56 protein-coding genes, 1 pseudogene and 1 riboswitch (2 of these 58 running past the window's edge) are annotated in these 57,671 nt (G+C 42.4%); of the genes and pseudogenes, 14 read left to right on the forward strand and 43 right to left on the reverse strand.

The window, feature by feature from the left end:
* Nucleotides 1–791 carry the 5' end (the start) of a dihydroxy-acid dehydratase gene (gene ilvD / locus AB1I63_07805; protein ID MEW4354776.1) on the reverse strand. Its footprint begins 916 nt before the window's first position, so only the first 791 of its 1,707 coding nucleotides appear in the window; it begins with the start codon at nt 789–791; its stop codon lies beyond the left edge, outside the window.
* 264 nt (nt 792–1,055) lie between these two features.
* Between ilvD and rpmF the strand changes: the two genes are divergently transcribed.
* Entirely contained in the window at nt 1,056–1,238 is a 183-nt protein-coding gene (gene rpmF / locus AB1I63_07810) for a 50S ribosomal protein L32 (GenBank protein ID MEW4354777.1), read from the forward strand.
* Nucleotides 1,239–1,253: 15 nt separating this feature from the next.
* Nucleotides 1,254–1,403, forward strand: a complete 150-nt coding sequence (gene rpmG / locus AB1I63_07815) for a 50S ribosomal protein L33 (GenBank protein ID MEW4354778.1) — start codon at nt 1,254–1,256, stop codon at nt 1,401–1,403.
* A 299-nt stretch (nt 1,404–1,702) separates the two neighbouring features.
* Here the strand turns inward: rpmG and AB1I63_07820 are convergent, their stop codons facing one another.
* The 3 genes from AB1I63_07820 to AB1I63_07830 form a co-directional block, all read right to left on the reverse strand.
* Nucleotides 1,703–2,164 carry a hypothetical protein gene (locus tag AB1I63_07820; GenBank protein MEW4354779.1) on the reverse strand — a complete coding sequence of 154 codons (462 nt, stop codon included), beginning with the start codon at nt 2,162–2,164 and terminating at the stop codon, nt 1,703–1,705.
* 3 nt (nt 2,165–2,167) lie between these two features.
* The gene (locus tag AB1I63_07825) at nt 2,168–3,073 is read right to left on the reverse strand and encodes an LPXTG cell wall anchor domain-containing protein (GenBank protein MEW4354780.1); all 906 of its coding nucleotides are present in this window, start codon (nt 3,071–3,073) and stop codon (nt 2,168–2,170) included.
* Nucleotides 3,074–3,247: 174 nt separating this feature from the next.
* Nucleotides 3,248–4,417, reverse strand: coding sequence for a hypothetical protein (locus AB1I63_07830; protein MEW4354781.1), 1,170 nt, complete (start codon nt 4,415–4,417; stop codon nt 3,248–3,250).
* Nucleotides 4,418–4,557: 140 nt separating this feature from the next.
* On the opposite strand from AB1I63_07830, the gene AB1I63_07835 reads away from it, so the two are divergent.
* Entirely contained in the window at nt 4,558–4,890 is a 333-nt protein-coding gene (locus AB1I63_07835) for a helix-turn-helix transcriptional regulator (protein ID MEW4354782.1), read from the forward strand.
* A gap of 178 nt (nt 4,891–5,068) precedes the next feature.
* Here AB1I63_07835 and AB1I63_07840 read toward each other — a convergent pair whose 3' ends face one another.
* The 6 genes from AB1I63_07840 to AB1I63_07865 all read right to left on the reverse strand — a co-directional run bounded on the left by AB1I63_07840 (nt 5,069) and on the right by AB1I63_07865 (nt 9,685).
* Nucleotides 5,069–6,043, reverse strand: a complete 975-nt coding sequence (locus tag AB1I63_07840) for a zinc-binding dehydrogenase (protein MEW4354783.1) — start codon at nt 6,041–6,043, stop codon at nt 5,069–5,071.
* 34 nt (nt 6,044–6,077) lie between these two features.
* Nucleotides 6,078–7,511 (reverse strand): carboxylesterase family protein, encoded by a 1,434-nt coding sequence (locus AB1I63_07845; protein MEW4354784.1) that lies wholly within the window; start codon nt 7,509–7,511, stop codon nt 6,078–6,080.
* A 60-nt stretch (nt 7,512–7,571) separates the two neighbouring features.
* Nucleotides 7,572–8,135, reverse strand: a complete 564-nt coding sequence (locus AB1I63_07850; protein ID MEW4354785.1) for a 3'-5' exonuclease — start codon at nt 8,133–8,135, stop codon at nt 7,572–7,574.
* A 13-nt stretch (nt 8,136–8,148) separates the two neighbouring features.
* Nucleotides 8,149–8,664, reverse strand: a complete 516-nt coding sequence (locus AB1I63_07855) for a hypothetical protein (protein ID MEW4354786.1) — start codon at nt 8,662–8,664, stop codon at nt 8,149–8,151.
* A gap of 63 nt (nt 8,665–8,727) precedes the next feature.
* A complete protein-coding gene (locus AB1I63_07860; GenBank protein MEW4354787.1) occupies nt 8,728–8,958 on the reverse strand; it encodes a MerR family transcriptional regulator in 231 nt (76 codons plus the stop codon).
* Between the two features lie 151 nt (nt 8,959–9,109).
* Entirely contained in the window at nt 9,110–9,685 is a 576-nt protein-coding gene (locus AB1I63_07865) for a DNA-3-methyladenine glycosylase (protein ID MEW4354788.1), read from the reverse strand.
* 129 nt (nt 9,686–9,814) lie between these two features.
* Between AB1I63_07865 and AB1I63_07870 the strand changes: the two genes are divergently transcribed.
* The 5 genes from AB1I63_07870 (at nt 9,815) to AB1I63_07890 (ending at nt 18,633) form a co-directional block, all read left to right on the forward strand.
* Nucleotides 9,815–10,621 carry a formate/nitrite transporter family protein gene (locus tag AB1I63_07870; GenBank protein MEW4354789.1) on the forward strand — a complete coding sequence of 269 codons (807 nt, stop codon included), beginning with the start codon at nt 9,815–9,817 and terminating at the stop codon, nt 10,619–10,621.
* A 162-nt stretch (nt 10,622–10,783) separates the two neighbouring features.
* Nucleotides 10,784–16,408 carry a S8 family serine peptidase gene (locus AB1I63_07875; GenBank protein ID MEW4354790.1) on the forward strand — a complete coding sequence of 1,875 codons (5,625 nt, stop codon included), beginning with the start codon at nt 10,784–10,786 and terminating at the stop codon, nt 16,406–16,408.
* Between the two features lie 250 nt (nt 16,409–16,658).
* Nucleotides 16,659–16,976: a PadR family transcriptional regulator gene (locus AB1I63_07880; GenBank protein MEW4354791.1), complete on the forward strand. Its 318-nt coding sequence runs from the start codon at nt 16,659–16,661 to the stop codon at nt 16,974–16,976.
* Nucleotides 16,973–17,569: a DUF1700 domain-containing protein gene (locus AB1I63_07885; GenBank protein MEW4354792.1), complete on the forward strand. Its 597-nt coding sequence runs from the start codon at nt 16,973–16,975 to the stop codon at nt 17,567–17,569. The genes AB1I63_07880 and AB1I63_07885 overlap by 4 nt, the downstream gene beginning before the upstream one ends.
* Nucleotides 17,566–18,633: a DUF4097 family beta strand repeat-containing protein gene (locus AB1I63_07890; GenBank protein ID MEW4354793.1), complete on the forward strand. Its 1,068-nt coding sequence runs from the start codon at nt 17,566–17,568 to the stop codon at nt 18,631–18,633. Before AB1I63_07885 ends, AB1I63_07890 begins: the two co-directional genes overlap by 4 nt.
* 40 nt (nt 18,634–18,673) lie before the next feature.
* On the opposite strand, the gene AB1I63_07895 is transcribed toward AB1I63_07890, so the two are convergent.
* The 6 genes from AB1I63_07895 to AB1I63_07920 all read right to left on the reverse strand — a co-directional run bounded on the left by AB1I63_07895 (nt 18,674) and on the right by AB1I63_07920 (nt 23,544).
* Nucleotides 18,674–18,997, reverse strand: a complete 324-nt coding sequence (locus AB1I63_07895) for a GFA family protein (protein MEW4354794.1) — start codon at nt 18,995–18,997, stop codon at nt 18,674–18,676.
* A gap of 96 nt (nt 18,998–19,093) precedes the next feature.
* Nucleotides 19,094–20,368 (reverse strand): D-alanyl-lipoteichoic acid biosynthesis protein DltD, encoded by a 1,275-nt coding sequence (dltD, locus tag AB1I63_07900; GenBank protein MEW4354795.1) that lies wholly within the window; start codon nt 20,366–20,368, stop codon nt 19,094–19,096.
* Nucleotides 20,361–20,600 (reverse strand): D-alanine--poly(phosphoribitol) ligase subunit DltC, encoded by a 240-nt coding sequence (gene dltC / locus AB1I63_07905; protein MEW4354796.1) that lies wholly within the window; start codon nt 20,598–20,600, stop codon nt 20,361–20,363. The genes dltD and dltC overlap by 8 nt, the downstream gene beginning before the upstream one ends.
* Nucleotides 20,601–20,614: 14 nt before the next feature.
* Nucleotides 20,615–21,859 carry a D-alanyl-lipoteichoic acid biosynthesis protein DltB gene (gene dltB / locus AB1I63_07910; GenBank protein MEW4354797.1) on the reverse strand — a complete coding sequence of 415 codons (1,245 nt, stop codon included), beginning with the start codon at nt 21,857–21,859 and terminating at the stop codon, nt 20,615–20,617.
* On the reverse strand, nt 21,856–23,403 hold the full coding sequence (gene dltA / locus AB1I63_07915; GenBank protein ID MEW4354798.1) for a D-alanine--poly(phosphoribitol) ligase subunit DltA: 1,548 nt from the start codon (nt 23,401–23,403) through the stop codon (nt 21,856–21,858). Before dltA ends, dltB begins: the two co-directional genes overlap by 4 nt.
* A 9-nt stretch (nt 23,404–23,412) precedes the next feature.
* Nucleotides 23,413–23,544 carry a teichoic acid D-Ala incorporation-associated protein DltX gene (locus AB1I63_07920; GenBank protein MEW4354799.1) on the reverse strand — a complete coding sequence of 44 codons (132 nt, stop codon included), beginning with the start codon at nt 23,542–23,544 and terminating at the stop codon, nt 23,413–23,415.
* A gap of 167 nt (nt 23,545–23,711) precedes the next feature.
* Between AB1I63_07920 and AB1I63_07925 the strand changes: the two genes are divergently transcribed.
* Nucleotides 23,712–24,665, forward strand: coding sequence for a S66 peptidase family protein (locus AB1I63_07925; GenBank protein ID MEW4354800.1), 954 nt, complete (start codon nt 23,712–23,714; stop codon nt 24,663–24,665).
* 4 nt (nt 24,666–24,669) lie between these two features.
* Nucleotides 24,670–24,978, forward strand: coding sequence for a bacteriocin immunity protein (locus AB1I63_07930; protein MEW4354801.1), 309 nt, complete (start codon nt 24,670–24,672; stop codon nt 24,976–24,978).
* 128 nt (nt 24,979–25,106) lie between these two features.
* On the opposite strand, the gene AB1I63_07935 is transcribed toward AB1I63_07930, so the two are convergent.
* The 3 genes from AB1I63_07935 to AB1I63_07945 form a co-directional block, all read right to left on the reverse strand.
* Nucleotides 25,107–25,490, reverse strand: coding sequence for a hypothetical protein (locus AB1I63_07935; protein MEW4354802.1), 384 nt, complete (start codon nt 25,488–25,490; stop codon nt 25,107–25,109).
* Nucleotides 25,491–25,501: 11 nt separating this feature from the next.
* Entirely contained in the window at nt 25,502–25,717 is a 216-nt protein-coding gene (locus tag AB1I63_07940; protein ID MEW4354803.1) for a hypothetical protein, read from the reverse strand.
* A 132-nt stretch (nt 25,718–25,849) separates the two neighbouring features.
* Complete coding sequence (locus tag AB1I63_07945) at nt 25,850–26,191, reverse strand: hypothetical protein (protein ID MEW4354804.1); 342 nt, start codon at nt 26,189–26,191, stop codon at nt 25,850–25,852.
* Nucleotides 26,192–26,551: 360 nt separating this feature from the next.
* Between AB1I63_07945 and AB1I63_07950 the strand changes: the two genes are divergently transcribed.
* Both AB1I63_07950 and AB1I63_07955 read left to right on the forward strand, forming a co-directional pair.
* Complete coding sequence (locus AB1I63_07950; protein MEW4354805.1) at nt 26,552–27,403, forward strand: helix-turn-helix transcriptional regulator; 852 nt, start codon at nt 26,552–26,554, stop codon at nt 27,401–27,403.
* A gap of 110 nt (nt 27,404–27,513) precedes the next feature.
* Nucleotides 27,514–28,533, forward strand: coding sequence for an IS30 family transposase (locus tag AB1I63_07955; GenBank protein MEW4354806.1), 1,020 nt, complete (start codon nt 27,514–27,516; stop codon nt 28,531–28,533).
* A gap of 61 nt (nt 28,534–28,594) precedes the next feature.
* On the opposite strand, the gene AB1I63_07960 is transcribed toward AB1I63_07955, so the two are convergent.
* Nucleotides 28,595–31,372 (reverse strand): YhgE/Pip domain-containing protein, encoded by a 2,778-nt coding sequence (locus tag AB1I63_07960; GenBank protein MEW4354807.1) that lies wholly within the window; start codon nt 31,370–31,372, stop codon nt 28,595–28,597.
* Nucleotides 31,373–31,519: 147 nt separating this feature from the next.
* Here AB1I63_07960 and AB1I63_07965 point away from each other — a divergent pair, with 147 nt between their 5' ends.
* On the forward strand, nt 31,520–32,050 hold the full coding sequence (locus tag AB1I63_07965) for a TetR-like C-terminal domain-containing protein (GenBank protein ID MEW4354808.1): 531 nt from the start codon (nt 31,520–31,522) through the stop codon (nt 32,048–32,050).
* A 568-nt stretch (nt 32,051–32,618) separates the two neighbouring features.
* On the opposite strand, the gene AB1I63_07970 is transcribed toward AB1I63_07965, so the two are convergent.
* The 10 genes from AB1I63_07970 to AB1I63_08015 all read right to left on the reverse strand — a co-directional run bounded on the left by AB1I63_07970 (nt 32,619) and on the right by AB1I63_08015 (nt 42,287).
* Entirely contained in the window at nt 32,619–33,182 is a 564-nt protein-coding gene (locus tag AB1I63_07970; GenBank protein ID MEW4354809.1) for a nucleotidyltransferase family protein, read from the reverse strand.
* A gap of 6 nt (nt 33,183–33,188) precedes the next feature.
* Nucleotides 33,189–34,187 carry a Holliday junction branch migration DNA helicase RuvB gene (gene ruvB, locus AB1I63_07975; protein MEW4354810.1) on the reverse strand — a complete coding sequence of 333 codons (999 nt, stop codon included), beginning with the start codon at nt 34,185–34,187 and terminating at the stop codon, nt 33,189–33,191.
* 66 nt (nt 34,188–34,253) lie between these two features.
* Nucleotides 34,254–35,282: an aldose epimerase family protein gene (locus tag AB1I63_07980; protein MEW4354811.1), complete on the reverse strand. Its 1,029-nt coding sequence runs from the start codon at nt 35,280–35,282 to the stop codon at nt 34,254–34,256.
* 96 nt (nt 35,283–35,378) lie between these two features.
* Entirely contained in the window at nt 35,379–36,401 is a 1,023-nt protein-coding gene (gene lacD / locus AB1I63_07985) for a tagatose-bisphosphate aldolase (GenBank protein ID MEW4354812.1), read from the reverse strand.
* A gap of 27 nt (nt 36,402–36,428) precedes the next feature.
* Nucleotides 36,429–37,595, reverse strand: coding sequence for an SIS domain-containing protein (locus AB1I63_07990; GenBank protein ID MEW4354813.1), 1,167 nt, complete (start codon nt 37,593–37,595; stop codon nt 36,429–36,431).
* Between the two features lie 242 nt (nt 37,596–37,837).
* Entirely contained in the window at nt 37,838–38,242 is a 405-nt protein-coding gene (locus AB1I63_07995; protein ID MEW4354814.1) for a PTS sugar transporter subunit IIA, read from the reverse strand.
* A 10-nt stretch (nt 38,243–38,252) separates the two neighbouring features.
* The gene (locus tag AB1I63_08000; protein ID MEW4354815.1) at nt 38,253–39,074 is read right to left on the reverse strand and encodes a PTS system mannose/fructose/sorbose family transporter subunit IID; all 822 of its coding nucleotides are present in this window, start codon (nt 39,072–39,074) and stop codon (nt 38,253–38,255) included.
* Nucleotides 39,061–39,972: a PTS mannose/fructose/sorbose/N-acetylgalactosamine transporter subunit IIC gene (locus AB1I63_08005; GenBank protein ID MEW4354816.1), complete on the reverse strand. Its 912-nt coding sequence runs from the start codon at nt 39,970–39,972 to the stop codon at nt 39,061–39,063. The genes AB1I63_08000 and AB1I63_08005 overlap by 14 nt, the downstream gene beginning before the upstream one ends.
* Before the next feature lie 45 nt (nt 39,973–40,017).
* Nucleotides 40,018–40,503, reverse strand: coding sequence for a PTS system mannose/fructose/N-acetylgalactosamine-transporter subunit IIB (locus AB1I63_08010; protein MEW4354817.1), 486 nt, complete (start codon nt 40,501–40,503; stop codon nt 40,018–40,020).
* Entirely contained in the window at nt 40,500–42,287 is a 1,788-nt protein-coding gene (locus AB1I63_08015) for a glycoside hydrolase family 35 protein (GenBank protein MEW4354818.1), read from the reverse strand. Before AB1I63_08015 ends, AB1I63_08010 begins: the two co-directional genes overlap by 4 nt.
* Nucleotides 42,288–42,443: 156 nt before the next feature.
* Between AB1I63_08015 and AB1I63_08020 the strand changes: the two genes are divergently transcribed.
* Nucleotides 42,444–43,163 carry a GntR family transcriptional regulator gene (locus tag AB1I63_08020; GenBank protein MEW4354819.1) on the forward strand — a complete coding sequence of 240 codons (720 nt, stop codon included), beginning with the start codon at nt 42,444–42,446 and terminating at the stop codon, nt 43,161–43,163.
* A 454-nt stretch (nt 43,164–43,617) separates the two neighbouring features.
* Here AB1I63_08020 and rpsD read toward each other — a convergent pair whose 3' ends face one another.
* The 13 genes and pseudogenes from rpsD to AB1I63_08085 form a co-directional block, all read right to left on the reverse strand.
* Nucleotides 43,618–44,229, reverse strand: coding sequence for a 30S ribosomal protein S4 (rpsD, locus tag AB1I63_08025; protein MEW4354820.1), 612 nt, complete (start codon nt 44,227–44,229; stop codon nt 43,618–43,620).
* Nucleotides 44,230–44,525: 296 nt separating this feature from the next.
* Nucleotides 44,526–45,248 carry an ABC transporter ATP-binding protein gene (locus AB1I63_08030; protein ID MEW4354821.1) on the reverse strand — a complete coding sequence of 241 codons (723 nt, stop codon included), beginning with the start codon at nt 45,246–45,248 and terminating at the stop codon, nt 44,526–44,528.
* Nucleotides 45,249–45,250: 2 nt separating this feature from the next.
* On the reverse strand, nt 45,251–46,228 hold the full coding sequence (locus tag AB1I63_08035; GenBank protein ID MEW4354822.1) for an ABC transporter substrate-binding protein: 978 nt from the start codon (nt 46,226–46,228) through the stop codon (nt 45,251–45,253).
* 18 nt (nt 46,229–46,246) lie between these two features.
* On the reverse strand, nt 46,247–46,996 hold the full coding sequence (locus tag AB1I63_08040) for an ABC transporter permease (protein MEW4354823.1): 750 nt from the start codon (nt 46,994–46,996) through the stop codon (nt 46,247–46,249).
* Between the two features lie 113 nt (nt 46,997–47,109).
* A riboswitch (TPP riboswitch) is annotated at nt 47,110–47,211 on the reverse strand.
* A gap of 131 nt (nt 47,212–47,342) precedes the next feature.
* Nucleotides 47,343–47,780 (reverse strand): hypothetical protein, encoded by a 438-nt coding sequence (locus AB1I63_08045; protein ID MEW4354824.1) that lies wholly within the window; start codon nt 47,778–47,780, stop codon nt 47,343–47,345.
* 21 nt (nt 47,781–47,801) lie between these two features.
* Complete coding sequence (locus AB1I63_08050) at nt 47,802–48,080, reverse strand: Veg family protein (protein ID MEW4354825.1); 279 nt, start codon at nt 48,078–48,080, stop codon at nt 47,802–47,804.
* Between the two features lie 3 nt (nt 48,081–48,083).
* The gene (dnaB, locus tag AB1I63_08055) at nt 48,084–49,436 is read right to left on the reverse strand and encodes a replicative DNA helicase (protein ID MEW4354826.1); all 1,353 of its coding nucleotides are present in this window, start codon (nt 49,434–49,436) and stop codon (nt 48,084–48,086) included.
* A 30-nt stretch (nt 49,437–49,466) separates the two neighbouring features.
* Complete coding sequence (gene rplI / locus AB1I63_08060) at nt 49,467–49,919, reverse strand: 50S ribosomal protein L9 (GenBank protein MEW4354827.1); 453 nt, start codon at nt 49,917–49,919, stop codon at nt 49,467–49,469.
* The gene (locus AB1I63_08065; protein MEW4354828.1) at nt 49,916–51,892 is read right to left on the reverse strand and encodes a DHH family phosphoesterase; all 1,977 of its coding nucleotides are present in this window, start codon (nt 51,890–51,892) and stop codon (nt 49,916–49,918) included. Before AB1I63_08065 ends, rplI begins: the two co-directional genes overlap by 4 nt.
* 511 nt (nt 51,893–52,403) lie before the next feature.
* Entirely contained in the window at nt 52,404–54,311 is a 1,908-nt protein-coding gene (gene mnmG / locus AB1I63_08070) for a tRNA uridine-5-carboxymethylaminomethyl(34) synthesis enzyme MnmG (GenBank protein MEW4354829.1), read from the reverse strand.
* Entirely contained in the window at nt 54,308–54,778 is a 471-nt protein-coding gene (locus tag AB1I63_08075; GenBank protein ID MEW4354830.1) for an NUDIX domain-containing protein, read from the reverse strand. The genes mnmG and AB1I63_08075 overlap by 4 nt, the downstream gene beginning before the upstream one ends.
* 313 nt (nt 54,779–55,091) lie before the next feature.
* Nucleotides 55,092–56,213 (reverse strand): tRNA 2-thiouridine(34) synthase MnmA, encoded by a 1,122-nt coding sequence (gene mnmA, locus AB1I63_08080; GenBank protein MEW4354831.1) that lies wholly within the window; start codon nt 56,211–56,213, stop codon nt 55,092–55,094.
* A 265-nt stretch (nt 56,214–56,478) separates the two neighbouring features.
* Nucleotides 56,479–57,671: pseudogene (locus AB1I63_08085) on the reverse strand (ABC transporter ATP-binding protein); it runs 361 nt beyond the window's last position.

Below are 57,671 nucleotides of genomic sequence, written 5' to 3' on the forward strand. Positions count from 1 at the left end.
GCATTTTCAAAGGCTTTTCTAGTCATGATGTCTTTTGGATAAATGCCTTTTTCAAGCAATTTGACAACTGCACGACCAGCTTCTTCAACGTCACGCGCTTTTTCCGGAGACTCTGCTGGGTGAGAAGACGATCCAGGCAAACTCATCCCCATCGCCTCAATCGCAGACGCCATGGTATTTGCCGTGTACATACCCCCACAGCCACCAGGGCCAGGGCAGGCGTTACATTCATAGGCATGGACTTCCTCTTCGGTCATGTCGCCATGATTCCATTTTCCGACCGACTCAAAGACCGATACAAGGTCAATGTCTTTGCCGTCCAGATTTCCAGGTGCAATCGTTCCACCGTAGACAAAAATCGCTGGGATGCCGGTATTTGCAATCGCAATCATAGAACCTGGCATATTTTTATCACAGCCCCCAATAGCGACCAAAGCATCACAGTTATGTCCGCTAATCGCCGTCTCAATCGAGTCTGCAATGATATCCCTAGACGGGAGAGAAAAGCGCATACCTGGCGTTCCCATGGCAATCCCGTCCGCCACGGTAATTGTTCCAAACTGCACAGGCCAAGCACCTTGGGATTTCACCCCTTCTTTGGCTAATTTTCCAAAATCATGGAGATGGATATTACACGGCGTATTTTCCGCCCAAGTCGAAATCACTCCTACAATCGGCTTTTCAAAATTATCATCTTTCATCCCTGTCGCACGCAACATGGCACGGTTAGGGGACTTAACCATCCCTTGATAGATGTTACTACGAATACGGATATCTCTTTTCTCTGTCATCAAGCTCTCCTCTCAAGTGTCTTTTGTTTCCATATTATACCATAAATGTATCGCCAAGGGGAGGAATTTGTATAAATTTTTTGAATATTCTGATGAAAAATGTCAGACAATTTTAGATTTCTCTTAAAAAATGAAAAAAATCTGTCAAGTAACTTTACTTTACAAAAAAAATGTGATATTCTAGTACAGTTGGCGAAAGCCAAAGTAAGATTAGAATCTAAACGAGCAAGTTACTCGTATCATCACAACGGAGGATAGAAAGAAATGGCAGTACCTGCACGTCGCACATCAAAAGCGAAGAAAAACAAACGTCGTACGCACTACAAATTGACAGCTCCATCTGTACAATTTGATGCAACTACTGGAGATTACTCACGTTCTCACCGCGTATCTTTGAAAGGATACTACAAAGGACGTAAGATCGCTAAAGCTGCTGCAGCTGAATAATAGAAGGGAGATACCATGCGCGTAAATATCACACTTGAACACAAAGAATCTGGTGAACGCTTGTACCTTACTTCTAAAAACAAACGTAACACTCCAGACCGTCTTCAATTGAAAAAATACTCACCAAAATTGCGTAAACACGTGATTTTTACTGAAGTCAAGTAGTCATTCACTACACGTCAATAGACGGTAAAAACCTTGATTTCATGCGATTTTTGAAATTTTGAATTTCACTACATTGCAATAGAAATCAACCGAATCACTACATTTTTCACTACCTTTATTTGAAATAAGAATACTGATTCGGACAATTAAAAGCAAGAGGAGCTTCATCAAAAAACTCCTCTTTTCTTATACTTTCATTCCTAAAAATATTAGAATAGCTTGTTCTTTCCAACGATTGCTGAGAATCCAAAAGCAACTCCCACATGATGAATAGGAGTTGCTTTTTTGATGAATGTATATTATTTATTGCTTGTAACAGCAGGAAGTACATATCTGTGAGGTGTTTGATTTTCTCCAAGACTATCAATCAAATCTATTCTTGATAAACAATATTTTCCTTTAGAAAAAGGCTCTATAGAAACATTCTCAGCAGATAATGCAAACCAACGATAACCCTTCTCAATATCTTCATTTAATGAATCCTTGAACTGTTTTGGAACATTATATCCCTTAACTGCTTGGAGATTATCATTATTTGCTTGAAATCGACCGCTACCATTAATGAATGCTTTAAAACATTGATTTTTATCTTGGTTCACAAACATTATTTCTTTGCAACTTGTAGGGGTTTTTATATCTGTTTTGGTAGTAAATAGTAGCTGTTTATATTTTTTTAAATGTTCAAAATGATACTCAAATACTTCTTGTGGTGAAAAAGAAGAACTCGGTCCTAGACGATATGCTAAAATTTCTTCTGCCATTTTTTATCCTCTTTTCTTTTTCAATCCTACTAAGCTAACAAGGCTGATACTTGCTGTACCGAGCAATGTTAGGATAGAGTTATTTGTTCCTGTTTTTGGTAAGCTATTAGCTGTTGGAATAGCTTGTTTAGATGCTTGATTGTTACGAACAGTTGAAACGGCTTTTGCAGGCATTCCTTGTCCGTAAGTAGTCTGACTTCCCATGTATTGTGGGGTTTTCATATCGGATTTCGAAGGCTTCATACCAAGGGTATCAACCTTATCTGTTTTGTCTTTTTGAGTTCCGACAGTTGTACTAGGTTTTTTGTTTCCACCAAGAGCACCGCCATTTTGTGAACCAACCCCAATCTGACTATCTCCTCCGAGTGTCCCATGGTCTTGAACTTTAGGAAGCTCATATACAGGCTTGCTAGCAGTTACGCCTGTACCAACTTCGTGGTGTTTTTCAGGCTGAGGCTGTGCATCGAACTCAGCTTTAAGTGCAGAGTAACGAGCAAGCGCATTTTCATAAGCAGTCATCAAACGATTCAGCTCCTCACGCTCCGCAACTACTAAAGCTGCTTGACGTTCTACCCCTTCTTCGGCTGCCACTTTAGCAGTCATCAAACGAGCCAATGTCTCCTGACGGCTAGATACCGCCTGAGCTAGGGAAGTGTAAAGGTCTTTGGCTTCTTTAACTGCACGAGCCAAAGAACGAACGCTAGCCAATTCATTTTGAGCTGATTCAAGACGAGTTTCAGCGCCAAGCTTAGTAGAGTTAGCTGCTGCCAAAGTAGCCTTAGCTTGAGATACCGCTACTGGGTCTACTACCGTTTTGGTTACTTCTTTGGTAACTTGCTTAGTGGTAGACGTACCCCCTGAGCGGACTTCGTATGGGTTCGCTAGGGCTGGGGAGTCAGAGTCTACCAAAGCAATAGGTGCAAAACTAGTCGGGATACCATGTACACCGTACTCAACCGCTGGAGTGATTACAAACTGTTTAGCATCAGAAGTAAACCCAAGTAACTTTAAGGTAGTGGCATAATTATTTGTTGACTTATTAAATAATAATGGTATAAGAGAATTATAGATTGAATTGTAAAGTTACCCTTCTGTAAGGAAGATTTCATTACCGCCATGGAAGAAATCATCCCCATGATTGATTGGTAAAGTAACGCTAGTATTATAGTCAGACTTCAAACCTTGACCTACTTTGCTGATGACCTCATCAAAGGTAACCCCTTCGGAAGATAACCCACTACGCCCCTTAGCCTCCTGTACCGACTGATACTTGTTAGCAAAGGCTGCTGTAGCCTCGGATACCTCGAGCAACGGTTGACCAAAAAGACTGCGGACATGGTTCAAAACGGCTGCGCCGTAAAGGCTGAGATTGCGAGAGAGGTCTGCTGGGAGTGGTTGTCGGATGTCATACTTGGTACTGTTGTCTAAGTTTTCAAGACCTGAATGTTTAGCCGTCTCGCCTAGATTCTTCAGGTTGTACTCACCCAAGTCACCATAAGTAGCAGTCAACAAAGGTTTACCACTTCTAGAGTACTTAATAACCTCAGTACCCCCTTTTTTGATGGCTGCATCGACCGCATCAGCAGTGCCAGTACCATTGGCTAGGTCTTTGATAGCCTGAATATACTCAGGGTTCACAAAGATACGAGCATCCTTATCTGCTGTCTTAGGGTCATAAAGCTGAGACTTAGCCCCCTCAGCAGGTACTTCTACTGTCTCCGTAACTGTTTCAGTTACTTCAGTACCCCTCTCGGCAAGAGCAAGGTCTTGTTCAGCGTCGCTAACGGTTTTGATACTATCGGCAAGAGCCTGACTCGCATCAGCTACCTTCGTTTCGACGGCTTCGACTGACTGGCTACCAAGAGCCGACTCCGCACGAGTAACCGCCTCTTTAGCTTCCGCAACGGCTTGACTATCTACGTCCTTAACCTCCGCAATCTGAGTATCAAGACTAGCTACCTCCGCACGATTAGCCTCAAGACTAGCCTCCGCCTCTTTAACAGTACTATCCTGAGCGAGGACTGCACTATGAGTAGTATCGACTGCCTCTTTAGCCTCAGTAAGCTGAGCTTCCGTTACTGTACTGGTAGGCGCTACCGCCTCAGTAGCGGTTGCCGTGCTAGTACCCTCAACACTATCAGCACTAACAGATACCCCTCCTAGAGCCAAAGCTCCCGACAAAGCCAACACACCGACAGCGCCGTAAGCCTTAGACACCTTAATGGTGCCACTATGGGATTGATTTTTCGCCATATAAAACTCCTTTTTTCGTATTATAAAGATATTATATCACAACTTCAGTCTTTTGGTGTATATTTTATTCTAAAAAACGGTCTTTAGGGGTTGGTAACTATCTTAGAATAAACTTGTATGATAGTTAGTGAGGTGATACCATGACCAATACTAACTTAAAAACACTTGTGGCTAAGCAAATCAGACATTTAAGACTGAAAAAAGGAATGACACAAGAATACCTAGCTGAGAGAGCAGATTTAGGCTTCAATTACATTTACCGTTTAGAGAGTAAAGCATTGAACGTGAAAATCGACACCATAGAGAAAATTATGCAAGCACTCGAAGTTGATATTAGCACCTTTTTTAATATAGAAAATCAACATCGAGGAACAGAATTTTCTAAACTAATAGATGATATTGAACAGCTTCCTAAAGAAAAAAGAGAGCCAACCATAAAAGCTCTCAGAAGTATATTAAAACAGATAGATTAAGCCAAGTCATTTGTAGACTCGGCTTTTTGTATATTCTACTCTAGCTTTGAATAAATTTAGGAACTATATTCAAATAAAGAATTATCATAAAACAGAAAATGTCCTCATATTTTGAAGAAATAGACAATATCCTTCATTTTAGATTTCTACATTTCCTACAATATGTAGCAATACTTTATCACAACACCACAACATGTTTTCCAACAAATTGTCCTGATTCTAGGTTGTCGTGAGCTTGTCCTACTTGAGCGAGTCCATGATAGATTTTGGCGATTGGGATTTTGATTTTCCCTTGTTCAATCGCTGTTAATAGCTCCGCAAATACAGAGGCTGGTAGGTCTTCTACATCACCACCGTAGCTGGTTAGGTATTTTCCTTTAGGGATTGTAAATGGGGAGAAATTCTCCATGGTCCAGCCTCCACCTAAGGCTCCTGTAAAGCAGATGTAGCCTCCTTCCTTCAAGAAAATCATATCTTGAAAGAGCGTGGTCATACCGACCAATTCCAAGATCTTGTCCACACCTTGGGGTGCGACTGCTGCAATCTGCTGAGATAGGGTTTCGTCATCCAAGAGAGGAGCATCACAGCCAAAACTCTTCAGGATTTCTAACTTATCTTCCTTGCGGCTGGTGGCGAAGACTGTTGCGCCCATAAATTTAGCTAGACTAATTGCCATTAATCCGACCGTTGACGTACCGCCACGGATTAAAAGTGTTTCTCCTGCTTGTAATTGCAGCCCTTTTGTCAGCGAGCCATAAGCCGTCTGAAGCATTTCAGGAAGGGCCCCTAGCTTTCCCCAGTCAAGGCTAGAATCAAAGGGAATCAGCTTGTCTTCTGCCACTAACATGTACTCCGCGTAAGAGCCGTCTACCGAGCGTCCTAGACCACTCATCATGGTTGCCACCTGTTGCCCTACTAAAAACGGACTATGCGAAGCTACTTCTTCAATCACTCCGACGCCTTCAATCCCTAAAATACGGGGAAAGGAAAAATCAGCATCCGATTCGCCTTTACGGCTGGTCACTTCTGATTCATTGACCCCAAAGGCTTTGACACGCACCAAGGCAAATCCTTCCTTGACAGTTGGCGTTTCTACCTCAATCGGTACTAAGTCCTTTGTCTCACATGGTTTGTCTAACTGAATGGCTTTCACACTTAGCCTCCTCTTCCTTTAGTTGATAGCTCCATTACGGGCGTTGAATGCCGTCAAATGTTTCTAAGACCAATTTAGCATGTTCTGTCGCATCATATGGCAGATTTCCGATGCCGTTTACATATAGTCGGTCCTTAGTAACAGTCGGCCAAGGCAGTTCTTTTCCTTCTGCAAGAGCAAGAACTGCATCGCGAACCTGCACATCACGCGCCATCTGCTCCTCGCTAGCACTTGGGCTGGTTTGTCCGACAATTCCATACATCTCTGTACCATGCACGGCGTAGTCTGCTCCCTCAACTGGTCCAACTGCCATTAAATAGGCTTTCCCACCAGCACTGGCATGAGCAAGAGCACCCCTCGTCTGAGGAAGGGTGAAGGAGAAGTTTGTTAGCAGATTGCCTCTGATTTCAACTGGCTTTAAGTCATCCGCATTGAACACTTCCATAATCTGGCGCGCCCGTGTCAAGGTGATGCGGTTGCTATGAGCAAATTCTTCAACCAACCCTTGCACGCTGCCTGGATCAAATTCTTTCGTTTTGTGTAAAACCCACCAATAGGTCTCTTGCGAAGTACTGCTAAAGAGAATGTCCACATCTTTATGCTTCCCACTCTCTAACACAGTCATGGCATGTTCAGCAATCACTCCATTTGGAAGGTGGCGGTCATCTGTCATGGCAATGACATTGTTATCTACACCGTGTTGAACTCCTGGGTCTGCTGCCTGCGTAGCACTCATAGCTTCTGCCAATTCATAGGCATCCACTTCGAGCAATTTTTCAGGATCATCTTCGCAGCCAAAATGCTTAAGAACTTTCAAGGCACGCTCTTCTGAAACCCAAGCAGGAACTAGACGCGCTGGCATACCAGAAAAGGCTGCAATATGATGAAAGAGGCCATCTGCTTCAGGGACACCAAGCAAGCTAAAAATTGAAAATGCACCTGCACTATGCCCTGTCAGGGTCACATTGTTTGGATCTCCGCCAAATTCTTGAATATTCTCTTTGACCCATTTCAGAGCAGTCACCATATCCTGCAAGCCTAGGTTGGTCGCATCTTTTAGCTTGCCACCATACTGGGCTAGTGACAGAAAACCAAAAGGTCCTAAGCGGTAATTGATGGATACGCCAATCACTCTACCAGTCGCTGCTAAACCAGCAGCATTTGAGGTGGTTTGCCCATTTGATCCAAGGACCCAGCCTCCTCCATGGATATAAATCACGACTGGCAAGAGCTCATCCCCACGGTCTTCAGGCGCCCAAACATTCAAGTTCAAGCAATCCTCGCTAAAGCCATTGTCAGCCTCTAACCAGCTAGTATCTCCCGCCTGCAAAGGCGCTGGCCCCTTTTCATCATAAGGAAGACTCTTGTCAAATGGGACAAGTTCTGGCTTTTGAAAACGTGCCGCTTTCGCGTAGGGAATTCCTAGCCATTCACGAACATTTGAAAATTTTTGATTGATTTTTGACATTTCTACTCCTTCTTTCTAATACACTATTGTCCTATCTTACACTATACCGCAACGTGACAGTCAAGCATTTTCTGAAAAATGTTTATATAAATTCTGGTAGACTTCATGCGTCAACCGGCAATCATGGAGCGCTCGGTGTTTATCCCGACCCTGCAACTGAAAATAAGCAGTCAAATCATCCAAGCGGTGATGTGACAAGTCCAAAAAACGCCTAGACAGCCGAAGTGTGTCAACCATGTCATTGGTCAAATAAAGGCCATGCACCACTAGCAAATTGTCATAGAGAAAATTCACATCAAAGTGGACATTGTGCCCCACAATCACATCCTCTCCCAGAAAAGCATAAAAATCTAGCAAAACCTGAGGAAGTTCTGGCGCGCTCATCAGCATCTGATCGGTAATGCCTGTCAAGTTTTTGATAAAAGGTGTCAAGCGCTGATGAGGATTGATCAGCATGGAAAACTCGGCGTCAATCTGATGGTTCCGAATTCTGAGGGCTGAGATTTCAATGATTTTAGCCTGTCTGCCTGCCACACCTGTCGTTTCAATATCCACTACGGTGTAGTCTGCTAGATGAGCTAGCAGGCTTTGTCCTTTGTGCACTCGTTGGTTTTTGAGGTTCATTTGCTTGCTCCTCCTACTCTTCCACGATTCGATATTGCAAGACTTGTTGGGCGGATGAGCCGTTTTTAATCAATCGCTGGTCAGTATTGAACTGCCAGAGAATGTCATCGACCTTTAAATCGTGTTCCTTACTGTACTCTTGCAGCTTTTCCAGTCCTAGCAGGATATTTTCCAAACTGGTGTCAATCTTAATCGACACATAGCGACCCGAAGGTTTGGTGATTTTGGGCATAAGGGTCTGGCTAGCAACAGTTGCCGTTTCCTTGATAAAGCGAAAGGCAGCAGTCATATAGTCTTGGGCTTGATCAAGCGGTAATTCTGTCAAAAAACCTAGTTGGCTAGGCATCCTGCTCGCCATATCTCCCAAGTCTGTCATAAACTCCGCGTACAGCTGGGCGATATCATCAGGCGCACAATCTGCCGCCAAGTCCGTACACCAAAATTCCTTCTCAGGATAAAAGCCAACTTCAACCTCTCCTGTCTTCATCTCCTGATAGGTCAAGGGATGATGTTTATGAATCTCGAGCATTCGCTCAAGGAGCTGCAAATGACGGATATGTTCTTGCAGTTTTTGCTGGTGCTGCGCTAAGGATTACTCCAACTGCTCACCAGTCGAAGACAAAATTTCCTGAATCTCATCCAAGGATAGCCCCAACTGACGCAGACCAGAAATCAACTCAAACTGGTAGAGCTGATCAGGCTCGTAAAACCGATAGCCATTTTCTGCTGTCTTAGCAGGACGAAACAAGCCCTTTTCATCGTAAAAAATCAAGGTCCGTCGAGTCGTTCTTGCCAATCTAGCAAATTCCGAAATCTTGAGCATACAGGGAGAACTCCTTTTTCTATTCTTGTTTTTATGATTATAAACTATAACCTTGCGTTATAGTCAAGAAGAAAATTCTTTTAAAAATACTCCTATCGCAGCCTAAAAAGAACAGTATTCAAGTCGTATATATGGAGTTCATCTTAAAAGACTAGATCCACGTTTCTTGATCCTCACGCAAGCCTTTCTTTCCAATCTTTGACACATGTCGATTTCCTTCAACGTAAAAGCAAAGCGGCGCTGTTCTCCATTCGTCTTGGCAGGTGATCCCGATACGAGGACGTTGGGCTATTTTTTGAGGAACGGCTCCTACTCTCAACTGGAGCCTTGAATCTGGCATGTAGTCGCCATCAAATGCCATTGAAATCCCTGTCTGCCGTGTTAATTTCCCGGGACCATTGCCAAGGACTTGTCCGTCTGGCATTTCCAAAGCACGAATGAGAATCGCTTCTGCTTCATTTTCGGGCTTGGTCACAAAATTAAGCAAGGCATAGCCGTACATCTGATAGACATACCAATGCCCTGCGGCGAGATACATGGAGGCATTTTTCTTTGTCCGTCGACCACCTGAGCTATGGCAAGCACTATCGTGACTTCCGAGATAGGCTTCCACCTCGACAATCCGTCCCAGTAATTTTCCATCTAAGTACAAGTCCATGCCTAGTAAGCTCTTAGCCGTTGCCACGGTATCTAGCTTCATCATCGTTTGAAATTCTTTTGTCAACATGTTTTGATTATAGCATGAATGGGAGAAAATAGTGATTTTTATTCATAAAAGCCCTTACATTTTTGATGTTTTTTTGGTATAATCTTATATTGTGATAAACTTCTCAAGAATAGAAAGATAGGAAATGATATGGCAGGACAAGATTTGTCTCTCATGAAGACGATTGATAAGAGTATTCTCAAAAAAGCAGATTTATTTCAACATAATTTTTGGGCTTATGCCCTCAGATCCATCTTTGCCAGCGTCTATTTGGCGCTAGGAATTGCGATTTCCCTCTATACAGCCGATAAGCTAGAGCATGTCGTGGCTGGGCTTGGCAAATTTAGCTATGGCATCATGTTTGGCTGGGGATTGCTCATGATCCTCTACATGAATGCAGAGCTTGGCACTTCTAATATGATGTATATGACAGTCGCCATCTCTCGCAAAACAATTCCTAAAAAGACCGCTCTGAAAATCCTTGCGACTTGTATCTTCTTTAACTTCGTCGGAGCGATCTTAGTGACTTTTTTACTATCACAGACTGCTCCTTTTGCACTGGGACATATCGCTCCTGATAGCTATCTGATCCAGGGAACGGTCGCTAAGATTGCTAAAAGTCCACTGACTCAGTTTATCGAAGGGATTTTTGCCAATGCCGTGGTCAACATCGCCGTCTTTGTCTTTTTGAAAATGAAAGACGACGCAGGAAAAGCAATCGCCGTGGTCTTTATCATCTTTATCTTTGCCTTCATGGGATTTGAACACGTCATTGCCAATTTCTCTACATTCTCCCTTGCCTTCTTTTCAAATGGCGGACCAGTAGAGGGGATGACAGTCTTATCTGTCCTTAGCAATTTTCTCTTCTCAGGTCTTGGCAATTTTGTCGGTGGTGGTCTTGTTATCGGCTTTCTATACAACTGGCTCAACCACCAATCCACTATCTATGTCGATTAATACTCGTCCTTCTCTTTTATGTAAGAGAGGGATTTTTTACTATCTTGAAATAAAAACATATAAAATCTACATAAAAGCTTGAATTTTCAGAATATTTTTATTAATATAGAGAGAACAAATATCTTTTCGCAAAGAATTTGATTATTTTTAAAGGAGATTCCTATGAAACAACGTTTTTCTTTACGTAAGTATAAGCTAGGCTTAGCCTCTGTTTTACTTGGAATTGCGATCTTTTCAGCAGGACGCCCTGTCCTAGCCGATGAGCTAGTCAGTGCTACTTCGCAAACAACCGAAGAAGTAGTTTCAAGCACAACAGACACTGCACCACAACCAGTCGTAGAGAGCCAGCCTGAAGTGGCTTCTACATCTGAGGTAGCAACTCCAGCTCCTAATCTGGAAGTGCCTGCTCCAGCTCCAGAAGCTACCAATCTGGTGGAAAATCTAGCTGAGACAGCGCAAACAGCAGAACCTACTGCTACGGCTCTACCTCTCAGTGAGAGCAGCAATGCCTTAATCAACCTTTCTCCTGCTTGGAAAGAAGGCTATAAAGGAGAGGGCATGGTAGTTGCCGTCATCGACTCTGGTCTTGATGTCGAACACGACGTTCTCCATCTCTCAGACCCTCTAACTGCCAAGTATAAAGACAAAGAATCCTTTGAAGCGGTGAAAACAGCCGCAGGAATCTCCTATGGAAATTGGTATAACGACAAGGTCATCTTTGGCTATAACTACATGGAAAGCAATTCTGAAATCAAGGAATCAGAAGAGGGATCGCATGGCATGCACGTTGCTGGTATCGCTGTGGGAAATCCAACCAAACCAGATAGCAGTGGCGAGTACATCTACGGTGTCGCTCCAGAAGCACAGCTGATGTTTATGCGGGTATTCTCAGATACCATCCAGGGTACAGATGCTTCCCTGTATGTCCGTGCGATTGAGGATGCTGTTAAGTTAGGCGCTGATAGTATCAACCTCAGTCTCGGAGGCGCAAATGGTTCTCTCATCAATGTCGGCTCTGCTCTTGATGAAGCGATTGACCGCGCGAAAAAAGCGGGAGTTAGCGTTGTAATCGCTGCTGGAAATGACGGAGCTTTTGGCTCAGGGCATGCCGCTCCTTTAGCTGAAAATCCTGACTACGGCCTGGTCGGAAGTCCTTCTACCGCTGCTGGTGCTATTTCTGTGGCGTCTTACAATAACTCCACCATTACAACAGAAATCATGAATGTGGTAAGCTCTGATAGCAACCAGCCTCTTTATAACGGCAAGGTGCCAGTCATCGTTTCTGACAGCGTCATCCCCTTTGAAGCTGGAGAGTCCTACGACTATGTCTTTGCAGGACTTGGAAAAGAAGAAGATTTTGAAAATATCGATGTCACAGGAAAACTTGCCCTCATCAAGCGTGGCGAAATTACCTTCGTTGAAAAGATTAGCAATGCTGTCGCAAAGGGAGCCGTTGGTGCCATTATCTTTAACAACCAAGAAGGTGCCAACATCAGCATGAGTCTTGATGAATTGACAAAAGTGGTCCCAAGTGCCTTTATCCCGCTCAGTTTCGGGGAAGAATTAGTAAAAGGCAACTACCAAGTGCAATTCAACAAGCAAAATGGTATGATTCCAAATCCAGAAGCCAAGCAATTATCTGACTTCTCTAGCTGGGGATTAACCGTTGATGGCGAATTAAAACCGGATGTAGCAGCACCAGGTGGTGCGATTTACTCCTCTATCAACAATGGAAAATACGAATCTAAAAACGGAACCAGTATGGCTTCACCACATGTCGCTGGAGTTGCTGTCCTTGTCAAACAATACCTCAATCAAAAATACCCAAGTAAAACACCAGAAGAAATCGAATCTTTGGTGAAAAACTTGATTATGAGTACGGCAAAACCTCATTTTAATGAGGAAACGCTAGCCTATACTTCTCCACGTCAACAAGGGGCAGGGCTTGTTGACACACATGGAGCTGTTTCAACAGACCTCTATGTGACTGGTACAAATAACTACGCTAGTCTCAGCCTCGGCAATGTCGATTCGAACTTCACCCTATCACTCTTACTCCACAACATCAGTGATACAGATAAGACCCTCACTTATGTGACGGAAGTCAACACAGATACTGTTGAAGATGGTCACATTACCTTGAAACCTCGCTTACTGGAGCAGTTAAAGGGCGAAACCGTTACTGTCAAAGCCAATAGTAGCCTTGCAATTACCGTTAAGGTCGATGCTAGTAAATTCCACGATGAACTCATCGAGCAAATGCCAAATGGGTACTACTTAGAAGGCTTTGTGCGTTTCCTTGATGCTGACCAAAAAGAAGTTGTCAGCATCCCTTATGTCGGCTTCAACGGCGAATGGCAGAATCTCGCTGTTCTTGAAAGCTCTATCTATGAATTACTCAAAGATAATAAGGATGGTTTTTATTTTGCGCGTGTGGATGATCACACAGCCGCAAGCGATAGCGATGCAACTGCCTTGGTGACAGCTAGCTCTGAATACGTCGTTTCCCTCAAGAAAAGAGAAAACCGTGGGGTAGTCATTTTGGGTAGCCAAGTAGACGCTGACGGTGACTCTGTCATTCAAGTGGATGAAACAGGAAATGTTCTCCTTGCATTCTCGCCAAACAATGATAAAAACCAAGACATTATCGGTCTAAAAGGGGTATTTCTCAGAAACTACCGCAATCTTGTGGCTAGTGTTTATAAAGCAGATGACCAAGCAATGGAACATCCGATTTGGCAAAGTGAGGCTGCTGAGGGGGATAAAAACTTCTTCTCAGGAGATCCGAAAAAACCAAAATCAAGCGTTATTGATGAGAGCATCTGGGATGGTACAGATAAAGATGGAAATGATGTAGCTGATGGCACTTACAAATACGTTGTTCGCTACACCCCTCTTGTTCCTGGAGCAAAAGAGCAAACCATCACATTTGATGTCATTCTTGATCGCAAGTATCCAATCATTACAACAGGCATCTATGATGAGGGAACTCGTCACTTCACCCCTCGAGCTGTCATTGAAGAAGGTGGCTCAGGTATCAAACTTGAGCAAGTCTTCTATCTCCATGCAGATGACAAAGGCTTGACCTATACCACTCAAGACTCTTCAAACTATGATAATAAAGTGTTGATTGAGCGCAACGCAGACGGTAGCTACACACTGCCAGAAAATGTAGATCTACAAGAAATCTACTATGCAGTCGAAGACCATGCTGGAAACGGACAAGTCCTGCCTCTTTCTGAAATCATCTTGACGGACAATCACTCTGGACGCGTACAAATCGGTATCAGGGATGAGCAAAACAACGCACTAAATACACTTTATACCTATATCATCCATGATCATAAGGGACAGGTCGTAAATCCTCTCCTCACCCCATCTGGTCTTGTTATCTTACCTTTTGGAGACTACAATGTTGAATTGGTAGCCTATGATCGGGATAATCTGAAACCTGTCAGCGCAAAAGTCTTGCCACTACAAGTCTCAGAAGATAAAAGCTACACAACTCTTCATTTCCTCATGAAATCCCTCACTTGGGCTCCTGTGGATATCCAGTTTAATCAAGCGGCACAATCTGTGGAAGTCACTCTGTTAGACGCTGAAGGACGTACATTTGTACTGCCACTTGAAAAATACTTGGCAAATACCTACGGAAAAGATGTACCAACTGGTAATTACCAACTACAAGTTACCTTGCCAGAAGGGCTTGAGCTCCTCGAAGACATTCAGGAATTGATCGTGTCTCCAGCTGTGACAAACCACCAAGCACTAACCATTATTGACAAACGTAATCTCCTAGCCTTGATTGAGCAGTTAAAAGCGATTTCTGAAGAAGCTCGTTACTTCAACGCTCAAGAGGCAACCCTGACTGCCTTTACAGAAAGCCTTCAAGCAGCAAAAGAAATTGCTAGTCAAAAACAAACTCAAGAAACGTTAGATAAGGTAACAGCTCAACTAGAAGCTGCGCTTAAGGCTTTGGACGGAAAAGAGACAGACTTCAGCAAACTCCTTGAAGCCTTGAAACAGTACAGCCCAGTTGTGGCTTCTGCGACCTATTTCAATGCAGATAGTGATAAAAAGCTAATCTATGACACCACCTACCGTGTGGCTCAGCTTTTGGTCGATAAAGCAGGTATGACGCAAAAAGACGTGGATGCTGGTCTTCAACAACTTCTTGACGCCCAAGCTGCCTTGAACGGTCAACCAACCAACCTTAGCCGTCTTAAGGAATTGGTGAGCCAAGATCAGACATTACGAACAACGGCTGCTAGCTATGTATTTGCCACAGAGCCTCAAAAAGCCTTGTATGAAGCAAGTATTGATGCTGCTAAAGCAATCTTAACAGACCCTGCTGCTACTCAAGAGCAAGTCAACCAAGCCATCGCAACTCTTGAAAAAGCAATCAAAGATCTTGATGGTCGTCCTGCTTATACAGCAAACCTTGAAAGTCTAGTAGCTGATCAAGTAGAATTCCAACAAACAAGTGCTAAGTACCGCTTTGCGACAGAGACAGCCCAAGCAGAATACGCAACAGCTCTTACCGCTGCTAAAGCTGTGCTTACAAATCCACTGGCGAGTCAAGCAGAAGTCGATCAAGCTCTTGCCATCCTCAAACAAGCCATGGAAAACCTTGACGGACTTGAGCCTAATAAAGCTAGCTTGGAAACATTAGTTCAAGCACAAGCAACGTTCCAACAAACAAGTGCTAAGTACCGCTTTGCGACAGAGACAGCTCAAGCAGAATACGCAACAACTCTTGCCGCTGCTAAAGCTGTGCTTACAAATCCACTGGCGAGCCAAGCGGAAATTGATCAAGCTCTAGCAACCCTCAAACAAGCCATGGAAAACCTTGACGGACTTGAGCCTAATAAGACAAGTTTAGATAAATTAGTTCAAGCACAAGCAACGTTCCAAGAAACAAGTGCTAAGTACCGCTTTGCGACAGAGACAGCTCAAGCAGAATACGCAACAGCTATTGCCGCTGCTAAAGCTGTGCTTACAAATCCACTGGCGAGCCAAGCAGAAGTTGATCAAGTTCTAGCAACCCTCAAACAAGCCATGGAAAACCTTGACGGGGTTGAACCTAACAAGACAAGCTTGGAGGAGTTAGTTCAAGCACAAGCAACGTTCCAAGGAACGAGCGCTAAGTACCGCTTTGCGACAGAGACAGCTCAAGCAGAATACGCAACAACTCTTGCCGCTGCTAAAGCTGTGCTTACAAATCCACTGGCGAGCCAAGCGGAAATTGATCAAGCTCTAGCAACCCTCAAACAAGCCATGGAAAACCTTGACGGAGTTGAGCCTAATAAGACAAGTTTAGATAAATTAGTTCAAGTACAAGCGACATTCCAAGAAACAAGTGCTAAGTACCACTATGCAACTAAAACCACTCAAGGAAGCTATGCGACTGCTCTTGTCCTTGCACAAACTGCCTTGAGCAATCCACTTGCAAGCCAAGCAGAGATTGACGCTGCAAAAGAGACTCTTGAAAAAGCGATGGCAGAGCTCGATGGTGTTGAACCTCAAAAACAACCAACACTGATTGCACAACCAGCTAAAAAACAAGAAACACCTACAAGAAAACCTGTCAGCCTCCCTGCTCCATCTCTTCTTGCTACGACAACTACTACCAGTAAGAAAGTAGAAACAACTACTCTACCAGTTGCCACAACAAAAGCAACCTTACCAAAAACAGGTAGCACAACGCTTGACACCAACCTTGTAGCCGCAGGATTTATCCTCCTAGGACTTGGTTTTATGGTTCAAAAACGCAAAGAACAACAATAACATCTCTTCAAACTAGGCGGAGACAAACTTCAGAGATTGGGAACATTCCCAGTCTCTTTTTGCATATATAGTTATTTCGTTTTGATTTAGTATGAGGCAACGTCGCAGACATCACTAAAGTTAGGCAGAGTAACGACATAATAAATCAAAACGAAATGACTATATTTTCTTGACAAGCTCTATCAATAGGTATATAATTTATATATAAAATAATTATATATAATTTTTTAATACATAAGGAGGTGAGAGTATGTATTTCCCCGTATCATCGACCTTGATTGAATTTCTAATCTTATCCATTGTGGAAAAGGAGGATTCCTATGGCTATGAGATTAGTCAGACCATCAAGCTCATCGCAAATATCAAAGAGTCCACGCTCTATCCGATTTTGAAAAAATTGGAAAAAAACGACTTTTTGACCACTTATTCTCAGGAATACCAAGGGAGAAAACGCAAATACTACTCCATTACCCAAGGAGGCGTTGAAGAACTTGCTGTCCAAAAATTAGAGTGGGAACATCATACGGAAACTATTGCAGGGATTATTGAAGGGAGGATTCGAAAATGACACGCGACGAATATCTAACACAACTCAAAAAATACTTGAAAAAATTACCCCAAAAAGATTATGAAGAAGCGATTGACTACTTCACCGAGTATTTCGACGAGGTCGGTCCAGAAAACGAAGAAAGGGCGATTGAAGAATTGGGTACACCTAAAGAAGCTGCCCATGATGTCCTTCGTGACCTCTTAAAAGAAAAAGTGAATAGCGATGAGCCTGAGCAACGAAAACATATTCTTTTGATTGGGATTTTAGCACTCTTTGCAGCACCTGTGGCAATACCCGTAGCTATCGGTATTGCAGCTAGCATCATCGGCTTACTATTAGGCATTCTTGCGGTTGCCTTTACACTTTGCTTCACCATTTGTTTACTGAGTTTTACGACTTTTTTGATAGGTGCTAGCCTCATTTGGGAGAGCTTTACCGTACTGCTTGCGACATCTAGCAATGCCTTTGCCCTTGGTTTTGGTTTGGGCTTATTTGCCATAGGAGCTTCTCTCTTAACCTTTCTAGCTGCCTTTTACATCATCAAAGGGACAAAATGGACTCTTTTAAAAGTCATTCAAGGAATTAGCCAAAGAAGGAGGAAAGTAGCATGAAAAAATGGAAATCATTCGTATTTGGAGCAGGCTTGGCTTCCCTTGTCCTTGGTATGGCGCTAAGCGCCATCGGCATTCGTAACGAGGGCTTTAAAGACATTGAGACAGCCTATGGAAAAGTGACCTTTACCGAGGATATTTCGGAAAAAGAAAGCAAGACACTCAAAAAAGTCAGCGTGGACGTGGATACCCAGCATGTCCTCATCATTCCTTCCCTCGATAATCAAATCCATATCCGCTATTTTGTAGCCGATAAACAAAAAGATAAGATTCGTCATACGTTAAAAGACGGCACACTCTCGATTCATGAGCAGAATCACCATGATTCCCATCTCGAACTCTCAAGTGGCTTTGCGCCTTTGGTCAGCTTTATCCAACATAATCAACGTAATGCCTATAATGTCTACATCGAAGTTCCAGAAGGACTTGCCCTTAATGAGGTGAAAGCCACTGTTCTCCAAGGAGATATCAAAATCGGTGACATTAGTAGCCAGACAGTGTTCGCAAATAGCGATTTTGGCAATGTCAATCTTGAACAGACAAACTTCAAAAAAGGAGAGTTCAAGGTCAATCAGGGGATCATTGGGCTAAATCAATTAGCACTTGAACAGGTCACCATCAAATCCAGTGGTCAGCTAAACATCTTTAAGAGTAACCTCTCAAAGACTGATATTACAGGCGAAGATGGACCTGTCTTTATCCAGCAAAGCAATCTACTTGAGAGCAAAGTCACCAATCCAGATGACACGATAGCCATGTTCAAAGGGCAACTGACAAGCAGTCAATTTAAGACAACAACGGGCGATATCAACTTCTCTCACACAAGTTTCACGGGAAACAATACCGCAACCACTCAAGATGGCAAGACTCAAATGAGACTCAACCAAAAAGAACTCAATCACCTTCACCTCTTTGCTCAGACCAAACAAGGAGAGCTCACCTCTGACTTTGACGGCAAACAATCCACCCAAACCTACGAACACCAGGTAGAACCGTCAGGAAATAACATCACTCTCACCTCTGACACAGGAGACATTGAAATCCTAAATAATCCATATGGATAACTCATAAAAATAAGACTGAGCATCTACTCAGTCTTATTTTTTATATCTCTTCTAGCCAAGGAAGAACTTCCTCATCATGAATGTGTTTTCTCGCTAACGAACTGAGATCTTGGTCGCAGCCATCTATCGTTCCCAACTTCAACATCAACTTATGTGGCATATCGTCTTTGATATGATAGAGTTGGCTATGGCAGGTTTTGCAATAATAGCGCTTTTTCCCTGGTGATGATTCGTAGATCACTAATGACTCTTGACCAGATAGCAAGGTAAAGCTAGACAAGTCCACCACCGAATTTGCCGAAAAAGCTGTTGCACTAGCTTTTCTGCAAAAAGACAATAGGAAATGTAAGCTCTGTGACTTCATAGCTCACCTCACGGCACAAACACGAACCTGTAATCATCAAATGACTCCTCCTTATACGAAAAATCAAGGTCGCTTGTTAGTCGAACTTGACTACTTTTAATGAAGTGAAAATTCTCTCACATTGCCCTCATAGTTCGCCCATTCCTTGCTGAAAAAGGCTGGATTGATATGATAAGCTGGGGCGGGTTTAGGATTTGAAACAAAAGGATCAACGACCTTGTCAAACTCGAGCCAACCCAGCCAGCCCATGTGAATGGTGTCCTGCATGAAGTAGGGCTTGCCACCATCTTTTGAGAAGTCAGCGATATGGCTAAAACCTTGACTTTCTAGCTGGTATTTAATCTTTGTCACCGCTTTTTGGTACATAGCCTTATCAAGCCCCGTATAGTCCATCCACTTTTCATTGACCGGCGGAATGACAAAGAGAACATTGATCTTAGACTCCGCAAATTGATTCAAGACCAACTGTAAGTCGTTGTATTCAGGCGACTGAACGTAGGATAAATGCTTTTGAAATCCTTTTAATTCCTTGAGTTTCTTGGTCAAGCGTTTCTTATAAAAGGTATCATCAATCCCAAAATCATTGGTTTTGGTGTGCTCTTTGGCTTCTTCAATCGCTACTTTTTCAAGCTCTTGATAAGAAAATGTCTCTGGTAATTTCTCCAATTCTGGCAAGACTTTTTTCTCATAATTATCATTATTTTCAGAAGTCAGATTGCTGAAAAAGAGATCCTGCCGTTTGTTGATACGCTCCATGAGATAGATATACTGTTTATCAAGGCTGCTAAAGCTTTCTTGATTTGCCAACTGCTTGACCTTATCTTTCATGGCTACATTTGGATAAAGTGCTAGAAGACGTTCTGCTGCATAGCGTGCTGCCTCATCTTCTTTTTGCTGGTAGAGAAAGCTCGTCAGCTGATCACTATTAAAATACTGCTGAAAAGCACTCGAATCATATCCGGTCTTTGTAAACCACTGGGGTGAGACAACATAGACAGCAGTCTTATTTTCCAATTCTGGCAATATCTGCTGCATACCAAAATATTGGTTGAGAGAAGCCGCCCCACGCTGTCCTAAAAAGTAAGGACGATAGGTACGATCATACTTCTCAGCTAGGACTGCTGGGTGCATACTATCAAAACGAAGCCACTCGCTCGAGCCAAAAAATGGGACAAAGCGATGATTCTCATCTGTCAAAGCTCGAACTTTTTGCGTTCTGCCTTTGAAACTGCGAGTCGTCAAGGTCACCGCTGAGCGTTTTTCTACCTCCACATCATGGCTGAGATTTGTCGGATAAAAGAGCAAAAATGCTCCCACCATCAAGGCCGCACAAAAGACTGGTCCTAAAATCAGCCATAGGCGCCTAAGCATTTCTCAACTCCGTAATCCCTTCGATGATTTTATTAGCCGTATTCCAGTCGTCACGACCAAATTCAGACACAGGTACACGGATGTCAAAACGAGACTCGATTTCAACAATCAACTCTACGGTTCCCATACTGTCTAGGACTCCAGCGTCAAACAAATCTTCATCCATCATGTCTGAGACATCTTCCATAAACAATTCATCAATAATTTCAATTACTTCTGCTTTAATATCCATCAGAAAACTCCTTTTTATTTCTTAAACCATAGGTCATTTAAAAATCCAGAAAAGATTAAAAATGACAACATCACAACGTGGAAAGTCACCACGATTCCGAGAAGCTGCGTAAAGCGATTGTCAGGCAAGAGAGCAAGACCCGCTTTTTTGCGTTCTTTATTGAGCGTTTTTTTCTTGCGAATCCAAGCATCATTGACCACAAGCCCCAGACCATGAAAGAGACCGTAGGCGATATAGTACCAAGTCACTCCATGCCAGAAGCCCATGACCAGCATATTGATCAGATAAGCCACACTGGAGGTCGTATTGCGGTTTTTAAAGACCTTGTTTCTCATCAACACCATGACCAAACGCATAAAGACAAAATCTCGGAACCAAAATGATAAGCTGATATGCCAGCGATTCCAAAATTCCTTGAGGTCACGCGACAAGAAAGGCTTGTCAAAGTTATGCGGACTTTTAATTCCCATGAGGTAGGAAATCGCCACTGCAAACATGGAATAGCCTGCAAAGTCAAAGAATAAATCTAGACCAAAGGCATACATGACACCCAAGCTCGGCAGGTTGAACCAGCCACCTTGTGACAAGGCGTATTGCTTGAGTGGCGGTAAAATCATGGAGCCAAAAATATGAGCCAGAATAAACTTATATAAAAATCCTAGCATGATATAGCGGACAGCCACTTCCAGCATATCGAGCAACTCCTCACGCTCAGGGATGTTGATATAGTCCTCTTCAAACCGACGGAAACGGTCAATCGGACCACTGGAGAAGGTCGGCATAAAGAGCAGGAAACGTAAGAATTGCCAGAGGCGAAAGTCTTTTAGAACCCCGTCACGCATCTCTATAATCATGCCAACTGAACGGAAGGTCAGATAGGAAATCCCTAAAAAGCCAAAGAGCGATTGGTGCCCTGAAATGGCAGGTGTGACCTTCACCTGCGCTAGCGGCAGGACGGCAAGGAGAACATGGAGAAAAAAGACCCATTTATTGTCCTGTTTCGCACGATACCATTTGTAGCTAAAGACCCAAACAAGCTGCCACAGGACATAAAAGAAAAGAGCGGCAAGTTGGGCAGGGCTATCCCCTGTCAACATAAAGACGATAAAGGCTAGGCTGACCAATCCCTCATACCAAGCAAACCGCTTCTTGAAGAAGAGTCCGATAAAGATGGGCAAGACCGCAGCAATCAGATAGACAAAGTACTGAGGTTCTCCATAAGGCTCCAAATGCGGAAGCTGTTTGAGAAAGTCCATCATCGGTTGTTTACCTCGTTAATCAAGCCTTTAATGTCAATCTTGCCATTTGGCGTCAAAGGAAGACTCTCACGGTAGAGGAATTTAGATGGCATCATATAAGACATCATGATGTCTTCCAAATCTTCTTTAATAGCCTTGGTAATATCGATGTCGCGTTCAAACTGCTCGCGCACCCCTTCTTTTAAGATGACATAGGCCAGAAGATTTTGCACCTTGTGGTCCTTGTTGTAGCGCGGAACGGCAACTGCTGACTTGATATACTGCGATTTATTGAGGTTTTGGGAAACATCTTCAAGCTCAATGCGGTAGCCGTTAAACTTGATTTGGAAGTCCATCCGACCACCGTATAAAAGCAGACCATCTGGGGTCATTGAGCCCACATCCCCTGTATGATAGGCTGGTAGTCCTTCAAATTCAAAGAAGGCTTCGGCAGTCTTTTCAGGATTGTTCATATAGCCTTTTGAAACGGCTGGCCCTGAGACGATAATTTCTCCCTGCTCACCAAATGGTAGTTTATTGCCTGCCTCATCGATGATAAAGGTTGGCGAATCGTCCTTGGTATAGCCGATTGGTAAGCGTTTGAGGGTTGCTAACATCTCATCTGTTACTGCTACTGCCGACAAAGCAACGGTTGCTTCAGTCGGTCCATAGGCATTGATAATCCGTGCATGCGGGAAACGGTCGCGGAGTTTCTGAGCGGTTTTCACCGTCAATTCCTCACCGTCAAAGTAGAAATGCGTAATCTGTGGCATTTTTTCTGCATTGAAATCCTCAGACAGCATCGCCAAGTCCGCAAAAGATGGCGTTGAGGTCCAAATGGCAATCGGCAAATCTAAGATGGTCGCAAATAATTGCTTGAAATCCTGCGCCATGCTGCTTGGTAGGGCAAAAAGAGTTCCACCTAGAGCCAGGGTTGGGGCCCAATACATGACGGACAAGTCAAAAGAATAGGGAGGCTGAGCCAGCATCTGGGGTTGGCTTGGCGTCGCAAATTCCTTGTCTGTAATCATCCAGTTGGTAAAGCTGAGCAGGTTGTCATGAGAAATTTGCACCCCTTTTGGCTTACCTGTTGTTCCAGAGGTGAAAATGATGTAGTAATTGTCATCTCCCTTGACCGAATGCGTGATGTCATAAGCCGTTTTTTGTGCGAAGATGTCCTTGACTTCTGCCAAACTCATCTTAGGCGTCGCCACATCCAATGGGAAATCCGCAATCCCGATAATCAGGCTAGGCTCTGCGACCTCTAAAATAGCAGACACGCGCTCCAAGGCAGAGTGGCTGTCAATCGGAATATAGGCATGGCCGGACTTGGTCAAAGCGACAAAGGTCGCAAGCATTTCATACTCTTGTCCGCCAAAGACGACGACAGGAGATTTTGCAGGCAAGCCAAGGCTGTCAATCTTTGCAGCTAGGCTATCTGAATCTTCCTTCAAATCACGATAAGTATGGACTTCTCCCAAGATATTATAGACAGGAAAATCTGGCTGAATCGCCGCATACTGCTCAATCGTTTCAATCATATCCTTAATCATTAACTGTGTCACCATTCACCTCTAAAATTCATTATAAATAAAGCCACCTTGCCCTTGTCCAAGATAGGAAAAAAAGTACAGGAGGCCCAGAAAAATTACAAAATACAACAAGGTCTGCCCTAAAAATTTATATACGGTTGGATGTTTCTTCATCATTTATTCACTCTTTTGTTAGAATATCTAACCTATTTTACCATTTTCTAGGGCAAATATTCAATATAAAACTTTTTAAAATAGCAATTCCATAGGCAAAGCTGAAAAAACCTTGCTTTTCCTTTTTAAAAAGAGTATAATGGTCAGAAATCAAAGGAGGTCCTATTATGAAAAAACTCAGTAAAAATGCCCACATCCGTGTCCTTAGCCCATCATCATCGATTGAACACATCGGTGGATTCGATGCCAATCGTGCTGCCAAGGATCGTTTGGAAGCTCTTGGTTTTCAGCTCTCCTTTTCAAGCCACTACGATGAACATGATCTGCTAGACTCCGCCAGTATCGAAAGCCGTGTAGCAGACTTACACGAAGCCTTTTTAGATGATAGTGTGGATATGATTTTAGCTACAATTGGTGGCTTTAACTGCAATGAACTCTTGCCTTATCTAGACTATGACTTGATTAAAAATCACCCTAAGCTTTTTTGTGGCTACTCAGACACGACGGCTCTCCTCAATGCCATCTATGCCAAAACAGGGTTAAAAACCTATATGGGGCCGTCCTATTCTAGCTTTAAAATGGAAGCCCTCCAAGACTATCAGACAGAAAGTTGGCTCAAAGCCCTGACCCAGACATCCTATGACTTGACCCCAAGCAAAGAATGGGGGAGCAACGCTTGGTATCTGCCGGATGCGGAGATGATTTTCCACAAGACCGAGTGGAAGGTCTATAACCACGGACAAGCCAAGGCAACGGCTCTAGGGGGCAATTTATCGACCTTCTCACTTCTACGTGGCACGCCTTATGCACCGCAAAACAAGGACTACATTCTCTTTTTAGAAGAGGCCGAAGAAGATGATTATTTCAACTTCGATCGTGCGCTAGCGGCGCTTCTTCAAGCCTATCCAGAACCAAAGGCAGTTCTCATTGGGCGGTTTCCAAAAGAATGTGAAATGACAGAAGAACTTCTTCTTTATATCCTAGACAAATACCCTGTCCTAAAGACGATTCCAGTCATCTATGATATGGACTTCGCCCACACCCAGCCTCTCTTTACAGTCACAATCGGGGCAACCGTTAGCCTTGATACCAAGACCATGACCGTCCATGTAGAGGAGTGAGAGTATGAGTGAAAACGATATTCTTACCGAAACCTATAACCTGATTCTCAATCCTACGATTACCGAGGCAGAACGTGCCATTTTGCGCCGATTCAAGGACCAAGTCTGCCCAAATAAGGACATGACCCCACTCATCACTCACTTGGCAGAAGACCTGCGAAAACTCGCCGTGAAAAATATCAGCCAGCAAACTCACCTCTCAAAAGAAGTCGCTGAACTCTATCAGAAAATTGCCTATACTGCAAAACAGAACCAAGAAATGGGACGAGGCTTAAGCAGTCTTGGAGTGACTTTAAGTGGACTTAGATTTTAGCAAAACAAGTTAAAAAGCATAAATATCTATATCTTCCTAACTCTATTTTCAAACAAAAAAGCACTGTATCCTATCTCTGCTCCAATAGTAAGCCGAGACAAAATACAGTTCTTTTAATTTTTCTCACTTTACAAACCAAAATGTTGTTTAATAGCTGCCTTTGCTTCTCTGACGGTCGTACTATCTTCCCCATCTAGGCTCTCATCAACACCAGGAACATCTAACATACCGGTACTCAACAGTTCCCCCGAAGAATCAACTGAAGACCAAACACCTTCTCCGTTAGAAAAGATACAATCATTATCATCCAGAACTGAAAAATACTGATCCACCATCTCAGCGCTAGGAGCTACCCCATCTTTTTGAGCCGTTTCTTCAAACTGTTGGATAAGATTCGAAACCGTATAGTTTTCAGTTTCAGGCTCTTGTACACTAACATTCGCCTGAGCGTAATGCGCATAGCAACCTATCCCTAGAGCTATTAGAGCTACTATACAAATTTTTTTCTTCATTGTCACACCTCCTAGTCTATATTATCCACAACATATTGAGAATTATAGGCAGGATTGTAGGAATAATACATCATACCTCCTTCATGGGTCAGTATCAATGTACGTTGACCTTGATTAATTAGATATCCATCCCATCTAATTTCACCACGCTGTTCTCTATCATAAGTAGCAATTGCTTGATTTTTAGAACCTACTATACCGGAATCTCCAACTGAGGTCCAATACAAGTAGTCTCCTGTTTCTGGTGCGGGTTTAAAAATCAACCCAGCAAATCGCCAACCTGAGCCACTAAAATATTTAGAAATATAACGCTTTCCTGCCCCTAAAGTTCGAGACCATGCTCCATAAGGATCTGGTTCTCAGTTATTTCCAATAGCTACCAACTCTGATCCTGCTAGTAAATCTGAATTAAGATTTTGTTCCTTAACTTCTTTAGCTGTCATAACGACACCTTGATTTTCAGTAACTTCTTCCTCACTGAAATCAGATGAGCCGTCTCGATTAATAATAACACCACCTTCTGGCAATGCAATGACAGATTGATTATCTGGGATTTCATCAATAGTTTCTGGAATATACTTGTCGCTAGTCTTATTTAACTCAGCCGCATATACAGATTGAATACTAAAAACAGGCAGTAAAAATGAAATAGAAAGTGTAGTTACTGCAAGTAGACTAACTAATTTATGTTTAAATTTCATGATGTTTTCTCCTAATATTTAAAATTATAAATTGATAGTCTTTTTTATATCTACTGATGAAATACTTGTTATATTCCTTCAAAAAAACATGGTAACCAGCCTCCTTTCTCTATATTAAAACTAATATATTCATGGCGTCTTCATCTATGTACATCGGACTCACCTCTCTTATCTTTCCTATAACCTCTAAAGCCACCACCATTCCCATGGGATAAGGGATAGAAGCCCTAGCAAACTAAACAACTTAAACAAAGTTTTTTGTTTCATCTGCGTGCCTCCTTTTTATTTTATGATATAATAAAATATAGATAAATGTTTAAAGTGTCCACTTTTTTCACATCAAAAAAGGAGGTGCTCTCTATGCGCTGGGATATTGGTTCTATTTATAAGTCGATTCGCACTTCTAAGGGGCTTACCCAAAAGGAGGTTTGCGCTGACAGGCTTTCTCGCTCAAATCTCGCTAAGTTCGAAAGTAATCGCTCCATACCAAGCTACGAAACCATGGAGTTCTTGCTGCGGCAGCTCGATATGACCTTTGAAGAGTTTGACTATATCTGCCATTTCTATCAACCAAGCGAACGGCAAGCGATTGTCAATCGTGTCTTAAACTATACCTCATCAGTTGACAATGATGAATTGCAAACTCTAAAAAACCTTTGCCAAGACTATCTCAAACGAGAAAAGAACGATATTCCTATCCAAAATATTCTCCGTAAAGCTAAGATTGTATTAGAAGTTAGGCAACACTCCTTTAGCTCAAGAGCACAAGAGTTAGCAAATACTGCTTGGAAAGAACTCGAAAAACGCGATGTCTGGTATGCTAGCGACATCCACCAGATAGGCTCCATTTTGTTTTTCTTTCCCATTGATACCGTCCAAATCATCGCAGATAGAATCCTCCTCAATTTGGAAAAATACAAGGACTATACAAATGTCAAATCCATGAAAACCAGTCTCTTTCTCAATCTAGCCTCTATCTTTTTCTCCCATCACAGGCTACAAGAATGTGAAAAGGTCGCAAGCCTAGCTCTTGAGAGCGCTAAGGAGCAGAAACGCTATGACCAGCTAGGGCTAGCACAAGTCCTGCTTGGTCTCTGTAAAGACCAGCTAGACTTGATTGACAAAGGCAGGCAAATTCTTGAGCTGACAGGAGAGACGACCTTACTCGCCCAATTTCAACAGCAAATCTCTGAGCACCATAAAAAGAGCTGATTTCAGCTCTTTTTATGATTTGCCCCGTTGTATAATGAAGTGCAACAGAAAAAGACATGTTTATCTGATATACTAAAGTTGCGAAACAAAGTATAGAAAGATAGATAAACATGTCCACTACTGATTGTACCACAAAACGTTCTTATAAGCATCTGACAGCTGGTCAGAGAGGGAAAATTCAGGCTTGGTTGTCTGATGGTCATTCCATGGCTGAGATTGCTCGTAGAATAGGCGTTCACCGTTCCAGCATCTCACGCGAGATTAAGCGTGGCTCTGTCCAGCAAGTCAAGAAAGTCAATGGTAAACTCGTTTATTTTCAGGACTATTTCGATGAGACAGCCCAAAATCTGGCTGAAAAGAGGCGGGAGGCTGTTTACTGTCTGAAACTTGAAAAGGTCTCAGAGTCTTTCCTAACCGCCTTTACGGAGGCCATGTTGGCTAAACCAAGAATTCATAGTGTCGATACCTTTATTCATGCCTATAAGCAGGACAATCCTGATGAGCTAGTTCCCAGCACTAAAACCATGTATACCTATATTTATCAAGGATTACTGACAGTTAAGCCTATTGACTTGCCTCGTGCTATGCGCCTAAAACCAAAAACTAGGAACCGTACATCCACTAAGAAGCATTTTGGGACCTCTATTGAGGAACGTCCAGAAGAAATCAATAATCGTTCTGAATTTGGACATTGGGAGATTGACTCTGTCCTTGGATTGAAAACAGCTGGAGAGCCCTCTATCCTGACCCTGGTTGAACGAAAGACACGCTACGCGATCACCGTCTATCTGGCTGGAAAGAAGGCGGAGTTTGTGAACGAAGCCGTGTCTCAACTCCTTAGGGATTACCCCATCAAATCCATCACAGCGGATAACGGGGCGGAGTTTGCGACTCTGAGTCAATTAGAAGGGGTTCAAGTGTACTATGCTCATGCCTATTCCTCACACGAACGAGGCACCAATGAGAACTTTAATGGCTTGCTTAGGGAGTTTATCCCAAAAGGTAAATCGCTCAAATTCATCACAGCTGAGAGCTTAGCTACGGCTACCTCAGCCATCAACCAAAGACCAAGAAGATTATTGGGCTATCAGTCTGCCAAAACCCTGCTTGGGCTAGCCCAAACAGCCTAATGCCACACTCAACTTTGTATCAGTTAAACGTTGTTGCACTTAACTTGACAATTGGGTCTTTTTATGATTTTTCCATTTGAGGTTTGTAAATCGCAAAGCCAAAACCAATAGCGATGACAAGCATAAGGAGTAAAACCGTTACTTGTCCTGCGATATGCCCACTCATCGAGATGGTCTCACGAAGTCCGGATACGGAGTAGCTGATTGGCAACCACGGATTGAGGTCTTGGAATATCTTATCCGTCAACTGCAATGGATACGTTCCCGCACTTGACGCGAGCTGCAAGAGTAGCAAGATTAAGGCTGCAAAGGCACCGAGTCTATTATTCCAAGTGACAAGGCTGGTCACAACTGCCATAAAGGTACTACTTGCAAGAAGAATCAAGCAGAGAGTTGCAAGCTCATGATTGGCGGTAAGCCCAATCAAATGCACTGCTCCATAGACCAAGACACCTGCCACAAGGGCAATCACGCCATTGACCTCTAAGCGACTCTTCAACCACTCCATCCGATTTTTCGGCACACGACCAGACGGCAAGGTACTGAAAATCATATTGGTTGAAATCGCTGCGACAAAGAGAGCGACAGAAATCATATACGGCGCCATACCAACTCCATTTTGACCAACGTGATCCTTATCGGTCTTTTTCGTTGTCAAAGGATGGGAAAGAACATCTGCATTTGTCTTGCCAGTTGATACAGTGGATAATTTTTCGTCTGCCGTATCAAGCCCATCTTTGAGGCTATCTGCTCCTGTCACTAGAGTCGACAGACCTAGCGTCAACTGCTGACCACCATCTGCGAGTTTGCTAGATCCTTCAGAGATTTGCGTTGCCCCATCGCTTAATTGGCTAGAGCCAGACAAGAGCGCTGGGGAGTTTTGATCTAGTAAGCTTGCGCCATTTACCAGCTGACTCACACCAGATAAAAGCTCTCCATTTTTGCTCGTGAGTTGGCTAGCACCGTCGACTAATTGATCCAGACCGCCAGTTACTTCAGCATTTTTACCTGCTAACTGGCTAGCACCTGCCTGCAAGGCTCCCATACCAGCATTGAGAGTATCGTTGTTCGTCACTAGCTGACTAGCACCTGTTGTTAGTTGGTCATTATTAGAAACAAGGGTTGCTGCTCCTGTTTCTAATTGCCCAAGTCCTTGGGTTAATTGGTCATTCGTTCCTGCTAGTTTTGATGCACCATCTGCTAAGCTTGACACCCCTTGAGTGTAAATCATAAGACCTGCAAAAAGAGAATCAGCTCCATTTTTAGCATCCTCTAGCCCTGCAAGGAGATTGGCTTGATTGTTGCTACTTGCTGCTACACCAGAAAGCGCACCCTTGGCCTGTTCAATCACTTGACTGGCTTTTTGCAGATTGCCACTGGAACCGTTATTACCCAAGTCTTCTAATTGAGCCCTGATACCTCCAGCCAAATCAAGAATAGCTTGGGCTGAGGATTCGACCTGACTTGGCGAGCCACTCACCGCCGCACTAATCTCTGCCTGTTCCGCTGCGGAAAGACTTTGATAAGCGCTGGTTGCAGCTATATTCTGCAAAATAGCTGAGCGATCCGCACTGGCACTTCCTGTAATCGTACTCGCATGGCTTTCAATGGTAGCGAGACTGGCTTCAAGCCCGCTCACATCTGGTGCGCCTGGTGACTGCGCAAGTCCTGCTTGAACAACACTCAAAGCTGCTTTTAAATCTTCTAATTGCTGAGCTTGCTCAGGGCTAACTCCAGCATTTGCCACCGCATTTCTCAAGGTTTCAAGACCCGCAGCAAGAGATTCTGCTCCAGCTACCAAGCTGGCTGAATTTCCACTCAACTGATTCGCGCCATTTGATAAATCAGCCACACCTGCCGTATAGCTAGATAGACCCGCCGAAAATTGATTCAAACCACCTGAGAGAGTACCCACACCTTGCGTATAAGGAATCAAGCCACTAGAAAGGTCCGCAACTCCTTTTGTATAAGCGCTAACGCCGCTCAAGAGCTGATTAGCGCCATTTGACAAGTCAGAGACTCCTTGGGTATAGGCTTTCATACCATCTGCGAATGTCGCAACGCCACCAGACAAGGTCGCAACCCCATCCGTATAAGCAACTACACCTGTCGATAAACTTCCTAAGCCTATCGCTAACTGCTGCACCCCTAGCGTATAAGTCCCAAGACCTGTGCTTAATTGATTCGCACCATCTGAAAAAGTCATGGTTGAGGAAGCTAAGGTCTGTAAGCCAGCCTCCAAAGTCTGACTGCCTACCTGTAAGGTCTTACCACCATCAGCTAAATCTCCACTCCCTGACGCAGCCTTTAAAAGCCCATCTTTGAGACTATCCATACTTTCAAACAAGGAAGTCGTATAGGTATTGGTGATATTATTTGCCACAGTCTGCTTGAGAGAAGTCATAGCAGAATCACCCATCTTACTTGCGATAAAGCTATGTCCACTAGATGTTTGATAATCAATCACCATCTCTTCTGGTTTCTCCGTCAAGATACTCGCAGCTTTTTTCGACAAATCACTAGGGAGGGTTACAATCATATAGTAATCCCCCTTTTCAAGACCGTCCTTTGCCTTTTCTTCAGATACAAAGTGAAAATCTAACGAATCATTTTTCTTTAAGTTTTCCACCATGTCCTTACCTACCGTCAAGTTCTTGCCATTAAAGGTCGCTTTTTGGTCTTTATTGACCACCGCTACTGGCAAATCAGATAGTTTCCCATACGGATCCCACATCGAACTCAAAAAGATAACATTATACAAGGCTGGAATCAAGGAAATCCCAATCATGACAATCATAAAGGTCGGTTTTTTGAAAATGGCTTTCCACTCTCTAAACATATGTTCCCCCTTCTTTTTACAAGCACTCATTGATACATATTGTCCAAACGTTTGGTATAATAGAATTATACTCATTCTAAGAAATTTCACAAGAGGAAAACTCCATTTTTAGACACGGTGTTCAATTTTGTGCAGAAGGAGAGAACGATGGAAAGTAATAAACGCCAAAAGACCAAACGGATCATCGAAAAAGCTATGGTTGAGCTTCTCAAACACGAGTCGTTTGATCAGATTACGACAGTAAAATTGACTCAAACCGCTAAGATCAGCCGCAGTAGTTTTTATACCCACTACCGCGATAAATACGATATGATCGAGCAATATCAAGACAAGGTCTTTCATCAACTGGAGTATGTTTTTGGCAAATACTGGAAAGACAAACACCAAGCCATCATCGAGGTCTTTACCTTTCTATCCCAAGAAGATCTCCTAGCTGCCCTACTGACTGAAAATGGCACTAAAGAAATCCAGACCTTTCTCCGCCATAAATTACAGGTCATGCTGTCTGAAGATTTGTATCAACGATTTGACCACAAAAAACTCTCCCCAATAGAGACTGAGTACAGCCATGTCTATCTGACCAACGCCGTTTTCGGAGTTTGTCAAATGTGGATTGCCAGAGGAAAAAAAGAAAATCCAACCCAAATTGCAGATTTCCTAATGAAGATGTTGGGGTAAAGCCTTGACTATATAGTGGTTTAAGAAAGGAATAGGACAAGGCAAGGATCTGCAGATAAAACTAAGAACCTGTATTCATAAGCGAAGTCTTCTAATCGGGAGCTTATGTTACGATCAGCAAGGCGTTTTTTGAAGGAATACTGACTATATTTCGAGAAAAACAAGGATGAGTAGCGAAAAATAAGCTCTGAATAGAGTTGCTGAGCTGTGAATACAGGTTCTTAGATGCATCAAAGCGACTTAACGATGTCCTAGCCTTTATAAATACAATTCTGATATAGGCATTTCGTTTTAATTTAATACGTCGTTACCTCGTCTTGCCTAACTTCAGTTATTCCTGCAACTCGTTGCCTCGTACTAAATCAAAACTAAACAACTATACAAACTAGAGGCTAAAAAGCCTCTTTTTTACACAAAAAAGCCACCGAATTGGGTGGCTTCATAGGGAGATTATTATGAAAAAGAAAAGTTTTTAGGAGTTCAAGTTAAGTTCTTCTTAACTTGTGCCTTTAGTATAATCCTTCTAACTTAAACTTTTCTTAAAATTTCTCATTACCCAGACAAATTCTCAAATTTCTAAATCCTTTTGTACCTTTGGCCATTTTTTATCCCAATTTTTCTTCTGAATGCGTGCATTATAAAGCGCCATTCGCTCTCTATTTGCTACAAAATGCGGAGTTGGACGCAAGCGAAAATTCACAATATCCTCCAAACCATAGGGCGCAAACAGCTCTAACTCGTCATTTTCCAGCAAACGCAAGCCCACTGCCGTACACTGCTCTGGGTACTTACTCATCGCATCCTGCGAACTCATATAAGGCTCTGTATGCGGACTATGAATATGCATATAGACTTGATTTTTCACTTCCCACTGGAATCGTGGATGACGCTCTTTCAGAGACTTCTCAATCGCAAGCGTCTCTTCATAGGAAATCTCTGGATCAAAGAAAATCACATCTACATCTGTCTCCTCATCAAAAGCTGAATAGCCAGACAAGGTATTCCAGATGAAATTGCGCACGCTACCTGCACACAGCCATCCATCACTGAGCTTTTGTTCACGAATAATTCCTAAAATCTCCATCATAGTAGCGTTCTGCAAAAAACTGTCTAGTATGTCTTTTGTTTCCATGAGCACCTACTTTTCTGTATAAGGAATCCCCAAATGCTGATAAGCTTTCTGCGTAGCCACGCGCCCTGTGCGCGTCCGCATGATAAAGCCTTTTTGAATCAAATACGGTTCATACATATCCTCGACCGTCTCTCGCTCTTCAGCGATATTGACCGAAAGCGTTCCTAAGCCGACAGGACCTCCGCCATACATCTCAATCATGGTGCGGAGGATTTTTTGATCCACATAATCTAGCCCCTCATGATCCACATCTAGCATGGTCAAGGCTTGATCTGTCATCGTCTCATCAATCACACCATTGCCCTTAATCTGGGCAAAATCCCGCACCCGTTTTAGTAAACGATTGGCAATCCGAGGGGTTCCACGACTCCGCATAGACAACTCCCGCGCTGCTTCGTGGGTAATTTCCATCTCAAAGATATCCGCTGTTCGCTCAACAATCTCCGTCAAATCCGCCTCTTCATAGTACTCCATGTGCCCTGTAATCCCAAAACGAGCACGCAAGGGATTGGACAACATTCCTGCCCGAGTGGTCGCTCCAATCAAGGTAAAGGGCGGCAAATCCAAATGAACACTACGGCTGGTCTCTCCAGCTCCAATCATAATATCGATGTAAAAATCCTCCATCGCACTGTAAAGGACCTCCTCCACAGCCATGGGCAAGCGATGAATCTCATCAATAAACAAGACATCTCCTGGCTCAAGGTCATTTAAAATCGCCACCAAATCACCAGCCTTTTCAATGACGGGACCTGACGTTTGTTTGAGATTGACCCCTAGTTCATTGGCAATAACAAAAGCCATGGTCGTCTTTCCAAGCCCCGGAGGACCAAACAAGAGCACATGATCCAAGGCTTCATCTCGTAATTTCGCAGCATCGATGAAAATCTGAAGCTGGTTCTTGACCTTGTCCTGACCGATATACTCGCGTAAATATTGAGGACGAAGGGTCCGCTCGACCAACTCCTCATCTCCTAGCTGTTCCATATCTAAAATTCTACTCATAGACCTATTATAGCAAAAAAGGCACCAAGAGACAAAGACGAGTGCTAGAAAGCCCTCGTCTGACTCTTATCTCACACTTGCCTGATAAGTCGTGGTACTGATAAAGACTTGCCCACTTCTTAGAATAATCTGCTCTTTTTCAGGACGATGAATGGCATTTGGAATAGCTTGCATTTCTAAGGCAATGCCATTGTGAAGCGGACGATTTTCTGCATGATTATCAGGATAATTTGCCGTGTAAACCACCGCCACAGGACAATCTGTCCGAACGCTCAACTGCCGACCTGTTTCTGGATGATAAAGACAAACTCCGATCGGCTCCTCCTTGTCCAGCAAGAAAGGATGGTCCAAACCACCACCTACTAGGGCGATCTGGGGATCGTCTGAAGCAAATATTGCCCCCAAACGGACCCCAGCCTGCAAATCTTTGACAAAACTTGCCTTGCTATCCACCTCTAAAGCTGGCAAGCTCACTTCATCCACTGGATAGACGCCTGTGCTATAAATCGTCAACTCATGGTCATCAATGACCTGATCTGTGTGCCCACTGAGATTAAAATAGCTATGGTTAGTCGGATTGATAAGAGTAGTCTGGTCTGTCTGCACTTGATAAGACACTTCGACCTCACCCTCCTCAGACAAGCCATACGTCACCCAAATCTTGAGATTCCCCGGAAATCCGCCTGTCCCATCAAGCCTTTCCAAATAAAAGGTCACAGAATGATCACTTTTTTCCTCTAGCTGAAAATGACTGCTATCCCAGCCAGTTGAGCCACTGTGGTTGCAGTTACTAGCATTGTTCACTTCTAAATCATAAGTTTTTCCATCTAGGGTGAACTGAGCTTTTGCAATTCGTCCTGCCACGGGTCCAATACTAGCCCCATGTTTAGGGCTATTTCCAACATACGCTTCTAGGGAATCATACCCCAAGATGATATTTGCAAAATCTCCTGCCCGATCGGGCGTCTGGTACTCCAAAATCGTCGCTCCATAGCTCATCACCACCAAACGATAACCAGCGTCATTTTCTAGCTGATAGCGATACACATCTTGACCATCTATTGTCCCAAACGCATCTACACGAATCGCTTTCATGATACCCTCCTTATGGCAAAAAGGAGAGAGGACAAACGTCCACACCCCTTTTTTATCTGTCTGTTTATACTCTAATCTCCCTTGAGAGTCAGTCAATTAGAATCCACGAACGTCCTCGTAAGGAACTTCCACTTTTTCTTTCCAGCTAACTGCTGTTTCAAGAAGAACAGCGTTCAAGTCTTCGATATTTTTGCGTCCTTCACTGGCTAGCCATGCACGAGTTTCTTCCACGCCCTCATTTGCAAAGACATCCACAGAGTCTTTCCAAGTCGCGCGTCCGCACAACACACCATTGAAGTTTGAACCTGCAGCTTTGGCTACTCTCAACGTTTCTTGGAAGAGCGCTGCACTTACTCCTGCACTGAGGAAGATAAATGGCAAGTGAGTCACTTCTGCTTGTTCCTTGAAGAATGCTTTTGCTTCGTCCAAGGTATAAACTGCTTCAACGCCTTCTGCTGTGTAGCCTTCTACAAAGTTCATATTGACAGGTACTTCTACTTTCAAGACGTCAACATTGTAGCGAGCGTCTGAAAAGACACGCATTGCTTCATTGACCTTATGTGGTTTTACCTTGGCATACGCTGCACTCTTGACATCTTCGTTACTCGCATCATAAGTCACGATTTCAAGGAAATAAGGAATGTCCTCTGCCACACATTCGCTACCCACGCGCTCTACCCAAGCATGCTTGACATCATTGATTTCTGGCTTGTCATCTACATCATAGTAAAGAAGAACCTTAACAGCGTCTCCTCCTAATTCTTTGATCCGTTTTGCTGACCAATTTGGCAATAAATCTGGGAATCGACCTTCTTCTGTCGCATCGTAACCAGTCTTTTCATAAGCGACAATCAAACCAGCACCCTCAGCACGGAGCTTACTTGCAGGCACCCCATACTCAGGATCCAAAAGGATAGAGGTCGCATAAGGAGTCAATTCCGTTGAAATCAATTCCTTAAAGGTCACAATCCCGTCTTCACCTGTTTCAATCTTGCCACTAGCAAGCATTTTTTTAAGAGAGCCACGTTGGTCAATGGCAAGCGCTCCAATCACGCCATTTTCATCGGACAAATTTTGAAGGTGACGGAGTTTTCCTTCGGTTACGGTCAATTTTTTCATCTGCAATTCCTCTTTCTATCTCATTTTTTAGTTGTTAAATTCATGAATAATGACACCCTGCACCACACGATTGACAGTGCCAGTTGGAGATGGCGTATCTGGTTTATTTTCCACCTTCAAGGAAGTCAAAAGGGCAAAGAGCTGCGCATAGGCAATGTATGGGAAGACACGGTAAATGTCGGTCAAGACTCCACCACAGCCGAGTGGCACTTGATGAACACCTTCGAGGTCCTCGATTTTCTCACCGAGATAGATCACCTTACGAGCAATCTTATCACCAGCCACTTCCTTAACCAAATCAAGGTCGTACTGACGAGTATAGTCATTGTTTGAGCCAAAGACAAGGACCACGGTCTCTTCGTTAATCAATGATTTCGGACCATGACGGAAACCAACTGGGCTTTCATACATAGTTGCTACTTGTCCTGCTGTCAATTCCAAGATTTTCAACTGCGCTTCATGAGCCAAACCAAAGAATGGACCTGCTCCTAGATAAATCACACGGTTAAAATCAAGCTCTACCAAATCTTGCACTTCTTGATCCTTGCCCAAAACTTCTTCAGTCAAGCGAGCTAAGACTGCAAATTTTTCTTCTTTTTCTTCTACACTTGCCTTGTCAAAGACTAAAAGAGCTGTCAACATCATCGATGTAAAGCTACTTGTCATCGCAAAACCAGCGTCATTTGAACGACTTGGTTGCAATAACAAGAGATTTTTCTCATCCCCTTTAGCATGCTGGGCTAATTTTCCATCTGCTGCACAAGTAATCGTGATTTGATACAAATCATCAACCAAAGCCTTTGCCAAATCCACAGCTGCCACACTCTCTGGCGAATTTCCACTGCGAGCAAAAGACACAAGAACCGTCGGCACATCTTTTTGGAAATGATGGAGCGGACCTGCGACCAAATCCGTTGTTGCAATCGATCGGAAATTCCACTCACGTTCGTCATAAATCGAAGTAAAGTAAGGAAGAAGAGTATCTCCGACATAGGCAGACGTCCCAGCCCCTGTTAAAATCACCTTGACATAGCTATGCTTTTCAGCAATACCTTCTAAAAACTCCTTAATTGCAGCCAGCTGATCCTTATAAGCTGCAAAAGCTTCTTTCCAAACGTCTGGTTGTTGGTAAATTTCACGTGTAGTGATCTCTGCTCCCAACTGGACCAATTCTTCTTTAGAATATTTTAACATAGTAAATCTCCTTTTTAAATGAAAAGAGCAAGCGTATCAGTGAGTTACCTTAAAGAAAGAACCTTCACTGTCCATCTCTTTCTTAAAACTAACTTCTCTTCAAACAAAGCCCTGCTCTCCTTGTGCTACAAGCTTTCCCAGGAATCGTATGTCAAGACATTGTTTTCACTTTCTTGATATAGAAACCATTTCAAAAAAGAAAGGGAACTAGAAATCAATCCCAGCCCCTTTCCACATCCTATTTATTCATCTTCATCGTCTGCCATGCCACTGAGGATTTCATTGACATATTGAACGTACTCTGAAGTGCTTTCATGGTAATTTGATGTTGTTCCTAGAAGAGCGTCATTGATGAAGCGAATCACCATCGGCATATTCATTCCTGCATAAAGATCAATTTCCTGTCCTTCCATAATGAGTCTGCTGACTACATTACAAGGAGTACCGCCCATCAAGTCGGCAAAGACAACGAAATCATCCAAGTCTTTAATGGTATCCAAGAATTTTGCTTGAAACTCTTCTGGACCTTCTGCTGGTAGCAATGATACAGTATGAATGTTTTCTTGAGGTCCCATAATCATCTCTGTACTTTGTTTTAAGCCTTCACAGAATTGACCATGGCTGACCAATACTAAATGTTTACTCATAAATAATATCTTACACTCCCATTCCAAATGCGAAGCGACCAAGGGCAGACAAACCAAGAGCGATGGCAATGATAATCAAGATTGCTTTTGTAGAAGTCATACCTTTACGACCAAGTAACCAGAAGATAGCTCCTGTAACCACAGCTGGTACCAAGCGTGGGAAGATTTGATTGATCATAGCTTGAATATCAATCGCTTTGTCACCAACATGAGGAACCCAAGATACTTCTACGTTAATCATGGTTGCAATCAAGGCACCAAGCATGAAGACCCCAAGAACAGAAGCCGCATCAACCAAGGCAGTCAATTTATCACGCATGGTTGTGACAAGAGCTGTACCTTCTTTATAAGCTACTTCAAGTTGTTTCCAACGGAAGATATCATAACCTACTGCTACTGCCATCCAAAGAAGAATACCAATAAAGCTATTTTCTTTTGCCATCGTTGCAGCGATAGAACCCATAATCGCTGGAACAAGAGAGCCAAAGATAGAGTCTCCGATAGGAGCAAATGGTCCCATCAAACCAGTTTTTACACCGTTTACCGCATCTTTAGAAGCAACACCTTCATTTTCTTCCAAGGCAAGGTCGATACCTGCGATAATTGTATGGAAGAATGGTGATGTATTAAAGAATTGCGTATGCAGTTGCATCATTTCTTTTAGCTCAGGAGTGCCGTCTCCGTACATTTTACGAAGTTGTGGCAAGAGCATGTAAAGATAACCAGAACCTTGCATCCGTTCATAGTTCCAACCAAGTTGGTAAGTGAACATACTACGTTTGTTAATTTGATTAAAATCTTCTTTGGTAAGTTTGTAATTAGACTTCATCATCTTCGATTTCCCCACTTTCTGAGTTAGATGGCGCTGCAACCACTGTTACATTTTGGCTATTTTTATAGTGAAGGACAGCAAGAGCGATACCGACGATAGCTACACCGATCATTGGAAGCCCTTTGTCAAATGCTGAAGAGGCAAAACCAATCGCAGCTTCTGCTTTTTCATCATAAGCGCCTGCAAGTGTGCCAACAGCACCACTAAGTGCTTGAAGACCACCAAAGACAGTTGTCAACATTGCTGTAATTGCAAAACCTAGACCAAGATAGTGAAGGTTGCGTTTGAGTGGAAGGTAGTGAAGCAAGATTGCAAACCCTAGACCTGGAAGCATACGAGCTGCAAGAGTCAAACCATCTGCAAACCATTGATATTGTTTAATAAGATCTACAACAGTTTGAACGAAACCTCCACCAAATGCAAGGGCAAAAAGCACTGGCACCGCACGAGAAGCTGCCCAAGGAATCGCACCTAGAAGGTAGTTACGCTCAATGCCTTTGTAGTCAAAGCGTTCAACGGCTGCATCCACACGGTGAGCGAAGTAAGTAGTTGAGAAACGACCGAGGATATCGGCATAAGTAAGAAGTGCTGCCACTGGCACCGCAATTGTTGAGATTGCAAGCTCAGCATCAATTCCTTGTGCTACTGAGAAAGCAGTCGCCAAAACCGCACCAGATGTCGCGTCAATACGAGACGCACCACCAAAGGTACCAACCCCAAGCACTACCAATTGAAGAGAACCACCGATAAACAGACCTGTCTTCAAATCTCCCATGACAAGTCCTGTAATGAAACCTGCAAATACAGGCGAACCTGCTGAAGATACGATGGTCAACTCATCACAGATTTGATAAGCTGAGTACAAGGTAAGTAAAAGAATTTGCCACCATTGAATCATGATGTAACCTCCTAAAATTTTTTAAAAATGTTATGAACAAATGAACTATCTCACCTTTGCAAGCAATGGTAAGAAATCTTTAGCGGTGTCACCTGGCACCATTTGGTGAATCAATTTCACGCCTTTGGCATCTAAGCCGTCAAATACACGAATGTCTTCGTCAACAACGTTAACAGAACGTGTCACAGAGCGTGTTTCAGGTGATTGAGACATATTGCCGACATTTAGCTCAGGAATCGCTACACCACGCTCTACCAAGCCTAGAATTGGCGCTGGACGTTTAGCAACGATAAAGAGACGTTGTGAGTCATATTTTCCTGCTAGGATATTGGCTGCTGCCTTTTCAATCGTCAATACAGACAATTTCACTCCTGGCGGGCAAGCCAATTTCAAGCCTGATTTTTCAATATCACTGTTGACTACTTCATCGTCAACAACCATGATACGAGAAATGTTCAATTTAGTAGTCCAAAGATTGGCTACTTGACCATGGATCAAACGTCCATCAATACGAGTTCCTATAATTGTCATAAGTTTTCCCCCTTTATTTGTTTCAATATAGGTTTTTTAACAAAGTGAATCATTTCCTGATATTCCCCTTCCGTCTCAAAGATGACAATGCGATTATTGCCCTCTTTAAGCAGTCCATGTGGAATATACAGGGAAAGTGTCGGTCCGACATTCCAAAAACGTCCGATATTGACACCATTGACAAAGGCAACGCCCTTTCCAAATCCAGTCAAATCTACATAAGCATCATTAAGCGCTTTCATTTTCACGTCAAAAGCATAGAAAGCTGGCTGACCTTCCTGCCACTCTTTTGAAAAATCTACCTGCTCAATATTAGTCAAATCAAGCGGATATTGTTTCCAATCAAGTAAGAAATGAAGATCTTTACAAACGCCTGTTCGAATCCCTTTTCTCTGGGTATCCGCAAGAAGCTTGTGTCCATAATTAACACGCCCCATATTTTCCATGAGAATGTCAATCTGATGATTTTTCCTCTTTTCAGCTGTGACAAAGATATCTTCTCCAATCTCTGTCTGATACTGAATCGAGACTTTCTCCCCATCAACAAAGAGTTGCATCCGATCCCGGCCATCAATGACCCGAATCTTTTCTTCATCCGCATCCCATTCTGCCTGAGTCCGATAGAGATGGTAGCCATAGTATTGACCCAACTCTTCCATCCGCTTTGGATAAGAAGTATGAGTTGACTCTGATAGACTCTCCAAGGTTTCAAACAAGCTCACCTTAGCAGTCAAAGGAATATCGCTCAACTCCAAGCACTCTTTCACCAAAGGCTCTTTGATCGGATACTCTGAGAAATGCTCTTTCATCATCTGCTGAACCGCAAAATACTTCGGCGTTGGATTCCCCTGCTCATTGAGTAGAGCATCATAGTCATAAGAGGTCACTTGTGGCAAATCAATGGTTCCTCGTGCTGAGCATCCATTCATAAAACCAAAGTTTGTTCCCCCATGAAACATATAGAGATTAATCGACCCTTGCTCCATAACTTCTCGGACAGCCTCTGCCAACTCTTTTGGCTCTCTCGTGATAATCGGCTCTTTCCAACGATTAAACCAACCATCCCAAAATTCCATGCACATCAGCGGCCACTGTTTTCCATGCTCCTCAAAAAAGTCTTGCATTTGTGAGAAATTAAAGGCTCCTTTAGATCCAAAATTTCCAGTCACAAAGATGTCTTCTTCAATCAACGTCCCTGCTCTAAGTGTCGCACGCCACGGCCCATCCGATGTAAACAGCGGACAAGTCACACCAGCTTTGACCATTAAATCGCGAATCGCACGCAGATAAGCTTTATCCTCACCGTAAGAACCATATTCATTTTCAATCTGCATCATGAGGATGTTACCTCCGTTATTCAGTTGATATGGTAATAGTTTCGGCAATAAAACAGCATAATAGCGAGCAACAGTTTCTAAAAATCGAGGATCCGAAGAACGGATACGCATCTCTTTTTCTAATAGCCAAGCTGGCAAACCTCCGAATTCCCATTCTGCACAGATAAAGGGAGAAGGACGTACAATAGCATACAGGCCTAAATCTTGAGCAAGCGTTAGAAATCGTTCCAAATCCAAGATTCCTGTGAAATCAAACTCTCCCTCTCTTGGCTCATGCATATTCCAAGGAACATAGGTTTCAACTGTATTGAAGCCTAGAGCTTTCAAATTATAGAGAGAATGATACCAGTCATCTGGATGAATCCGGAAATAATGGATAGCACCTGACAAAATCTTAAAGGATGCTCCATCTAAATAGAAATCATCTTTTATCTCAAATCTTGCCAAATACCCACCTTCTTTCCTTAAAGAAAACTTAAGTAATCGTTTTCACTACTTAATATATTATATGTTTTAAAAAATGTCAATACTTTTTAACAAATTTTTTAAAAAATGTGGTACAATTCATAATGAGAAGGAAAAAATCAAAGTGAGGTGAAAGATATGGTTGTCCCTAAATACCAGTATATCAAGGACGAACTAAAAAATAAAATTATCTCAGGTCAATTTGAAAATGGAGATAAATTCTATACGGAGGCTGAACTGATTGCTCTGTACAATGTTAGTTCCATTACAGTTGTCAGAGCACTCAATGAACTTGCTAAAGATGGCTACATTATCCGCCAGCAAGGAAAAGGTACTTTCGTATCTCGTGCTCGTAAGCACAAATTAGTAGAATTCTCTGATGTAGAACTCTTTGACTCTCAAGATGATGACCAAGTAACGGTACTTTCTATCGAACGAGAAAACGAAGATCATATCCTAGAAAAGCTAGGCTTGAAAAACACACAATTCTACTACAAAATTGAGCGTATCCGTAAGGCAAAAGGAGTAGTCTATCTCTATGACAGATCCTACATCCCTGAGCAATACATCAACGCTAACTACCCAGACTTGTCTTATTACAGCTCAATTTACAAACGATTCAAAGAAGATTATCATATCCACTTAAATGACGAGCATTTTGAAGAAAGCAATGTTATCTTGTTCCCAACTCCAGAAGACATCTGCCAAGTGCTTGAAATTGATAAGACCTTCCCAGTGGTCTATCAAGAAAAAACAACACAACTGGAAGCGACTGGCCAAGTCATTGAATACGATGAAACTTACAAACGAGCTGACTTCTTCAAGATTAAGTTCGTCTCAAGAAATCGTCCAAACTAATCATGTATACCAATAAAGGAAGAAAGGAACAAGCAGGTTCTTACTTCCTTATTTTTAGTCAAAAAATCAAGAGACTCAGTAAAGATATACTGGTCTCTATTTTTTTATTGATGTGACGCAAAACTTCCATCACTGATGCTCAAAATTAGTTGCATTACCCTTGCTCTAACTATATATAGTTGTTTAGTTTTGATTTAGTACGAGGCAACGAGTCACAGACGTAACTGGGATTAACGAAGGATTATTTCCCACCTTCAACAGTCCAGTAGACTGTTGAAGCAAGATGAGGTAACAAAGTAATAAATTAAAACTAAATGACTATAAAACACAAACCCATGTCAGACAGTTAACCAAAAGGGTGCTTACTCCAGCCTTTTTTCATTCTCCTAATCCTAAAAAACCACAAGAAAAAAAGCCCACAGAAAGTAGGCTTTTTGAAAGGTAAGCTTTGAAATTAAAGCATTTTGTTGTAGAATTCAACGACAAGTGCTTCGTTAATTTCTGGGTTGATTTCGTCGCGTTCTGGAAGGCGAGTCAATGATCCTTCAAGTTTATCAGCATCGAATGATACGAATGCTGGACGTCCAAGAGTTGCTTCAACAGCTTCAAGAATTGCAGGAACTTTCATTGATTTCTCACGAACTGAAATCACTTGACCAACTTCAACACGGTAGCTAGGGATGTCAACGCGTTTTCCGTCAACAAGGATGTGACCGTGGTTTACAAATTGACGTGCTTGACGACGAGTAGTTGCAAGACCAAGACGGTAAACAACGTTATCCAAACGACGCTCAAGAAGAAGCATGAAGTTGAAACCAAGGATTCCGCCTTTGATTTTTGTAGCTTGTACGAACAAGTTACGGAATTGTTTCTCACCTACACCGTAAGTGAAACGAAGTTTTTGTTTTTCAGCCAATTGCAAACCGTATTCTGACAATTTGCTACGGTTGTTTGGTCCATGTTGACCTGGTACATAGTTACGACGAGCAAGCTCTTTACCTGTACCTGTAAGTGACAAACCAAGACGACGAGCTTGTTTCCAAGATGGTCCTGTATAACGTGACATAATAATGTCCTCCATAAAGTAATTTTTTATGGAAATAGTCTTTGAGAAATCCTGATTCGTGCAGGTACCCTTCGCCTAAACAGCTAAGGTTACTGATTATAAATTTCTACTTGAGTTTAGTTCTTACTACTCAGCAACGAATCGCAGGAAGTACCGAGGGTACAGCAAGATTCGATAACGACATAGAGAGAGCTAAAGCAAGCAGAAAGATACCTGTTGACGAGCTTCATATTCCTCCGCTGCTATTTCACATAAGCTTTATTATACCATATTTATATTTTCCTGTAAAGGTTTTTCTACACTTTTGCTAGGCAATCTAAGATTTCTTTCTTATAGGCTAGTTTTTGTACTTCTTTATCTTCCGTATCTGCCCAATGCAACTTTATCTCTTTGACAATTTCACCTGGACGGTGATTGAGCAGATAAATTCGATTGCTAAGCGTTAAGGCTTCATCGAGACTATGCGTGATTAGAAGGCTAGTCAGACCAAGACTTTGGTGAATATTCAAGTACCAAGCGTGCAATTCTGCCTTGGTCAACTCATCCAAGGCACTAAAAGGCTCATCGAGCAAAAAGAAGGATGGACCAAATAAATAAGTTCTAAGGAGTGCGATTCGTTGCCGCATCCCCCCGCTTAATTCATGTGGGTAAGATGATTTCACATCTGCCAAGCCAAACTCTTTTAAAAGCTCCAAAGCTCGCTCTTCTGCCAACTCTTTCTTTACCCCTTTTATGCGCAAGGGTAGACTGACATTTCCTAAAACCGTCTTATGCTCCAGTAACAAATCTTTTTGGAGCATATAGCTCACTTTTCCCTTAGGATTGCGCTCTCCATCCAAGCTAATTTCCCCATTTTTAACATCCAAAATCCCTGCAATTAGGTTAAACAGGGTGGTCTTTCCGACACCACTCGGACCTAAAATAGCAACAATTTCCCCTGCTGCAACCTCTAGGTTAATATTTCGTAAAATCATCTCTTTGCCATAATCATGGCTTAGATTGGCTACTCGTAATCTCATCTCTACTCCACAAATTCATTGGTAAAACCGGTATTCTCCAAATTCTTTTCCAATACTCCGTTTTTCTCTGCCCAATCGTAAAAAGCATTCCAACGTTTAGCGTCAAATCTTCCCCATGTTTCCTTCTTTTCTGCATAATGCTGAGACAGATAAGCTTGGGATTCTTCGACAAAAGCACGCTCTTTTTCAAGAGCTGGTGCATGCTTGATGAGAATATCCGCCGCTTCTTTAGGATGCTCCATAGCGTATTGGTAGCCTTTTTTTATCGCCTGAATCACTCCACGCGCTTCCTCTTTATGCTCTTTCAAATAGGTGTTATTGGCAATAATCACCGGCGAATAATAATCCAACTCCTTAGCATAATCTGTCATATAAAAGAAATTGGTTTCTATCCCTTGCGATTTAGCAAGTATTCCATCCCAGCCATAGTAGATCCAAGCCGCATCAAAACTACCATTTTCTATCGGCGTAATAGAATTAGAATCCGTATTGGGCACTTTTTTGACCTTCTCAACATCTCCACCTTGATCCTTGACCAAGGTTTCCACCATCGCAAGCTCAATTGGGTCATTCCAAGTACCGTATGTTTTTTCAACCAAGTCTTTAGGATTAGTAATACCTGCCGAGCTTTTTGAGATAATTCCCGACGTATTGTGCTCGACAATAGCTGCTACTGCTGTCATTTCCGCTCCTTTTTCCAATTTCTTAGCCATAGAATCTTGGAAAGAAATGGCAAACGGTGCCTTGCCATTGATGACCAGATCAGACGAGCTATCCTCTGGAGGCAACTTAATATCCACATCCACACCAGCCTCTTTAAAATACCCCTTTTCCTGTGCCACATATAAGCCAGTATGATTGGTATTTGGTGTCCAATCTAAGATAAAATCAATTTTTTCACCTTCACTCCTCTGATTTCCCTTGCCACACGCCACTAAAAGCAAAGAAAGAGCTGCTAACATCATCCATTTTCGTTTCATGAGAATCTCCTGTTCTACTTAAAAGCGCAATAAGCGCTTTTCCAAAACCTTGACCAGCTGCATACCAAAGAGACTAATCAAGGAGACTAAAATAATAATTGCAAACATAGTATCGTACTGAAAGAGCTTTTTAGACTGGATCATATAGACTCCCAATCCTTCAAAGCCACCCAACCATTCCGATACAACCGTGGTAATAAACGCATAGGACACGCTGACTCGTAGGCCCGCAAAGAAATAAGGAAGACTAGCTGGCAGCTTAAAATGCCATAAAATCTGCCACCATTTGGCTTGCATGAGCTGAAATAAGACCAGCGCATCACGATCACACTGCTTAAAACCATCCAACAAACTAATGATAATGGGAAAGGTCGTTGTCAACAAAATGAGCACTAATTTAGGTAAAATGCCATACCCCAACCACAAGACCAAAATCGGCGCCAAAGCAATGGTTGGGATAGTTTGAACCACTACCAATAAAGGATAAATAGCATCGTAGAGAATCGGCAACTGATCCATTACAATCGCTGTTACAAGAGCTAAAACAGTCCCTAATACCAACCCTAGTAAAGCAACTTTAATCGTTGCTAAACTATGAAAAAGGAGCATCTCATGATCTCTTATGAAAGCTGCTAAAATCTCAACTGGTGTTGGCAGGATAAATTTCGGTAAAAATCCTAAAATACCTGCTCCTTGCCATATCAATAGCAAAACAAGTAAACTTAACACCCCTACCCAGCTCCGCAACCGCTCCTTGATTACTCTCATTTTCTCTCCTTTCCTTTAACTCAACAAAAAGCACCTCATCCATACAGGAATAAGGTGTTTTCGCGTCTTCATATTACAGTAGCTCCTAGCTTCATAAAACCAGATAGCCTATCTCCTACATGTAATGAATTCCCTACGCTGGCATTACCCAGATCAGGTGCGGTCGAAGCTTACACTTCCTCTCAGACTGTACACAGACTCCCATATCTATCTCTAATGATAGCGGAACCATGCTCAAAAGTCAAGGAGAATGCTCTCTAGCAAAACGAGCAAACTTGCCTGTTTAGTATTATTCTTCATCTTAAAAATCACTTCAAAATAGCTGCTCAACAGACTTTCTCAATCCTTATTTGTCAGCTGTTTTATCTATGACTTTTACAGAAGGTGGCAATGACGTCATTTCTGTCGGAACTTCTTTTTTAGGGAGCGCAGACTCAGGCTCACTATCTACCTCCGCCGCCCAAATCTCAGCCTCAGCATCCAAGCGTTCAGACACAAATTTTGGACCTTCTAAGCTAAAGATATGCCGACCATTAACTGTAATATCAAAAGAATAGATACGAGAGCCTAATTCAAAGCTCGATACCTTGAAATGATCATACTCAATAGATGTGACATTTTCATAGTGATTATAGATATAGAGTGCTGACCCCTTAACAAGAATCTCTCGATTATCCATATCTTCTACGTCTATGGCACGACTCCATGCCCAAAGTCCAAGGATGAACAATAATATAAAAGAAAGAGTTGCCAAACAACAACCCTTTACGATTTTTTCACACATTGGTATCAAACCTCAATGAACTCAATCTTCATGAATATACCGAATCAAATTCTTTTCCGTCAAAATATCGGAATAAGTATAAGATTCCACATAGGTATTTTCAATTTCACCTGGATTGCTCCCGTCATTGCTATACTCAACAATGAAAAGAGACGGATAGACCTCAATCAAGCGACCAATCTTATCTTTTTGACGTTTCCGTCCATTTTCCAAGGTCATAGCTACTAACTTTCCTTCGTGAGCCTTAACCTCTTCTTTAATCTTCTTCATCTTCGCAACATCTGCAAATGCATCACTCATGCTCTACTCCTCTCTTTTAGAAATACTTGAAAATTTATTGTATTCCTTTTGAAAAATCAATTCCACCGTACCACGCGCACCGCTCCGGTTTTTCTCGATAATGACTTCGACCTTATTATTGGGAATGCCCTCTTCTTCCTCGCCTCCTCGCTCATAATAATCATCACGATACAAGAAAGCAACGATATCGGCATCCTGCTCGATAGATCCAGATTCACGAATATCTGACAAAACTGGTCGTTTGTCCTGCCGCTGCTCAACACTACGCGATAGCTGACTGAGAGCAATGACAGGAACTTTCAATTCCTTAGCCAAAATCTTTAACTGTCGTGAAATTTCTGATACTTCCTGTTGGCGATTTTCACGCCCTGTCCCTGTAATCAACTGCAAATAGTCAATCAGAACAAGACCAAGATTGCCAGTTTCCTGAGCTAGTTTCCGCGAACGAGAACGAATTTCTGTAATCCGAATCCCTGGTGTGTCATCAATATAAATACTAGCATTGGCAAGATTCCCTTGAGCAATCGTATATTTCCGCCACTCTTCATCAGTCAACTGCCCCGTTCGGATCGAATGCGACTCAATCAAGCCTTCTGCCGCTAACATCCGATCGACCAAGCTCTCTGCCCCCATCTCAAGAGAAAAAATCGCAACCGTCTTATCCAGCTTGGTTCCGATATTCTGGGCAATATTGAGGGCAAAGGCTGTCTTTCCGACGGCAGGACGGGCTGCAAGGATGATTAACTCCTCCTCATGTAGCCCTGTCGTCATGTGGTCCAAATCCTTATAACCTGTCGCAATCCCTGTAATATCAGATGTTTGCTGGGAACGCTGCTCTAAGCTTTCAAAGTTAAGATTCAGCACTTCACGGATATTTTTAAATCCACTTCGACTAGCGTTCTCACTGACATCAATCAAAGCTTTTTCTGCACCAGCAATAATCTCATCTGCTGGGCTTCCGCCATCATAAGCCTGATTGATACTCTCGGTCAAACGGCTAATTAGACGCCGTAAGACAGCCTTTTCTGCGACAATCTTGGCATAATACTCAGCATTGGCTGAAGTCGGTACCGCATTGACCAAATCGGCAATATAAGACAGACCACCAATATTTTGCAAATCATCCTGACTGTCTAAAATATTACGAACAGTCGCCGCATCAATCGCATCCCCACGGTCTGCCAAATCAATCATCGCCTTAAAAATCAGACGATGAGCGTATTTAAAGAAGTCGGCAGGCTCGATATACTCACGAACAAAGACTAGCTTGCTCTCATCAATGAAAATCGCTCCCAGCACAGACTGCTCAGCCAAAATATCCTGAGGCTGCGCGCGCAATTCATCAATCTCTGCCATATAACCTCCTTCTTTCAATCGTTTAAAAATTTATCCCTCTTTCACGCGCAAATTAATCACACTAGTCACATCTTGATAAATCTTCACAGGCACATCAATCAAGCCTAACGCACGAATTGGGCTAGCCACTTGAATATGGCGTTTATCAATCTTAATACCAAACTGCTTTTGCAATTCCTCAGCAATCTTCTTGCTTGTAATCGAACCAAACGTACGTCCATCTGGACCCACTTTTTCAGTAAACTCAACAATCGTTGCTTCTTCTTCCAATTTTGCCTTAATCGCTTTTGCTTCGGCAACCATCTCTGCATGCGCTTTTTCTTCAGATTTCTGTTTACCGCGCAATTCCCCGATTGCTTGTGCAGTTGCTTCTTTGGCTAAATTCTTCTTAATTAAGAAATTTTGAGCATAGCCTGTTGGTACTTCCTTGATTTCGCCTTTTTTCCCTTTTCCTTTTACATCTGCTAAAAAAATAACTTTCATTCTTCTGTCTCCTTGTCTTTCATAAGTTCATTGATGATAATTTCCTGTAATTGCTGAGATACAGCTGATAGGCTCTTATCAGTGATTTGAGCCGCGGCAAGATTAAAGTGTCCACCACCTCCCATTTCTTCCATAATCCGCTGCACATTGATTTTACTACGACTTCTAGCAGAAATAGATACATACCCTTTTTTATTGAGTGCGACTGTAAAGCTCGCCTCAATACCAGACATGGCAAGCATAGCATCCGCCGCCTTACTGATAACCACCGTACTATATCGCACATCGTCATGCCCTACTGCCAATAAAACATTCGGCAAGAGCTTGCGACCATTTAAAATCAACTCATGCTCTGCACGGTATTCGTCAAAATCCGTCGCTGAAATATCTTGAATCGCTACACTATCACTTCCCCTAGTCCGTAAATAGCTAGCAACATCAAAGGTACGACTAGTCACGCGGGCTGTAAAGTTCTTGGTATCTAACATCATACCAGCCATCAAGCAACTCGCCTGCATTTTACCCAAACGATTTTTCTTGGAATTCTGGAACTGAATCAATTCTGTCACCAGCTCACTAGCACTACTTGCCCCACTTTCAATATAGGTGATGACCGCATTTTCTGGGAAATCCTGGTCCCTACGATGGTGGTCAATGACAATCGTCTGCTGGAACAAGTCATAGAAATCTTTGGATAGCGTCAATACTGTCTTGGAATGATCCACCATGATAAGTAACGAGCGAGTCGTCACCATAGTCATAGCTTCTGATACAGGAATCAACTGGGTCATCCCTTCCGCCTGCAATCGCTCAACTGCACGCTCAATATCCGGTGCCATTTGGTGCGGATCATAGACCGCATAAGCATGGTCGATAATATTACTTGAAAACAGCTGCATCCCAACAGAAGCTCCTAAGGCATCCATATCAAGATTCTTGTGCCCCACGATAAAGACTTGATCAACACTTGTGATTTTATCAGAAATCGCAGCCATCATCGCCCGCGTTCGGGTGCGAGTACGTTTGACTGTCGAAGCCGTTCCGCCACCAAAGTAGATTGGATTTTTGTGTTCATCATTTTCCTTGACCACTGCCTGATCACCCCCGCGTACCTCAGCTAAGTTGAGGTTCAAAAGAGCTACCTTCCCAATCTGATCATGGTGCCCATCACCATAAGAAAATCCCATACTCAAGGTCAACGGCAAATTTCTGTCTTTCGCTTCTGTCCGAAACTGGTCAATGACCCCAAATTTATCCTGCATAAGACGATCTAGCATCGTATAGTCTGTAAACAGATAAAACCGGTCCATCCCTACACGTCGATAAAACATGGCATTTTGATCTGCAAATTCCGCCACAAAGTTGGCAATGAAGCTATTGATTTGACTAATATCCGAATCCGATACCGTATCTTCTAAATCATCATAGTTATCCACCGAGATAATCCCGATAACAGGACGAGTCGTTACTAGCTCTGTCGCTGCTTGGTACTCACTTGAAGCATCAAAGAAATAAAAGACATTGGAAGTGCGATCCATCGACACAGAATAACGCGTTGAGCCAATGACAGCATAGGAACCCACTTCTTTAAAGGGTGTCTGTGTAACCTGCTGAAGTAACTCTAAATCAAATTCCCCATCCTCATTGGTTAAAATCAACTCTGCATAAGGATTAAACCACTCCACACTTCCTGTCTTCTCATCAATCTTAATCACACCAACAGGCATTTTATCAAGAAGAGAAGCGAGGCTGTTTTCAGCCTGATCATTGACATACTGGATTTGCTCCAATTCATCCACTTCATGGTATTTTTCCTGATAAATCAAGAGGAAAACAAGAAAGGACAAAATGAAAAAAATAGCCAGCAAAGTTGACGTCGTATCTCCAAATACTCGTAAAAATAGAGCTAAAATTCCAAAAGAAATGATGCCTACCATCACAAAATGGATCGGCGCAAAACGAAATCTTTTCATCATAAACCTCTTATTCGGAATATTATACCACAAATAGCTAGAAAATGCGAATGGATAGCAGCCTAAAACTATAATATTATTGTTTTTGTTCCTCTTTTCCTGTTTTCAAAAAAAGTTTACATCATTTGTTTACTGTTTCGTAAATATTATTTACAGATATACAGTTTCTGATTTGTTGATTTTATTTCAATGATCACTTACCTTAATTATAAAACCAACTAAATGCCTATTTCTCGTTTAGTTTACAGACATTGTTTATTTGATTGACTTTTTTGTCAACATATTGTAAACTCTGTAAATCTATAAAACCTATCTTATCTTCGAGAACCTCTATTAAGTCTTCCACTGACTGCTTCAAATCTCTCTATTTAGAAGACCATTCCCTTGGAAAGGAGATTAGCATATCTTCCGTATGAGCTTTATGCTCAGCAACTCCTAACTAGCAGTTGCTTGAAAAAATATCAAGTCTTAGACTACTTAAAAAGTCTGGGAAAACCTCCCCAGACTTTTCTTATTGTTTCTGATTTTTTGAAATGCTACGTGACTTTCCTTCCAAGTAAACCATGAGGATAGAAATATCGGCTGGATTTACACCGGAAATACGGCTCGCTTGCCCAATCGTCTCTGGGTTGATTTTCTTGAATTTCTGACGAGCTTCTGTCGCAATCGAGTCAATATCATCCCAATCAATGGTCGCTGGAATCCGTTTTTCTTCCATGCGTTTCATCTTCTCTACCTGATCCATAGCCTTAGAGATATAGCCTTCATACTTGATCTCCGTTTCAATCAATTCAATGATTTTCTCATCCAGCTCTTCTGCCGCAGGCCCGATAAATTTGACAACATCAGCATAGCTCACTTCTGGACGACGCATGAATTCTTTTGCCGTAACAGCATCTGTCAATGGCTTAAAGCCAAGCTCTTCCACTTTGGCATTGGTCTCCTTGATAGGCTTGAGTTTAATAGACTCTAGGCGCTTCATCTCATTTTCATATTGATGTTTTTTGATTTCAAAACGTGCCCATCGCTCATCATCAACCAAGCCAATTTCACGACCCATGTCTGTCAAGCGCATATCTGCATTATCATGTCGCAAAATCAAACGATACTCTGCTCGACTGGTCAATAAACGATAAGGTTCCACCGTCCCTTTCGTCACCAAATCATCAATCATCACACCAATATAGCCATCACTTCGTTTCAAGATAAACTCTGGTTTTTCTTGAACTTTCAAAGCAGCATTGATCCCTGCGATAATACCTTGCCCAGCAGCCTCTTCATAACCTGATGTTCCATTGGTTTGTCCTGCTGTAAATAACCCTGAAATCTTCTTAGTTTCAAGCGTTGCTCGCAGTTGATGAGGCATAATCATATCGTACTCAATCGCATAGCCTGTACGCATCATCTCCGCATTTTCCAACCCTTTAATTGAATGCACTAACTCACGCTGAACATCTTCTGGCAAGCTCGTTGACAGACCTTGGACATAGACTTCCTCTGTATTGCGCCCTTCAGGTTCAAGGAAAAGCTGATGACGTTCCTTGTCTGCAAAACGCACGATTTTATCTTCGATAGACGGGCAATAACGTGGTCCCACTCCTTTAACCACTCCAGAAAACATCGGAGCTCGGTGAAGATTATTTTGGATAATTTCATGACTCGTCTCATTGGTATAGGTCAACCAACAAGGGACTTGATCTTTGACGTAATCTTCATCTCTTGAAGTGTAAGAGAAATGATTCGCTTTTTCATCACCTGGTTGAATCTCTGTTACCTCATAATTGATAGAGGAGGCCTTGACCCGCGGCGGTGTTCCAGTCTTAAACCGACCAATCTCTAAGCCCAAATCACGCAAATTATCCGCCAAGGTAATAGATGCCAGACTATGATTAGGTCCAGATGAATATTTCAAATCTCCAATGATAATTTCACCACGAAGAGCTGTCCCTGTTGTCACAATCACAGCCTTTGCTGCATATTTTTGCTGCGTAGCTGTTCGAACACCAATCACCTTACCATCTTCGACCAAAATTTCATCAATCATGGTCTGACGAAGAGTTAGATTTTCTTGATTTTCAACCGTTTTCCGCATTTCTTTGGAGTATAATTCCTTATCTGCTTGTGCACGAAGGGCACGAACTGCAGGTCCTTTTCCAGTATTTAACATCTTCATCTGGATATAGGTCTTGTCGATGTTTTTAGCCATTTCACCGCCCAAGGCATCCACCTCACGCACGACAATCCCCTTAGCTGACCCACCAATTGACGGATTACAAGGCATGAAGGCTAGCATCTCAATATTAATCGTCGCTAATAAAACCTTACAACCCATCCGAGACGCTGCCAAGGAAGCCTCAACCCCCGCATGACCTGCTCCAATGACAATAATGTCATATTCTTCTGTAAATGTATGTGTCATTTTTTCTCCTTTATTCTAATATGTTCAATCTCTCCTGACCAGCTAGGCAGATGAGTTTTCAAAAAAGCTGGAACTACATCAATGTTGACAAGTTTGTCAACATTAATCCAATAACAAGGGCTAGAGCTAGCTTCCTCAATCATATGAGAAGGTAAATCCTCAATAGGCTCTACAATATAGTGAAACTCAATATTATGAAAATCGAGAGTATCGTCATCATTAACTGCCGTAAACTCATTTTCAACAATGAAAGCTAATTGATTGACAACTACGTCAACCCCAAGCTCTTCTTTTACCTCTCGAATGACAGCTTTCTCTGTGGATTCGCCAACCTGAATCGCACCACCAATTGTATAATATTTCTTAGTCTCTTCTCGATAAGAAAGAAATATTTGGTGGTCCTTCATAATCAAAGCTGTTGCCCGAACTCCAAAAATCTGATTTTGATTTCTCGTTCTAAAATCCATCCTTGCCTCCACTCTAAACAAAAAGAGCCAAAACTCCCAGAAATTGTACGCAAAAAACGTACAATCCCTATGAGCTTTGACCATCATAGTTATTGCTATAACAATTCTAACAAAAGGTAAGGGTAAAAGTCAATGATTTTGAATGGAAAATCACTTATTGATCATTGTCCCATTTGTTCAAAGATAAAAAGGTGATTACTAGATGAACACGAATATTCGCTTACTATCCATGTTCATCTATACATTACTAATCATGATGATTTACACCACCAATAAACCTAGTAATCAATTCTGTAAATTTAATTGTCAATCACTAAATGTATTGACGCACCTTGCCATCTTGATAAGCATTATCAATCAATCCACCACCTAAGCATTCCTCACCATTATAGAATACAACAGCTTGACCTGGTGTAATCGCTCGTTGGGGTTCTGCAAAGTTGACAATAGCTTTATCTCCCTTTACAGCCACTGTAACCTTGGCATCTGGTTGACGATAACGGAATTTAGCGGTACATTCTAAGGTAAACTCTTCTGGCATTGGACGTGTGAAATGAACTTGGCTAGCGTCAAGACTGGTTGACATGAGGTTGTCATGATAAAAACCTTGACCGACATACAAGATGTTTTGTTTCAAATCTTTTCCAATGACAAACCACGGAGCATTATCACCACCATGCTGACCACCGATTCCCAGTCCACCACGCTGACCAATCGTGTAATACATCAGCCCAGCGTGCTCTCCCATGTCTCGTCCTTCCAAGGTCATCATTCGCCCAGGTTGAGCAGGAAGGTATTGACTCAGGAATTCTTTAAAGTTTTTCTCACCGATAAAGCAAATACCCGTCGAATCTTTCTTCTTCGCCGTCGCTAGCCCTGCCTTTTCAGCAATAGCCCGTACTTCAGACTTTTCCAAATGCCCTAGAGGAAACATGGTCTTTTGCAGTTGTTCTTGTGATAATTGACTGAGGAAATAAGTCTGGTCTTTATTATTGTCCTTGCCTCTTAGCATGTGGACTGTGCCATCTTCATCTCGCTTGACCTGCGCATAATGACCTGTCGCCACATAGTCTGCACCTAAAGTCATCGCATAGTCCAAGAAAGCCTTAAACTTGATTTCCTTATTGCACATGACATCTGGATTAGGCGTACGCCCTGCTCGATATTCTGCAAGGAAATATTCAAAGACACGGTCCCAATACTCTTTTTCAAAGTTGACAGAGTAGTAAGGAATACCAATCTGATCTGCAACTGCTGCGACATCTTTGTAGTCTTCTGTCGCTGTGCAGACACCAAATTCATCTGTGTCATCCCAGTTTTTCATGAAAATGCCAATGACATCATACCCTTGCTCTTTTAACAGTAGGGCTGTGACGGACGAATCAACTCCGCCACTCATACCAACAACGACACGCGTTTTTGAGTTATCACTCATGAGTTTCTCCCATCTTTTCGTTTATTCACGATTGAAGGTCGTGTAAATTTGCTTATTTGATAAATGACATCATTCATCAAACGATACTCAAAAAGAACAACATCTAATTAAGAAATGAACCATTAAATCATTTCCATTTCAAAGCTGGATCTTCATCCTTGACGAGTATAAAACGATTTGAAGGTCGTTAAGCATGGTCTATTATAGCATGAATAAAAACAGAGGACAAGATTTTGCTATCTAGTCCTCTTTGTTGACAACTTTGTCAACTATTCATGTCGATTACTTGACTATACCTTGATTCATCTTCAATATGGTGTGCAATTTCTAAGACAGTGATTGGCAAAGAAAAGAGCAATTTACGGATATAGAAACGATTGACTGGATCTAAGGCTGCGGTAACTTCATCGGCTAATAAAATATCCTTTTCTCTCAATAAAAATCGCGCAATCTCCATTCTCACTCGTTGACCACCAGAAATGTTTTCACCATTATTGATCAACTCCACATTTAAAATATCTTGAAATTCATCGTAGAGATTGACACGCTTTAGGACTGCTAGTAAATCTTCATCTGTAAATTGCTGCCCCAATGTCAGATTGTAACGAATGCTACCATTAAATAGAAACGGCTGCTGACTAATCATTCCCACATTTCCTCTAAACTCTTCACTCTTGACACCATCTTTACAGATCACTAGCATTTTACCACTATCAAAAGTTTCAAATCCTTGAATTAACCGAAACAAGGTAGATTTGCCAAATCCGCTAGCCCCCTTTATTAGGATCTTTTCCCCCATTTTAATCGTGAGAAAAAAGTCCTTAAAAATTACCTTTTCATGATAAGATTTATCTAATTTTTGAATCACAAGTTTGTCAATATTCTGTAAACTTTCTTGAGGTGTAGCCAAACAATCCGAGTCATTTTCTAAAATACTAAAAATCTTATCGACTGTACTTTTTGCTCCTTGAATGTGAATTGCATCATACATAATCTTTTGAATGGGAGAGACAGGCTGATTGGAGGCAATATACATAGCAACCAACTTTGCTAGAATGATTCCTTTGCCATGTAAACTAAGATAAAAGCCTAAGGCTAATGGAAGAACTTGGCTCAAAAAGACCATAAATCCATTGCAAAAGAAAATAAAATTATGCGTAAACGAAAATGTTTGAATGGCTCGCTGATAAGCTCTATTCGTTGATTTCACGCGCTCCTCACTCTGCTTTACAGCTTGATTATTAGCAATTGTCTCGTTACCTTGCATCATATCAGATACAACGCTATGCAACTTTGTCCGTAATTGCGACATAGAATCACCCGAGTGTTTTAGACGTTGATTCAGGAGGAATTGTGGAATGGGACGTAAAACAGTAAACAAGACAAAAATCGTCCCTAAAAGCACATCTTGACACACAATGTAAACAGCCGTTATGATAGCTACAAATCCCCAAGAAA

Origin of the sequence: Streptococcus pneumoniae, from assembly GCA_040719455.1 — a bacterium.
GTDB lineage: Bacteria > Bacillota > Bacilli > Lactobacillales > Streptococcaceae > Streptococcus > Streptococcus pneumoniae_G.

Excerpts from the sequence above, each read along its gene's own strand:
- rpmF (MEW4354777.1), top strand. The coding sequence starts at position 1,056 with ATGGCAGTACCTGCACGTCGCACATCAAAAGCGAAGAAAAACAAACGT.
- rpmG (MEW4354778.1), top strand. The coding sequence starts at position 1,254 with ATGCGCGTAAATATCACACTTGAACACAAAGAATCTGGTGAACGCTTG.
- AB1I63_07820 (MEW4354779.1), bottom strand. The coding sequence starts at position 2,164 with ATGGCAGAAGAAATTTTAGCATATCGTCTAGGACCGAGTTCTTCTTTT.
- AB1I63_07830 (MEW4354781.1), bottom strand. The coding sequence starts at position 4,417 with ATGGCGAAAAATCAATCCCATAGTGGCACCATTAAGGTGTCTAAGGCT.
- AB1I63_07835 (MEW4354782.1), top strand. The coding sequence starts at position 4,558 with ATGACCAATACTAACTTAAAAACACTTGTGGCTAAGCAAATCAGACAT.
- AB1I63_07845 (MEW4354784.1), bottom strand. The coding sequence starts at position 7,511 with ATGTCAAAAATCAATCAAAAATTTTCAAATGTTCGTGAATGGCTAGGA.
- AB1I63_07850 (MEW4354785.1), bottom strand. The coding sequence starts at position 8,135 with ATGAACCTCAAAAACCAACGAGTGCACAAAGGACAAAGCCTGCTAGCT.
- AB1I63_07855 (MEW4354786.1), bottom strand. The coding sequence starts at position 8,664 with ATGCTCGAGATTCATAAACATCATCCCTTGACCTATCAGGAGATGAAG.
- AB1I63_07860 (MEW4354787.1), bottom strand. The coding sequence starts at position 8,958 with ATGCTCAAGATTTCGGAATTTGCTAGATTGGCAAGAACGACTCGACGG.
- AB1I63_07865 (MEW4354788.1), bottom strand. The coding sequence starts at position 9,685 with ATGTTGACAAAAGAATTTCAAACGATGATGAAGCTAGATACCGTGGCA.
- AB1I63_07870 (MEW4354789.1), top strand. The coding sequence starts at position 9,815 with ATGGCAGGACAAGATTTGTCTCTCATGAAGACGATTGATAAGAGTATT.
- AB1I63_07875 (MEW4354790.1), top strand. The coding sequence starts at position 10,784 with ATGAAACAACGTTTTTCTTTACGTAAGTATAAGCTAGGCTTAGCCTCT.
- AB1I63_07880 (MEW4354791.1), top strand. The coding sequence starts at position 16,659 with ATGTATTTCCCCGTATCATCGACCTTGATTGAATTTCTAATCTTATCC.
- AB1I63_07885 (MEW4354792.1), top strand. The coding sequence starts at position 16,973 with ATGACACGCGACGAATATCTAACACAACTCAAAAAATACTTGAAAAAA.
- AB1I63_07890 (MEW4354793.1), top strand. The coding sequence starts at position 17,566 with ATGAAAAAATGGAAATCATTCGTATTTGGAGCAGGCTTGGCTTCCCTT.
- AB1I63_07895 (MEW4354794.1), bottom strand. The coding sequence starts at position 18,997 with ATGAAGTCACAGAGCTTACATTTCCTATTGTCTTTTTGCAGAAAAGCT.
- dltD (MEW4354795.1), bottom strand. The coding sequence starts at position 20,368 with ATGCTTAGGCGCCTATGGCTGATTTTAGGACCAGTCTTTTGTGCGGCC.
- dltC (MEW4354796.1), bottom strand. The coding sequence starts at position 20,600 with ATGGATATTAAAGCAGAAGTAATTGAAATTATTGATGAATTGTTTATG.
- dltB (MEW4354797.1), bottom strand. The coding sequence starts at position 21,859 with ATGATGGACTTTCTCAAACAGCTTCCGCATTTGGAGCCTTATGGAGAA.
- AB1I63_07920 (MEW4354799.1), bottom strand. The coding sequence starts at position 23,544 with ATGAAGAAACATCCAACCGTATATAAATTTTTAGGGCAGACCTTGTTG.
- AB1I63_07925 (MEW4354800.1), top strand. The coding sequence starts at position 23,712 with ATGAAAAAACTCAGTAAAAATGCCCACATCCGTGTCCTTAGCCCATCA.
- AB1I63_07930 (MEW4354801.1), top strand. The coding sequence starts at position 24,670 with ATGAGTGAAAACGATATTCTTACCGAAACCTATAACCTGATTCTCAAT.
- AB1I63_07935 (MEW4354802.1), bottom strand. The coding sequence starts at position 25,490 with ATGAAGAAAAAAATTTGTATAGTAGCTCTAATAGCTCTAGGGATAGGT.
- AB1I63_07945 (MEW4354804.1), bottom strand. The coding sequence starts at position 26,191 with ATGAAATTTAAACATAAATTAGTTAGTCTACTTGCAGTAACTACACTT.
- AB1I63_07950 (MEW4354805.1), top strand. The coding sequence starts at position 26,552 with ATGCGCTGGGATATTGGTTCTATTTATAAGTCGATTCGCACTTCTAAG.
- AB1I63_07955 (MEW4354806.1), top strand. The coding sequence starts at position 27,514 with ATGTCCACTACTGATTGTACCACAAAACGTTCTTATAAGCATCTGACA.
- AB1I63_07960 (MEW4354807.1), bottom strand. The coding sequence starts at position 31,372 with ATGTTTAGAGAGTGGAAAGCCATTTTCAAAAAACCGACCTTTATGATT.
- AB1I63_07965 (MEW4354808.1), top strand. The coding sequence starts at position 31,520 with ATGGAAAGTAATAAACGCCAAAAGACCAAACGGATCATCGAAAAAGCT.
- AB1I63_07970 (MEW4354809.1), bottom strand. The coding sequence starts at position 33,182 with ATGGAAACAAAAGACATACTAGACAGTTTTTTGCAGAACGCTACTATG.
- ruvB (MEW4354810.1), bottom strand. The coding sequence starts at position 34,187 with ATGAGTAGAATTTTAGATATGGAACAGCTAGGAGATGAGGAGTTGGTC.
- AB1I63_07980 (MEW4354811.1), bottom strand. The coding sequence starts at position 35,282 with ATGAAAGCGATTCGTGTAGATGCGTTTGGGACAATAGATGGTCAAGAT.
- lacD (MEW4354812.1), bottom strand. The coding sequence starts at position 36,401 with ATGAAAAAATTGACCGTAACCGAAGGAAAACTCCGTCACCTTCAAAAT.
- AB1I63_07990 (MEW4354813.1), bottom strand. The coding sequence starts at position 37,595 with ATGTTAAAATATTCTAAAGAAGAATTGGTCCAGTTGGGAGCAGAGATC.
- AB1I63_07995 (MEW4354814.1), bottom strand. The coding sequence starts at position 38,242 with ATGAGTAAACATTTAGTATTGGTCAGCCATGGTCAATTCTGTGAAGGC.
- AB1I63_08000 (MEW4354815.1), bottom strand. The coding sequence starts at position 39,074 with ATGATGAAGTCTAATTACAAACTTACCAAAGAAGATTTTAATCAAATT.
- AB1I63_08005 (MEW4354816.1), bottom strand. The coding sequence starts at position 39,972 with ATGATTCAATGGTGGCAAATTCTTTTACTTACCTTGTACTCAGCTTAT.
- AB1I63_08010 (MEW4354817.1), bottom strand. The coding sequence starts at position 40,503 with ATGACAATTATAGGAACTCGTATTGATGGACGTTTGATCCATGGTCAA.
- AB1I63_08020 (MEW4354819.1), top strand. The coding sequence starts at position 42,444 with ATGGTTGTCCCTAAATACCAGTATATCAAGGACGAACTAAAAAATAAA.
- rpsD (MEW4354820.1), bottom strand. The coding sequence starts at position 44,229 with ATGTCACGTTATACAGGACCATCTTGGAAACAAGCTCGTCGTCTTGGT.
- AB1I63_08030 (MEW4354821.1), bottom strand. The coding sequence starts at position 45,248 with ATGAGATTACGAGTAGCCAATCTAAGCCATGATTATGGCAAAGAGATG.
- AB1I63_08035 (MEW4354822.1), bottom strand. The coding sequence starts at position 46,228 with ATGAAACGAAAATGGATGATGTTAGCAGCTCTTTCTTTGCTTTTAGTG.
- AB1I63_08040 (MEW4354823.1), bottom strand. The coding sequence starts at position 46,996 with ATGAGAGTAATCAAGGAGCGGTTGCGGAGCTGGGTAGGGGTGTTAAGT.
- AB1I63_08045 (MEW4354824.1), bottom strand. The coding sequence starts at position 47,780 with ATGTGTGAAAAAATCGTAAAGGGTTGTTGTTTGGCAACTCTTTCTTTT.
- AB1I63_08050 (MEW4354825.1), bottom strand. The coding sequence starts at position 48,080 with ATGAGTGATGCATTTGCAGATGTTGCGAAGATGAAGAAGATTAAAGAA.
- dnaB (MEW4354826.1), bottom strand. The coding sequence starts at position 49,436 with ATGGCAGAGATTGATGAATTGCGCGCGCAGCCTCAGGATATTTTGGCT.
- rplI (MEW4354827.1), bottom strand. The coding sequence starts at position 49,919 with ATGAAAGTTATTTTTTTAGCAGATGTAAAAGGAAAAGGGAAAAAAGGC.
- AB1I63_08065 (MEW4354828.1), bottom strand. The coding sequence starts at position 51,892 with ATGAAAAGATTTCGTTTTGCGCCGATCCATTTTGTGATGGTAGGCATC.
- mnmG (MEW4354829.1), bottom strand. The coding sequence starts at position 54,311 with ATGACACATACATTTACAGAAGAATATGACATTATTGTCATTGGAGCA.
- AB1I63_08075 (MEW4354830.1), bottom strand. The coding sequence starts at position 54,778 with ATGGATTTTAGAACGAGAAATCAAAATCAGATTTTTGGAGTTCGGGCA.
- mnmA (MEW4354831.1), bottom strand. The coding sequence starts at position 56,213 with ATGAGTGATAACTCAAAAACGCGTGTCGTTGTTGGTATGAGTGGCGGA.